Raw genomic sequence first — 57671 nt, forward strand, 5'->3', positions numbered from 1 at the left:
TTGAGTTATGGAAGCAATGTTTCCAACCATTTGTTCAACGGCAGAAGAAGATTCTGCAACACTTGCAGCTTGATTTTCGATACTGGAATTAAGCTGCTTTATTGTGCGGATGATTTCTTCAACAGTAGCCGCAGTTTCCGTAACACTTGCGGCTTGGGTTATGGCTTGTTGTTTTACACCATCAATGTTGGCTGTTATTTGCTGTATGGCACCGGCAGTTTCAGTCATATTACTAGCAAGTTCACTACCGATATTGGTCATTTCAATACTGTTATCGCCTACAGTTTTTATGGAAGAGCCGATTTTAGAAATAGTTTGATTAAAGTATTCGGATAAATCCGTAATTTCATCATTTCCAACGAGCGGAAGACGAACTGTCAAATCGCCTTCTCCTTGAGCTATGTCTTTGAGGGCATTCACTACGACATTTATAGGTTTTACCATTCTACGGGCAACAAAAAAAGTTATGGATAAAGCAATTACCAAAATTATTATACCCATAACCATCATTCGGCTTCTTAAGTCATCTACCGTGTCCATAAATTCTTCTACAGGAGCATTTATTATAATAGTCCAGTCGGTAGTTTTCATCTTAGCATAAGAAGCAATCTTTTTAATTCCATCGTATTCATAAAATCCGATTGACGGCTCATCAATATCTACCGCCATTTTTTCAAACGCTGCAAGAGAGCTAAATCTTTTATCGGTTTTTGCTATCTTTTGATAATTTTCTTGTTTTTGAACAATTTCGGAATTTTTATGTGCAATAATAGTTCCCTCTAAGCCCAATACATAACAGTACCCGGTATCTCCTACAACAATATCGTCAATATCATCAGAAAGTTTTTGTGCAGGAATAGCGGCTGCTAAAACACCTATAATATTACGGGTATGACCATATAACGGAACGGAAATAGTCATAATTAATTTATTATCAACAACAGAAATAAACGGTTCCGTTAAAAAATTTTTTCCATCAATACTCATTTTAAACCAATCGGCACTATGTATATTTATAACTCTGTTGTCTTCCGTATACATATTTCCGTTTATATCTGCGATAGCCGCATCATATAAAAAATCTATAAATTTTATTTCTTTGTTAAGTTGTTTTGACTTTTCAACATATAAAACAGCTTCATCAGAAAATATGGGCATTCGTGCAAGACCTTCTAAAAATTGGAACACAGCCGTTATCCTGCCGTCAATAATAGATGCAGTGTCAGAAGCCTTATCTTTTAAGTGTGCTTCAACTTTTTCTGTCACGGCTTTGCGAGCAACGCGTACTCCTAAAACAGCAAGTGCCAATCCCGATATAAAAATTAAAGCACCAAAAATAATCATTAATTTTTTACGCATTGAAAAGCGTTTTTTTTCTTTTTTCATTTGATTCTCCTTATTTGATTTACGTTGTAAAATTCACGATATAAATATTTCATAGTTATTGTTCTGTGGGCGGACCTGTATCTGAGGAGAAAATGCAATATTTGACTAGGCAGTTTATAAAATTCCTTCTCTCCGTCAATTAAATTGTAAAAAGCTAAGTATAAATTATCTATTGCTGTCTGTAAATTTTTCGGGGGGGGGGGGGGGGTAGTGTACAATATTTTTTACTATTTTGTCTAGTAGTTTTTGAGAAAAAATTTATTTTTTTTAATAAATTACTATTACTTAATGTCATTTTCAATATTATAGAACAAAATTTTTTTGCTGTCAACAATTTTTATAATTTTCTTTTCGTAGAACCTCAAAACTTTGAACGCCTATGGGCATCTTTCGTATTGTATTCATAGTCTCATTATAACATAAAAATAAGAAGCGGGCAATCTTATAGTTAATAAGTAACTCTTCCATCCTTGACATACGCTATATGTTGTGTTATAATCGCCGAAAATCAATAAAACATACAACATATAGCGTAGTTTAAGCATAGCTCGAGCAGTTCTTGAATCTATACCTAACTATGCTTGCAAGGAACAATAAAATGCAAATCATAAAAAGAAACGGCGAAACTAAAAATTACGAGCCTGAAAAAATTGAAGGAGCGATTAGAGCTGCCTTTAAGAGTGTGGAAGATTCTCCGCATACCGATTTAGATACAATCATCCCGCCTCTGGTAAAGGAAATAGAGGAATACATCTTGGAGCTTACCAAAAGCGGAAGCCTTGTTCACGTCGAAACGATTCAGGACTTGGTCGAAAAGACTTTAATAGAACACAACTATTATGCGGAAGTAAAAAACTTCATCCTTTACAGGGTAGGCCGCACAAAGAGGCGGGATTCGCGGCAAACGATAAGCCGCTTTTTTTCTACGATAGAAATTCAGAGCGTCCTTACCGAGATTCAAAACGACTTTACCTCGGACGAGTACAGCCTTAACCTGCTCTCTCATAAATTCCTTTCTTTTAGAAAAGAAAATATGAGCGAGGCGGAATCCCTTGCCATGCTCATCAAGGCCTCCGTCGAGCTGACCGCACAGGATGCACCAAACTGGGAATTTATTGCAGCCCGCCTTTTAATGCTTCAATTTAACTTAAAACTAAAAACCGAGCTTGAAAAGCGTCAGATTAATTCTTTTTATGAAAAAATAAAATATCTTGAAAACGAGGGTCTGTACGGGACCTATATTTGCGAGGCCTACACACGTGCCGAATTGGAAGAAGCCGCCTCATTTATAAATGAAGAAAGAAACAAGCTTTTTACCTACAGTGCCCTCGACCTCCTCTTACGCCGCTACGTTATTCACACTCATTCAAATGTCGTCCTTGAGTCGCCTCAGGAAATGTTTTTAGGTATCGCCCTTCACTTAGCTATGAAAGAAAAATCGAACCGGATGGAATGGGTAAGGCGTTTTTACGATATGACCAGTTCCTTAAAGGTTACGATGGCGACTCCAACCCTTTCAAATGCCCGAAAGCCGTATCATCAGCTTTCTTCATGCTTTATAGATACGGTCCCCGATTCTCTTGACGGTATTTACCGCAGCATAGATAACTTTGCCAAGGTTTCAAAATTCGGAGGAGGAATGGGACTTTACTTCGGAAAGGTTAGGGCCGTAGGCTCGCCCATCCGCGGCTTTATGGGAGCGGCGGGCGGAATTATCCGCTGGATAAAACTTGCAAACGATACGGCTGTTGCCGTTGACCAGCTCGGCGTAAGGCAGGGCTCGGTCGCCGTCTACCTCGATGTATGGCACAAGGACATTCCGGAATTTTTACAGCTCCGCACAAATAACGGCGACGACAGAATGAAGGCCCACGATGTTTTCCCCGCAGTCTGCTATCCCGACCTTTTTTGGAAAACCGTACGCGACGATATAAATGCTTCTTGGTATCTCATGTGCCCCCACGAAATTTTAAAAGTGAAGGGTTATGCCCTCGAAGATTTTTACGGAGAAGAATGGGAAAAAAGATACAGGGACTGCGTTGCCGATTCCCGTATCAGCAAAAGAGAAATCCCGATAAAAGAATTGGTACGCTTAATCTTAAAGTCGGCCGTAGAAACGGGAACCCCCTTTGCCTTTAACCGCGACCATGCAAACAAAACAAATCCCAATCCTCACAAGGGAATGATTTATTGCTCAAACCTATGCACCGAAATTTCCCAAAACATGAGCGAAATAAAAACTAAAAGCATCGAAATAAAAACGGAAGACGGAGACACAGTCGTTGCAACAACTACCATACCAGGAGACTTTGTTGTATGTAACCTCGCCTCCCTCGTTCTGGGAAACATCGACATAAACGATGAAAAAGAAATTGACACAATAGTTTCTTCGGCAGTGCGGGCCCTGGACAATGTTATAGACTTAAATTTTTATCCTATTCCGTATGCACAAATTACCAACAGCAGATACAGGTCAATCGGCTTGGGCGCTTCAGGCTATCATCATGCCCTTGCAAAAAACGGCATCGCATGGGAAAGTGAAGAGCACCTTGAATTTGCCGACAAGGTTTTTGAAAAAATCAACTATGCAGCCGTCAAGGCATCCTCTCAAATTGCAAAAGAAAAAGGCTCCTATTCCTACTTTGAAGGAAGCGACTGGCACACCGGGGCTTATTTTGAAAAGAGGAATTACATGGATGAAAAATGGAAGGCTCTTGCAGAGGAAGTAAAATCAAACGGAATGAGGAATGCTTATCTTTTGGCTGTCGCCCCTACAAGCTCGACTTCGATCATAGCAGGCACAACTGCCGGCGTAGACCCCATTATGAACAAGTATTTTTTAGAGGAAAAAAAAGGTTCCCTAATGCCGAGGGTTGCGCCCTCTCTTTCTCAAGAAACCTATTGGCTTTATAAAAATGCCCACAATATTGATCAGAACTGGAGCATAAGGGCAGCAGGCCTGCGCCAGCGCCACATCGACCAAGCCCAATCGGTAAACCTCTATATAACAAACGAATTTACTTTCAGCAAGGTTCTTTCATTGTACATAAAGGCTTGGGAAGAAGGCGTTAAATCAATCTATTATGTACGCAGCCGCTCCCTCGAAGTCGAAGAATGTGAAAGCTGCAGTTCGTAAGAAACAGTTTACAAAAAAAAGAGCAAGGCTGATAAACCTTGCTCTTTTTTAAACTATGTTATTGAAGCTTCATAAACGCCCTTGATGGTTTTTTCCAAGGTTGCGTTAAACTCATCATCGCTTTGACTTGCAAAAAGGCCTTCGGCGAGAGCTCGGGAGAAACTTGCAATCATACCTCGGTTTTTAGCCAGAAGCTTGTTTGCATCGTCTCTGGAATAACCTCCTGAAAGGGCTACCATTCTAACTACCTGAGGATGCTTTGTGAATTCCTCGTAAAGGTTTTCTTTTGTCGGAATTGAAAGCTTGAACATTACAAGCAAGTCTTTCGGCAAGGTCTTAAGATGCTCTTCCAATTCTTTTTTGAGGATTTCTTCACACTTGGCCTTGTCGGGTGATTTAATATCTACTTCCGGCTCTATAATCGGAACAAGGCCGGCTTTTGCAATTTGAATACCCAATTCAAACTGCTGATCTACAACAGCCTTGATACCTTGGGGATTTGCTTCCTTTATAACCGAGCGCATCTTTGTTCCAAAAATGTGCTTTTCTACAGCGTGCTTTAGCATAGCATCCAAATTGGGTATCGGCTTCATAAGCTGAACGCCGTCTTTTAATTCTGCAAGCCCCTTATCGACCTTTAAAAAGGGGAGAATCTTTTTCTTTTCCCATAAGAAGTCGGCTGTGGGCATTCCCTCAATTTCGCGCTCCATTGTTTGCTCAAATAAAATTGCACCTAAAATATTATTGGAATTAAAAGCCTTACCTGTGATTATTCTTGTGCGCATAGCATGAACAAGATCAAACATCTCATCTTCATTGGAATAAGCCGTTTCGGGAACTCCGTAAGCAGCCAAAGCCTTAGGTGTACTTCCGCCGCTCTGATCCAATGCTGCAATAAAACCCTTGTCGTTTTTCATTCTTTCAAGTTTTACTTTATCCATAATTCACCTCTTTAAAAATATTTACCGCAAGTAATCCTGCATACTCTTCTATTATAACATATAAACTTTGTTTCGCTCAAGGGCTCATTTCAAATTCAAATAAAAAGAAGGATTGAGTAAACCTTACTTCCAATCTTCTAGGTTCAAGTTTTTTATTCGGCAAAATTCTTTTGTATTGTTGGTAACAAGGATTAAATTTTTCGCTATAGCTTGTGCTGCAATTAACATATCATAGGCGCCAATAATTTTACCTTCAGTTTTTAAGGATGTTCTTATTTTTCCGAATTCTTGAGCATCTCTATCATCAAAATTTAAAATAGAAAATGGTGTTAAAAATTTTATTAATGATATTCGATTTTTTTCTACATACTTGCTATTATATACACCGAACTGTAATTCTGCTACGGTAATACTTGAGATGTAAATCCCTAAGTGTTTATTCTCTTTAATCTTTTGAAGAACATTAGGACTTTTTTTATTTTTAAGAAATATACAGATATTCGTATCCAATAAATACATTATAAATCTTTCCTGTCCTGCAAATCAGGCTGACATCTTCCTTCTTCCATAAAATCATCGGTAAACCCGTTTAAGCCTTCTAAAAATGTTTCCCACTCTTTGTTTTTTGGGAATAGAATAACAGATTCTCCGGCTCTCCGTATAAAAACCTCAGTTCCCGAAAAATTATATTCTTTAGGCAGCCTGACTGCCTGACTCCTGCCGTTTCGAAATAATTTTGCCGTTTCCATATAATACCCCCATACAATAAGTATATACCATAGTATATACTATGTCAAGTTTTATATTTAACGCAGGTCCCGATTGTTTTTTTTTGATTTTTTTGCTATTATTTTCGCTTAAATAAGATTTTTGGAGAATGTGAAAATGCTTGATAAGATGCGGAACATAGGAATAATGGCTCACATAGATGCGGGAAAAACCACCACCACCGAGCGTATTTTGTTTTATACGGGAAAAATTCATAAGATAGGCGAAATAGATGACGGTCAAGCAACCATGGACTGGATGGCCCAAGAGCAGGACAGGGGAATCACTATCCAAAGTGCCGCCACCACCACTTATTGGAAAAATTTTCAGATAAATATAATCGATACACCCGGGCACGTAGATTTTACGGCCGAGGTAGAACGCTCCTTGCGTGTATTGGACGGAGCCGTTGCTGTTCTTTGTGCAGTCGGAGGAGTTCAGCCCCAGACCGAAACCGTTTGGCATCAAGCCGACCGCTACAAGGTTCCGCGTATTTGTTTTGTAAACAAGATGGACAGAATCGGTGCCGACTTTTTTGCAGTCTTAAAAGATGTGCACGAAAAATTCGGAGTTGAGGTTGTGCCGGTTCAAATTCCTATTGGAGCAAGCGACAGTTTTGAGGGAGTCATCGATCTTATTTCAATGAAAGAGATTCACTGGGATGCCGCAACCGAGGGTGAAAAATATGAATATACCGCAATAGCCCAAGACCGTCTTGCCTTGGCGGAAGAATGGCGCGAAAAAATGCTCGATACTATTTCTTCAGCTTCGGACGAAATCACCGAGCTCATCCTCGAAGGTGAAGCAGTTCCCGAAGAGCTTATCAAAAAAGAAATCAGAAAGGCCGTTTTAAATCAAAGCTATATTCCGTTTTTGTGCGGATCGGCAAGAAGGAATATAGGCGTTCAGCCCTTAATCGATGCGGTTGTAGACTTTTTACCTGCCCCCGACGAGGTTCTTCCGGCAGAGGCTCTCAATCCCAAAAAGGAAGAAAAGGTCTCGGTTCCCTGCAAGGTAGAAGGAGCCCCCTTAGGTCTTGTATTTAAGATTCAGTACGACAAGGATGCAGGAAGCCTTTGCTATGTCAGAATGTATTCGGGAAAAATCAAATCGGGCGATCAGGTTTTTAACACAGGAAAAAAGAAAAGAGAACGCGTAAACAGAATCTTGCGTATGCATTCAAATAAGTCGGAACAAACGGATTCCGTTCAGGCCGGAGATATAGCCGTTTTTATCGGGCTCAAACTTTCGCAGACAGGAGATACCCTGGGCTCCGAGGGACAGCCCCTCTTGCTTGAGTCCATGCAATTCCCCGAGCCCGTTATTTCCGTTTCGGTAGAACCTAAAAGCTTATCGGAAAGCGACCGCTTAAAAGAAGTCTTGGAAATTCTTTCAAAGGAAGACCCGACCTTCACAAGCCGCGAAGACAGTGAAACCGGACAGCTTATAATTTCGGGCATGGGAGAACTCCATATAGATGTTCTAACCCGCCGAATGTTGGATGACTTTAAAGTAGAAGCCAGAGTCGGAAACCCGCAGGTTACTTACAGGGAGTCTATCACCGCAGAAAAAACTCAAACCGAAAAATACAGCAAGCAGCTGGGCGGAAAAGACAATGAGGCCGAGCTTACACTCACCGTCCGCCCCCTTGAACGGGGAAGCGGAAACCGCTTTGTTTCAAAAGTCAAGACCTTCCAAAAGTCCGGTTCGGGCAGCACTAATGCTCTCCCCGAAGAGCTTTTAGCAGCCGTTAAGCGTTCTATCGAAGGCTGCTTTAGTTCGGGAATTAAGGTAGGTTATCCTTGTACGGATATTGAGGTAGAACTCGTTTCGGTAAAATACAATGAACTTACGGCAACCCCCTTTGCTTATGAAGCCGCCGCCGCAAAGTGCTTTGACGACGCTTGCAGTGCAGCCGCCCCCGTGCTCTTGGAGCCCGTGATGGCTGTAGACATTATGAGCCCCAAGGAATTTGTAGGAGACGCCATGAGTCAGATTACCCAGAGGGGAGGTCTAATTTCAAGCATGGACTCAAAGGCAAGTACGGACATTGTACACGCCCAAGCCCCTATGGCAAAGATGTTCGGCTTTTCCACCGACCTCCGTTCAGCCACTCAGGGAAGGGCGTCCTTTACCATGAGCTTTAGTCATTTTGAGATTAAGGCCTAAAAATATCTTCGGGTTTGATTTGAGGAAACACATTAAATATTCTTTATTTTTTCTTCTATGTCTTCCTTGGATATTTCTCTTATAGTCCCATCCTGCCGTGAAACGAATAAGATTTTTTGAAAGCGCTTTGCAGTTGCAATATTATTCGTAACGGCAGCGATTGCTTGCTTTTTAGTAAAAATTAAATTAAACATTAGGTCTTCGATTTCCGTATTGACATTGCGGGAAAACTCATCTAAGAGGAGGACGGGACAATCGGCAGTTAGAAGTAATATTCTGGCTAAAGCGATTCGGCTTCTCTCTCCGTCAGATACGGTCAAGTTGTTCATATCCATAACAGTATCCAAGCCCTCCGGTAAGGAGTCTACAAAATTAGTTAATTTAAGTGCATTCAATATTTTGATTATATCGGAATCGGGAATGGCTTTGCCGAAGACAAGATTATCACGTAACGAAATATTAAAGATATGAGGATGGCTCCAAAGACAGGGAATTGTATTAGTTCTTAAAGTTTTTAAGTTATATGTAAGCGAACCTGAAAAGGCATCTTCGTTCATTGTGAGGATGCGTAATAAACTTGTTTTTCCTGAACCGTTTTGCCCGACAACTGCAATTTTGTCCCCTTCGTTGAGATTAAAATCTATATTATTAAATATCGGTTTATCGTTTTTAACAAGCGAAATATTCTTTGCGTTAATCAGGGCACCTTCCTCATGTATGTTTTTCTTATCTTTTTTTTCACACTCTCCAATATAATTAAAATATTTTTTTGCTATAGGAACCGATCTTTTTATTTGTCTTACTGCTAAAAAAATAGTTGACATGTTTTGATTAGCCAACGAAATAATAAAAATTATGTATAAAAGATCTGCCAAATTCATACCGGGCAGGGCAAAAATACAAAAAACGCTTATGACAATTGGAATAAAATAATTTTGTCCTTCAAAAAAAATGTTTTTTACGGCCTCCAGCCTGTGAATTTTATTTTCGATTTTTAAAAGTTCTTCTTCTTTTTGTAAAATGGATTTTTTGCAATTCCATTTAATCGAATTATTTAAGGTTAAAAAAATTGATTGAAATGTAGTTTTAACAATACCGCCGTAACTTATGCTCTCATCATCAAGTAAGCCGTAAGCTCCGTTTATTTGCTTATCCAAATAAGTAATAAAGATATTAGCCGATATAATTATTGCCGATAGAATAACCGGAAGAAATACGGAGAGAGAAAATAAAAAAGCGCTAAGAATAATGATATTAAAAAAGGCTGCCGCAAATTGAAAGCAAAAAGGAATAAGTACGTTAATATCTTGTGTATAGGACATTATGTAAAAACCCTCCTCCTCTGCCTTACGGTTACTGTTTACCAAACTATGATGAAAGGCTGTTTTCATCATAGGCGGTAATGCACGATAGGTAATCGAATTATTCAGAATAAGCTCATAAAGGCTTTGCACTATAGCATATACTATAACCGATATTGACATGGCTAAAAGAGGCGCAAAGGGAAGACCTGTTAATACTTTATTAAGAGCCGTTTTTCCTAAAACAAGAAATATAGAATTGCAAGCATTTAGAACAAGTAAAAAAATAACGAGTAAATTCAAATCCTTATAAAATTTTTTGTATAAGGTATAAACGGTTTTCATAAAATCTCTCCTTTTTGCATATCCTCATATACCGAACTATAAAAATCTTTTATCGGCGGATTCGTTAAAGCATATTTTGCTTTTATATCGACGCGGATATTTCCGGCTTGAAAATAAAGCACCCGTTCAAAGTATTGAACATGTTCTTTTTTATGAGAAATCATAATTACAGTACTATCAGTCGACATGAGATATTTTAAAAAGCAGTCTTCGACCGCAACATCCAGAGAGCTGAAAGTTTCATCAAGAAAAAATATTTGAGGTTTTTTAATAAGCTCTCTTAAAAGCGAAACCGTAACTCTTTCCCCGTCAGATAAAGTATCGGGATCAAGGACTGTATCAAGGTCATGTAAAAACGGAATAAATTCCGCAACACCTATCGAATGAACAAAAGCTTCTAAGGCCTCATCGCTGATTTTTTCAGATGTGTTTAAAAGCAGGTTATATCTTAGTGTACCGGGCAAGACCAAGCCTTTTAAATCAAGGAACGAAGTATTTGTTAAAAAACTTTCAAGGGTGAATTCTTTTACTTCCGTACTTCCGTAGTTTACTTCACCTCTTTGCTTATATTCCGCACCCATAAGGCAGTTTAAAAACACCGATTTTCCGGACCCTGAATCTCCTATGATTAAAACTTTTTCACATTGTTTAATATTTAGATTGACATTATTAAGAAGATATTGGTTGCGTAAGTTCACGGTTAATGAATTAACATTGATGCCGTCATTAATAAATAAAGCTCTGCCTCTTTTGGCTTCTTCTTTTTGTAAAAGCTCTTCAATGGGTTCAATCATTGTCTTTAGATTTTTAATATGTTCAAATATGGAAATCGTACTCAAAGGATTCGGCAATAAAATAAAAAGCATATAGAAAGGCATTATCGTGTTCCCTGCGCTCTTATCTTTAAAAAGAAATAAGGCAATCAGAAGTGAAAGAAGAGGTAAAACTTTTTGAATAATGCGTTCCAAATTATTGCGGCTTATCGCTATACCTTCTTTTTTTTTAAAACACCCGTTACAAAGTTTATCCATTTTTGAAAAGATACCTTGTTCAAAATATTTATGCGAGTTTACCGAGCGGATATCCAAGCGTCCGGAAACGGAATCTCCAAGCTCCTTGTACAAGGAGGGAGCGGTTTTTATCCGCAATTTATCTATGTTACGGACAAGACGTAAAAAGAACCTGTCTAATAAAAAGAAGAGAAATAATAAACTCAAGGACAGGGCAGCCAGCACAGCACTTATAGAAAAAAGTTTTATAAAAATCAAAATGCAAATTACGGCATTAAAAAAAAGTCTGTATATTTTTAAAACATCATTTATAAAAAATTCGGGATAACTTTGCAATGAATCTAAAACTTGAGCATAGTTTACGTCATAATAGTAAGTAAAGGGAAGATTTAAATATTTTTCTACCATATCCTTTTTTATCTGTAATTTTTTGCGTCCAAAACGGATAATTACAAAGCGTGCAAGGATATTGATAAACAAAAGCCCTGCAATCAAAACAAGAGTTTCTACAAGAGGTCTTGCTTGAATTGTTTTAAGGTTTAATAAATTTTCTTGAAATGCAAATAAGCGGGAAGAATATAAATCTAAAAGAATATATTGAGCCCCGAGTAAAACAAGAAAAACAAAAAACATATAAAAAGAAAAAACTTTTAACTTTGGTTTATTTGACATAAATCCTCCCCTGCTTATTATACCACTATTATCTTCATATTATATATATATGTTGTCAAGCTATCGTCATAAGTTTACAAGATTCGAATAAACAGTTTTATTTAAGATTAACCTTAATAACAATTTTATAAATTGTGTTAATCTATTTTTTTCTTTACTCTTTTTTTAGAATGCTCAAAATTTCTTCTTGTGTTAAGGCATCAACTAAAACGTATTTAGCGTCTATAAATCTATATTTGTCTTTTGGCAGGCGGGCTATAAAATCCGAATACTCGACATTCCCCGCTCTTTGGTAAGAGTCTTTATCATCGGGAGCTCCGTTAATAATGACTAGAGATAATTCCCAAGTGCTTATATCTTCATCTTTTACAATCCTTCTATTTTTGTATTCCACACTAGGCTTATAAGGCAAAATAGTTTCCGTATCTTGAGTTAGGGCATAAATCCCGATAATGTTTTTAGTTTTATTATCTTCAAAAAACATTTGGTTTGCCGAAAAAGCGTCTAAATACTGAATGTCCTTAAAGAATTTACTAAATGCCTCTATCGGATTCTCGGAATTTAAAAATCCTTCTACAATTTTACGGTTAAAAGCCGCTTCCCGGAAAATACCGAAACTGATGTATTCATCCGTATCTTTGTTTTCAAAATAAGATTTTATTCCGAACAAGATATCCTCAGGATAATTAAATTGTTCGATATTCTCAGCTGTAAAATGTTCATCTCTTTCATTGACAATATCGCTTCCCATTTTTTTAGCTAAATCTTTGATATAGGTAAGAGCAATTTGCCAATCTTCCCGTGTGCTCGGCGTGAAAACCCGCACAGCATAATGATTGAGTTCCTTATCAAAAGAAAGTTCAAAGCCACGGGAGCTTTTTCCTAATACTCCGCATAGTAAACATTCATAATCTGCAATGGATGAGTTATAGAATCTTTTCACATCAAAATTATCTTGCGCTTCGTCAAAAGCAAATTGCTCTATTTTTTGTGAAGAAAATCCTAAACATTCTTTTAACTTCATAGGAGCTTTAGCTTTTAAAAAAGTTTTTTTGTTGTTAATATAAAATGATACACTCATAAGTTTCTCCATATCATGTGTATAGGCTACCTTTAAAAAACTATTTTTTTAGTACACATAGTCATTTTAGTAGTTTTTTTATAAATTGTCTAGTATAAAAATTGGATTCTTATCTTAGGTTTTGTTACTTTTAATCACGGCTTACGCATGAATTCCTTAGCTAAATAAAACATTAAACCTAAATGAATCATCAAAAGTACAAAGCATTTTCTTCCTTTTCAGAGTTTTACCATTTTGATACATTTTCATTCGATTAAAGCAAATCCTCCTTAAAATTGCTATGTTTTCAGCAGTATTTTTTTCTCGAATTTGACATTCATCGTCTCTAAATATTACATCCAGCGACCAGTGTAAAGTGTTTTCTATTGTCCAATGTGTTCTTACAGCTGTTACAAACTCATTTATATCCTCTATACTGCTAATAAAGTAACGCTTTTCACTGTATTGTTTGCCTTTGCACCTTACAGTGCTTTTGACCATTCCAAAACTCTTTAAATTTGCCCATTTATTCTTCTCTGCAAACCAGTTTATATTAGTTGAAAGAAAGTATTCTCTTCTTTCTTCTCTGCCATGCCCTATATCCAAGGTTTCAAATCTTAAAAGGGTATTTTGAAAGTCTTTATCTTCTATAGAAAAATAATCTTTTACATCATTATACGCTGCCGGTTGATTTTCTTTTAGAGCCAATACATAATCACATTTTTTCTTTGTGATTTCTTTTGCTATTTCTTTTTGACAACCCATGGCATCTATAGTAATTATCGAGCTTTTTAGTTTTAAAAGGTTAAGGAGTTCAGGAATTGCTGTGATTTCATTCGATTTTTCAGCACATTTTATTTGTCCTAATACAACTCCCGCTTCGTGAGCAAATGCACTTACCAAATGAATACCTCTACTTTGTTCACTTGCACTTCCACGTAATGTTTTTCCATCAATGTGAATGTATGAACCTGCTGGAATATTAAGGGATTGTTCAATCCACGAGATAAAAAGGTTTTGAAATTGTTTGGGATTAATCATCGCAAGGACTCTTCCTATGGTGTCGTGCGAAGGAACTCCATTTTCTAACAAGAGTCCTACCTCATTTTTTAGCCAATCCTTTTTTACTTCGGCAAATTCTCCTATTTCAAACACAGTTTGAACTCCGCTACAAACAGCACACAGTGCTATTACCAATATTTCGCTGATTAGATGCTTTACTTTGCCCGACTGACGATTATCATTAAGTTCGTTAAAATATTCTTTTAATGTTTTCATACTTTAAATATCGGCTATTTTTTTTCATGCGTAAGCCGTGACTTTTAATTCTTTATACTTGACTGCCGATTTTTATTCTGCTATAGTTTTATTATGTCAAAAAAAATTGTAAAAATATTATCGGTTGAGGACAGCGAAGATATAGCCTTCGGTATAAAGGAGTATTTATCCAAAAGGAATTTTGAACTTACTCTTTCAGGTTCTATTGACCAAGCAAAGAAAAAGCTAAATGAAGATTTCGACTTGATAATTTTGGATATCAATTTACCTGATGGAGACGGAAGAGATTTGCTTAAATATATAAAGACCGAGACTGATACCCCCGTAATTTTTTTGACGGTAAAAAACGATGAAAAAAATATTGTAGAAGGATTAGATCTTGGTGCTGAGGATTATATTACAAAGCCTTTTAAACTCTCAATATTACACTCAAGGATAAATGCGGTTTTACGCCGAACAAGGCATTATACAAATGAAATTATTGTTTTGGATGAATATAAGCTTGATAAAAAGCAAAAGAGGCTTTTTAAAAATGAAAAAGAAATAGAATTAAGCTCACAGGAATTTAATCTAATGCTTTTATTTATGGAAAATGCAAACCAGACCTTGACCCGTCCCCGCCTCCTGGAATTAATTTGGGATTCAAAAGATAATTTTGTAAACGACAATACATTGACTGCAACCGTAAGGAGGCTTAGACAAAAACTGGACGAGCCTTTATTAAAAACGATTCACGGAATAGGCTATAGGCTTGAACTATGAAAAAATTTTATACCAAGACCGGAGTTTGTTTTTTACTCATAATTCTACTCTGTGTAAATTCTTTTATAATCTTTATTTACAAGATAAACGAAATCAATTTTTATTTAAGTTTAGCACAGATAATCGGAGCAGCCGATAATTTTGATAAATCTGATAATCCGGATAAGTCTATTGAAAAAATGTTACTTTCAAGCTTAAAAAATAAAAATAGAAGTCAAGAAGAAAAAGGAAAAGATATTTTAAAAAAGCACGGATACATAAAAGATTTTTTTATTTTTAAAAACAAGGTTTATGATCTTGTTTTGCTTTGCAGTCTGGCTTCAATAACAACGGCAGCATTATTTTTAGTTTACAATCGGCATAAGAATAAACAATTAAATAAAAGAATAGCTTCAATTCTTTCAGCGGCAGAAAAAATCCAAGAAGGAGATTATAAATTCTATAAAGAAAAAGAAGATGAGTTTTCTTTATTGGAGGATTCAATATATAAGAGCCTTATTATTTTGCGAGAAACCCGTTTAGCTGCCTTAACCGACAAAGAAGAATATAAAGAAAATCTTGAAAACATAGCTCATCAACTTAAAATACCTATTACTTCGATAAATTTAATGCTCGAACTTTTAGAAGATAATGCGACCGATAATAATATTTTAGAGAGTGAAGCTTTTCAAAAAATAAAAAAACAAATTAGCCGTCTGGAAAATTTAACGGAGGTGCTTTTAAAACTTGCCCGCCTTGATTCGGGAAGCATTGAGATGAAAAAGGAAGTATTTTTACTTGAAGAATGTTTAATCCATTCTATGGAAAGTATTGAAGATGATTTAAAAATAAAAGGGCTTTTACCCAAGCTGAACTTAAACGGAATTAAAATATCGGGAGACTTTTACTGGCTTTCCGAAGCCTTTTTAAACATAGTAAAAAACTTTTCCGACTTTTATCCTAAAGTAAAAAATATTTCTATCTCTGCAAAAGAAAACGCAGTTTACACTCAGGTCTCTTTTGAAAATGACGGACCTAAAATACCGGCTTCCGATTTAAAAAATATCTTCCGCCGTTTTTATAAAAGCAACACAAATGAGGGCAAGGGCTTCGGCATAGGCCTTGCGATGAGCCAAACTATCTTAAAAAAACACAATGCCGAAATCCGAGCCGAAAACACAAAATCGGGTACAGCTTTTATTGTGAAATTTTATAAAGAATCAACAACCATCCACACCAATAAGCCATCTGTAAAAAGCAATTTTCGATAGTTTTTTTAAAATTTTCTTCTCTTTGTCACAAATTTATCACAATTATAGATTATCATAAGGCAGTGAAAAAACGGATTCAGGAGGGACTTATGCAGATATTAAAAACGGAAAAATTGACAAAGATTTATAACAATCAGGTAAAGGCCTTAAACGGTGTAAATATTTCAATCGAACGCGGAGAATTTGTTGCAGTGATGGGCTCAAGCGGTTCAGGGAAGTCAACTCTTTTGCATATCTTGGGCGGAGTGGATAGGCCGACATCCGGTACGGTCTACATAGATGGGGAAGATATTTCCGGCTTAAAAGAAAAGGACTTGGCTCTTTTTAGAAGAAGGAAGATAGGCCTCGTTTATCAATTCTTTAATTTAATTCCCAACTTATCGGTAAAAAAGAATATCTTATTGCCCATCCTGCTTGATAAAAAAACTCCCGATCAAAATTACTTTGATGAAATTGTGTCGGTATTAGGCTTAAAAGAAAAGCTTAATTCTTTTCCAAGTGAGCTTTCAGGCGGACAACAGCAGAGGGTTGCCATTGCGCGCAGTCTCATCTACCGTCCCTCAATTCTTTTAGCAGACGAACCGACGGGGAACTTGGACAGAAAAAACAGTGATGAAATTATCGGCTTATTAAAATTATCTAATAAAAACTATAAGCAGACAATTATTATGATAACTCATGACGAAAGAATTGCCTTAGAAGCCGATAGAATTATCAAAATAGAAGACGGAGGAACTTTATGAGCATTATCAGAGAATATACTTCAAATTATGTAAAAGCAAACAGAAAAAGCGGAGTCGCCTTATTTCTTTCTATCACGGCTGCCGTAGTTTTAATAAACGCTTACGTCTTTTTTGTTTACAGTATTCTAATGGATTCTTTTAAGGCAATAAAAAAGATAAACCATTGGGATGCTCAAACCTATGAGATTCCTATGGACAAGGCCGGCATAGTAGAGCAAAACCAAAATGTAAAATCCATAAGCCTTGAAGAGCCGGCTTATTGCGGTAAATTAAAAGGCAACAATTCAGATAATTATATTTTTATCAGAAGCGGAGACAAAAGATTTTGGGATGAGTTTTCACCTGATGAATTTATAACGGAAGGAAGGCTTCCTCAAATCCCGAACGAAATAATTGTAAACAATCTCTTTTTAAGTCAAAATCCGAATCTCAAAATAGGAGACACTATAAGGATGAGTTTGGGTAAAAGAATGTATAAGGACAATGAACTTTTAGCCTTTGATTCTCCCATAAGCGGCGAAGAATTTATCGAAGAAAAGGAAGTCTCTTTTAAAATATGCGGTTCTTTTTTAAACTTTCCCGGTATAAACCAAAGAGCATCAATGGGATTTTATCTTTTTAATCCGGCTTCATTAAAAAAAGATGCAAGAGTTTCTGTGAATATCTTTTTAACTTCAAAATTAAATGCCTATAAAAAATTATTTGAAATTACTGAAAGCTTAGGGTTTGATCGCAACAAGGACGGAAGCTATAAAATTTTTATAAACACTCCGCTTTTGGATATGTACGGAATAAAAGATCCTTTACGCAAGGGACGATCCGAAATGGAAAGTTTAATTTTAAAGTTTTTAATAGGACTCATTATTTTAACCCTTATCTTCGTTTATCTTATCTACAATATTTTTGAAGTATGGGCAGCAAAGAGAATTAAACAAATAGCCATGTTAAAAAGCATAGGAGCCGATAAGGGACACATCTTTCATAGCATTTTATTGGAAGCTGTTCTTTTAAGTATTCCGCCTATCTTGACAGGTGTGTTTGCAGGTATAGGTTTTAATGTTTTTTTATTTAAACAAATTAATAGGATTGCAAATTCGGCTATGGCAGAAAACACCGATATTTTTTCGATGCCTCAATACGAATTCGGCATCTTACCGGTTATTCTTGTTATACTATTTTCTTTTATAACGGTACTCATAGCTTCACTTATACCGGCTGCCAGACTTTCAAAAATAAACATCATCGATTCTTTAAAAGGTAACATCGAAAAATCAAAAAAACATAAACGAAAAGTTTTTGCCGATGGAGCTTGGGAAAAAGAAAACCGTAAAAATAATTTTAGAACCTTTAGAGGTACAAGCAATGCAATTTTTATTTCATACGTTTTACTCTTTACTTTATTGACCTTAATTACCGTAAATTTTATTCGGGAAGATCATAAATATTATGAATCAAAGGATGAGATAAAGGTAGGTTATTGTTTGGTAAATGAAGATGAACAATTCAACTGCTCCGCTAAAAATATTTTTTATCCCATTCAAAACTTGAAAGAATGTTTATCATCTTACTATTATGTATCTTTAGATTCGTGGTTCATCTGTTCCGATGAAAATGTTTCCGCTCAGTTTAAAGAAGAGTCTTGGTTTGAACAAAAACATCAGGGAAGATATTTTTGGAAGGAAGGTAAAAATAAAAAGCTTAATGCAAAGATCTACGGGCTTGATAATGAAACCTTTAAAAAAGTTTTAGCTTCTATAGGAGAAGACGAGGCTTCTTATTATGCGGAAGATTCTTATAAGGCAATTCTTGTAAACCGTGTGCAAAAAGATTGGCGTATTCCATATAGGAATTCTCAATTTATTCCTCTCCTCGATTCAAATATAAAAGAAATAAATTGTTCCCTGCAAAAAAAATTAAAATCCTCTACGGAAGATGAAAAAAAGAATAGCTTCAAAACTCTCTTTCCAATTATTATCGGAAAAACTATAAACGATACCGATTTAATAGAAACAAAGGCTCCTCTATATTCCGTCCTTTTAATCTTGCCGATTGAAAAGGCTGAAAGGCTCCGCAATGCACAAATTGCTTTTGATAAGGAAAATGCAGAATTCTTCCGTGACGGACTTTTATATTCTCTCTTTTTAAAAACGGAAAAAGAAAGCATCGTTCCTTTACGGAAAACTATCGAGAATATAATGAAGCCGGCTCTCCGTGGAGAAAATATGTATTGGCAGTCAGACATATTTATCGAAAAACTTTCAGCCGAAAGCAGCAACAATTTTTTTAAAGCGGTTTTCTTTTCATTCCTATTATTGGTTCTTCTTGCAGGCTGCATAAACAGTTACTCTGCAATTATGCTTAATTTAAGAACGAGAAAAAATGAGTTTGCGCTTTTTAAATCCGTCGGCGCCGATTCAAACATAATCACAAATCTTTTTTATAAAGAGGCTGGCGGCTTTTTGATCAAGCCACTCCTAAAGGCAATCCCCTTCTTTTTGGCTTTTGCTGCAATTTTGATTATAAGATTTGATGAGGTCTTTGTTTTAAACTTTTTGCTTTCATTTAATTGGGGCTTTTTTATCTTCTACAGCTTCTGCTTAAGTGCCTCGATTATCAGCTCCTACTATTTCGGCAAAAAAGAAATAGAAGACGGAGGAATAATAAGCGGGATAGACGGATTTTAGAAAACAAAAAAGTTAAGAATTAATACTTGTTAAGAATACACCAAGAACACTTAATGAATTACCTGCCATGTGAACAATAATTGCATATGCATTATTGTCATATTTTTCTTGGTAATAGCCGGCAACAATTCCAAGCATAGTTGTAAAAATAACTGTTCGAAGTACAAAATTCCCGCTTACACCTGTTGTTATTAGAACTAAATGTCCCAGCCCAAATATAACAGCACTAATAAACACAGAAACACTGATATGCTGTTTGAATATTTTTATCCCTTTTGCTTTTAATGGTTTTAGCATGTTCAATAAAAAGCCACGAAACAACAATTCTTCTGAAATACTTGCATAGATAAATACAAAAACAAAAAGCTGCAATGCTGATGAATGTTTCATAAATGGATGTACCTCAATATTTTCTACAGATGTTTTTGCAACCGTAATAATTGTCATAATAGTATTAATGAATATTGTTGCCAAAAGCCCTATCAATATAGGTCTCCATATTGTTTTGAATTGTGGAATTTCAATTTTGTACCCTACATGATTTTTCAAACTGAAAATTGCAGTTAGTGAAAATAACAGCATAAGGGAGTGCGTAGCAAAAGAAGGAATAAAAAAATCATTATTTAATTGCAACTTACTTCCCAAAAATGTAGATACTAAAAATATTGTTATGGTAATTAAAATTCCATAAAACACTTGTTCTTTGTCTTTCACATTATAACCTCGACTTTACTATTATTTGATTGCAGCCAATCTGTACTTATTCTAGTATTATTTGATTCAACCCAAACTCTACTTTTTATTCCATTTCTTTCATCATCAATACTTTTTAAAAATAATTCTCTAATTTCTTCCTTTTCACTTGGAAGTGTTATTTCCCATGGTGCATCAGTATTTCTCCAATCACCATTGTTTAGCCAATACCACTCAAAATCGTCCTTTTCTCTACTTACTAAATTACACTTTTCTGAGCTAGCAATAACCATATTAAAAAGTACTCCTTTCCTTACTGTGCGCAACATCCGTCTACCATTCGCTTAACCTGCATTTGCGGCTCATCCTCAATGTCAGGTTGAAGCGGGTGTTATACACTTTTATTTTCCTATACTTTGCGTATAAATTTTTGCATTATTAACAAAAGTTTCTAAATCCATCTTGTCAAAATACTCTCTTTGCCATTTTGTATAGTCAAAACGTTCTCTTCGCACAGCAGCAATAAAATATTCTGCTTCAACGACTCCCATAGATTCTACAAGACACTCCATGCCGCGAGAAAGGAGCTCTATTGTTGCCGGCGGTGTAATTATTTCAGTCATAACCTTCATTACCTCCATTTAATAAATCTATGAATTATATCGGATCAAGCAATTTTAAAGTATCGCTTTTATATTTCAACATACGTTTATCTGTTGTCAAAAGGTAATCGCATTTCATCATTTCGGCACAAGCTATATGACAAGAATCCTTCATTTTCACTCCTGCTGCCATCACAATTTTTGCCTTTTCAATGACTTCTTCTGATTTTTCACTGCCTAGATAATCAGAAACATTATCGTCTAAAAAGTTCTTTATAGCAATTTTTCTATCCATATAGGGATTACAAGAATTTTCATAGTCCAAAATAAACGAAGAAGCAAGTTCTAGACGTTTTTCTTTTATAAGCAATTGAACAAGCAACTTTGCCTGTGTTTCAAGTGAAATGGGCAGATAATTTTGGTCGTCATATGGTCTATTATAACAACAACTATCAAGATAAACTTTCATAAACTAATTATACCATATTTTGAATATTTTTGCACTATAGCAAATTGAAAATCATGAACAGCAAGCTTTTAAAACTGCTAATCCAATTCTAAATCAGATGCACTCTTAACACGCGCTATACCGCAAATCCCGCCAATCTTCAACCTAAACTGCACCCGCCCTCTCAACATACTCACAAATTCCCTTTACCCTTTCTTCCAAACCCCAGGGAGGATTTGTGATTAAAAGGCCTGAGCCTTGAAGGCCGTATTCGCTTTCAGTATCTACCTTACTTGAAAAATGCTTGACCTCAAAATTCAACATCTTACCGTTTGCAGCTTTACCTATCCGGCTTTTTAAATTTGCACATACTTCGGTTTTGTGATTCAATATTGGATACCAAATTATAAAGATTCCTACAGGCCATTTTTTACATACCTTTTCAACAACTTCTGCAATCGCGGTATAGTCCGAATCGACTTCATAGCTGGGGTCAAAGAGGGCAAAGCCGCGGATAGGGAGAGGCGGGGTAAGGGCTCTAATCGCCTCATAGCAATCCCTTTTGTGCACATGAACATTTTCCGCATGTTTGTACAGCTCTTTTAATTTTTCGGCTTCGGCAGAATGTAAATCGCATAAGATTAAATTAGAATCTTTTTGTAAAAATGAGCGGATGATTTCGGGAGAGCCGGCATAAGAGGAATTTTCATCATAGTTTTTTAAGCAAAAATCCAAATAGGACTTAAAGTCTTCAGGAATTGGAAGAGGCAGTTTTTCTTTTTTGTATAAATTCAAAAGACGGATTATCCCTTCTTCCGCTTCGCCGGTTTTTAAACTCCACCCGCTTAAAAGATTATAGGAAGCACTCCCTGCATTTAAATCGAAAGCCGTAAAAGGTTTTTGCTTTTGAGTATAAAGTTTTAAAAAAGAAAAGAGAACCGAGTGCTTAAAAACATCGGCCTGATTCCCTGCATGAAACCCATGACGATAACTCAGCAAATTTTACACCCTCTTATTACACCACAGCCCTTTGCGGTAGTGATATAAAATAACCGTAAACTCGGCCAGCTCCGAAAAAATATATGAGGTCCAAACGGCAAATAAGGGCAGGTGTAAAATATTTACAACCAAAAATAAAAACGGAATCTGAACGAACCAGCGGGATCCCAAGGTAGAATAAAGCATCGGCCGAGTATGTCCTGAACCCGAAAAAACCACGGCAAGCCCCAGCCCTGCAGATAAAATTATAAAGGACGGATAAAATATACGGAGCATCACACTTCCCTGCAAAAGCATTGCCGGATCATTCGGAAAGAAAAACCTTAAAAAAGTTTGAGGCGTTCCCATAATTATGACTGCAAAAATTCCTACAACAGAGGCCGACATAAAAGCGTTTATCTTAGAAGTGAGTTTTGCTTCCTTAACATTATCCCGTCCGAGGCTTTGGCCCACCAAAGTTGCTCCGCCCATATTAAATCCGAAAATCGGCATAAAGGCAAACTGAGAAAGCTTTCCTCCTACACCGGCAATAGCAACAGCATCAGCTCCATAAACAGTAACAAACTTCATAATCGTTACTTGAGCAAAGGTGCGTACAAGGGAATTAATACCTGAAGGAAGACCTATGAGTAAAAGATCTAAGTCTATCTTTTTATCGAGTCTAAAAAGTCCCTTAAAACTGATCTTAATCTTTCTTTTTCCGCTAATAAGAATTAAAAAGCCGTATAAAAAACTTATAGTTCGGGCTGTGACTGTTGCAAGAGCCGCTCCAAAGACTCCCATTCCTAAGCCCGGGATACTTGTTCCGGGAACTATATCGAACATAAAAAGAGGATCTAAGACCAAGTTTATGATAGTGGATATTATCATAATATGAAGAGGAGTTTTTGCATCCCCTGTACATCTAAAAATCGTATTTACGGAATATGAAGAAAACATAACGGGAATAAAAAATATCCTAAGCCAGCCGTATTCTAAAGCAGAATTTAAAACCTCCTGATCCGGAAGAAAAAACCACAAAATCGGTTTTAAAAAAAGAGCTAAAAGAATGCCCGATATTACGGCAAGCACAACCTTAAAACTGATAGTCTGCTCTGCAATGCGCTGAGTTTTCTCCATATCGCCCCGCCCGTAATTTTGAGCAATCATCGAAACGGAACTTGCACCGGCGACCTCGTTTAAAATAGTAAAAAGCATATATATGGAAGAAAAGAGGGTAACACCCGAAAGGGCTGTTTTCGATATCTGCCCTACCCAAACCATATCTACAATGTCATAAAAGTTTTGCAAGCCTGCGGAAATCATAGTAGGATAGGCCAGCTTCCATAACTTATTTGATATTTTCTTTGGTTTTAATTGCAGATCAGTTTCATCACAAACGCACTTCGAGCCGGATAGATTCTCCATAACAGCACACTCTCCTTTAGGCTTTTAAATCGGCAATCTCCCAATTGTCAATTATAATTTTTTTGAAGAAAAAAGATTTTTAAAGATTGACGGCTTTATCTCTCCATCTTTTTTTGAATTATTTTTTAAGCTTATCTTTCCGCCTGAAAAGTTATAGATGTGCTCTTCGGAGGCAACAACCAAAAGAACATCATCTTCTTCAAACTTATACTCGGGGTCATCCATAAAAATAAAGTCTTCACTTTCTTTTTTTCGGCGGGCAATAATGTTTACCCCCATGTCTTTTCGGATATTTGATTCTGCAAGGCTTTTACCGACATATCGTGCTTCCACTCCGACTTCTGCAAGAGCAAGATTTTTTGAAATAGGCATAAATTTAAGAAGGAGGTCTGCGGCTAAAATAGGAGTTGTTCTTTTTGCGGCCTCACTGTCGGGATAAATTACTCTGGTAGCTCCGACGGTTTTTAAAAGCCTTCCGTGTTCATCGGATTGGGCTCGCACCACAATGTTTGAAATGCCGAGAGTTTTTAAAATTGTCGTGCTGATTACGGAAAGCTCCACCTTGCGGCTAAAGTCTACGATTACGGTATCCACCTTAGAAGGCAAGATTTTACGCACCGAAAGCTCGCTTATTTCTTCTATCACAACTGCCGAAGAGGCCTTAGGTTTATACATTTCGATCAGTTCTTTGTTTTGGTCGATGATGATAACTTCGGCACCGATTTTGATAAGTTCATCGAGCATCCGTACACCGAAGGTTCCCAAGCCCATAATCGCAAATTTTTTCATAATTTTCCCCTATTCTTCATCGCGGGCAACAACATCAAGCCCGATAAGCATATCGGGACTTTCAATATCCAATATTTTGACTCCTTGTGCAGAGCGTCCCATGGTGCCTACAGAGTCTACGCTTATGCGGATAGTTTTTCCCTGTCCGGTTATGCAGACAACCTCATCGTCATCAAAGACGGTAAGAAGGCCGACAACCTCTCCTGTTTTTTCGGAAAGGGTGTAGATACGCTGTCCGCCGGTTCCTCTTCCGTGAGCGGAAAATTCCGAAAACTCTACGCGCTTGCCGTAGCCGTTTTCTGTCATAACAAGCATCTTTTGATTTTCCGTTACGCGGAGTGCTCCCGTAAGCTCATCCTCTGAAGAAAGCCTTATTCCGGTAACACCGCGGGAAGAGCGCCCTTGCGAGCGGATATCCTCTTCGCTTGTGCGGAGAGCCTGACCTCGGCGGGTAATAAGCATGATCTCGTCCTTTCCGCCTGTAAGAATTGCGCTTACAAGCTTATCGCCCTCATCCGGTTTTATGGCTATGATTCCGCGGGTTTTTGCATTTGCAAAATTGTCTGTGGTAACTTTTTTTACAACACCGCCTGCGGTTGCCATCAATAAATAGGTCTTATCGTCGAATTCTTTTAAAGAAACGACAGCCGTAATTTCTTCATCGGAAGAAACTGAAAGAAGGGATTTTATGTGAGAGCCGCGGCTCGTCCTGCTTGCTTCCTGTATCTCATGCACCTTTAGCCAGTAGGCCTTGCCTGCATTTGTGATAAACATAATATAATCGTGGGTCGAGGCCGTAAAAATCTGATCCAAAAAGTCGTCTTCTGCAAGGTTTGCGGAATTGGAACCCTTGCCTCCCCTGTTTTGACTTTTATAGGCCGTGGCAGGAATACGCTTGATATATCCGAGGTGGGAAATTAAAATAACCATCTCTTCTTTTTTGATAAGGTCTTCGATATTGAGCTCTTCAACCTCATCGGCTACAATATCGGTTTTGCGCTCATCGCCAAATTTTTCGGCTATCTCTGTAGTTTCTTCCTTTATTAAGGCTAAAATCTTTTCGGGATGAGCAAGAAGGTCTTTCAAGTGGGCGATTAAAACCTGCAATTCCTGTAATTCTTTTCGGAGGTCTTCGATTTCCAAACTTGTCAAACGCTTTAACTGCATATCGACTATGGCCTGCGCTTGGACATCATCAAAGCCGAATCTTTTCATTAAGTTGTTTTTTGCCGTTTGAGTATCGCGGGAGGCCCTTATTATTTTGATAACCTCATCTATGTTGTCGATGGCAACTATGAGAGCTTCCAAGATATGAGCCCTTTCTTCCGCCTTGCGTAAATCGAATTTTGTTCTGCGGGTAACTACATCGACCCTGTGCTCTACAAAGTATTTTACAAGAAGTTTTAGGTTGAGGGTTTCGGGTCTTCCGTTTACAAGAGCTAGGTTTATAACACCGAAGGAGGATTGAAGGGCTGTCTTTGCAAAGAGCTGGTTTAATACTACCTTTGTAATAGCCCCCCTCTTTAACTCTATAACGATACGCAAGCCTGTTCTATCGGAAGTTTCATCATTTACGTTTGCAATTCCGTCTATAACTTTTTCGCGGGCTAATTCCCCGATGCGGGATACAAGGGTTGTTGTGTTTACCTGATAGGGAACTTCTGTAAAGACTATAGTTTCTTTTCCCTTTTTATCTACCTCAATTGTAAATTTACCGCGTACCAATATTTTTCCGCGGCCGGTTTTAAAGGCTTGTTTTATGCCCTTTCTTCCATAGATGACTCCGCCGGTCGGAAAGTCGGGTCCCTTCATGTATTTACAAAGCTCGTCTATTTCGATTTCGGGATTGTCTATGTAGGCCGAAACGGCATCGGCGATTTCGCGCAAGTTATGGGGCGGCATGTTGGTTGCCATACCGACTGCAATTCCGCTTGAACCGTTTGCAAGCAGGAAGGGAAATTTTGCCGGAAGAACGGTCGGCTCCTTTGTAGAATCGTCAAAGTTCGGAATAAAGTCGACGGTTTCTTTTTTTATGTCCTCGACCATGGTTTCGGCGATTTTGGCCATCTTGGCTTCCGTATATCGGTAAGCTGCGGGCGGATCGCCTCCTATGGTTCCGAAGTTTCCTTGAGGATAAATGACCGGATAGCGTAGAGAGAAGTCCTGTCCGAGTCGGACTAGGGCATCATAGACCGAAGCATCGCCGTGAGGGTGGTAACTTCCTAATACATCACCTACAATCTTAGCACACTTTCTGGTGGGGCCTGAACTGCGTAAACCCTTTTCTTCCATTGAATAGAGAATTCGCCTGTGAACGGGCTTTAGACCGTCCCTTACATCGGGCAGGGCTCGGCTTACTATAACTGACATTGAATAATCTATGTAGGCTCTTTTTACTTCATTTTCGATAGGAATCGGAATTACAGCTCCGCCTTCCTTAGTTTGTATCTCTTCCACGCATTATACTCCGAAATCTATAAATTCGTGCTATTTTAGCATAAAAAAGGGGGCTTGGTCAAGGAAGCGGAAAATGACAGGGGAAAATTCAAAGCTCCAGCTTAGACTGAATTGAGAGGAATGTTAAAAAATTATAAATATTTTATAAAACCCGGACTTCAAAGTCGCAGCAGTCTCCGCCTTTTCCGAGGGTCTTGGTTCTAAGCCATTTGATTTTGGGATGCATATTTCCGTAACAAATATCATCGGCATCGCAGTACATTTCGACTATTTCAGGACAATTATATTTTTTGCAAATATCTTGATATGGACATACAAGCATATCGAATTTAACTGCTTTTTTATTTACTTCATGAAATGAAGCCTTAAAGCCGGCAGGTTCTCCAAAAACTTTTTTTGTCATATTCGCAAAAAATTTCGGAACCTTCTTATAAAGCCCCGGAATTTTCATTATTTTGCGAATCACCGCCGCAGGTTTTTGACTTCGGTTTTTATAGTAATCCTTTAAAAGCAATGAGACCTTTTCCCTTTCAAGCCCCATTTCAAGAAGCGAATCAAAGCAAGCTATTGCGGGATATATCCTTTCCCTTGTGTGAGTCCACATTATTTTAGGTTCATTATTATTTTCAGACAACAGAACATTATAACGCTTCCACACTTTTTCGATTGCTTCAGAAACAAAGGCTTCCGAAAACTCGGACCTTAACGATTCTTCCATACCATCAATAAACCGGCTCTTTTGTTTTTTCATAATATCTTCCTCCTTAGAATACCTATCTCCGATATTATACAGCACTTTTACTAATAAGTACAAGCATAAAATAAAAAAACAGATTACCGGGCATCCCCGATAATCTGTTTTTAAAAACTATTATGTTAAATCTATTCGAGCAACCTAGCCTCGATTATCTGGCTGAATTCGAAGTTTTCGATTTGGAGATAATAAGAAGCAACATCCATTAAGGCAGCCATCGGAGTAAGACCGACAATTTCGGTACCTGCAACATTTACACCGTAGCGTTTTGCTTCCATTTTTACCATTTCATAGGACTGATAAAGAGAAGTCTTTGTATAGTCCGTCATGTTCATTGAAACCTGAACGATTCCGCGTTCTGTAAGATCTACGCCCATTGCTTTGACAAAGCGCAAGCCTCCTCCTAAGAAGCGGACTTTTTTTGCAATCTTGTCTGCAATTGAAAGATCGTTTGTAGCCAAGTTTACGTTAAAGGCAACAAGGGGCATTCGGCAGCCTACAGCAGTAACTCCTGCTGAAGGGTGAATTTCCGTTCCGCCGAAGTCGGGCTTCCATTCGGGCTGTTTTACCTTTTCGGCCATACCTTCAAACTGACCCTTTCGAATATTGGAGAGGTTTTCTCTTGAAGGATTAGATGCCGATTTTTCGTACAAGAAAACAGGAATCTTGTGCTGTTCCCAGATGAGCTTTCCTACCTCTTTGGATAATTCGATACATTCTTCCATTGTGGAATTTTTAATCGGAATAAAGGGGACAACATCAGTGGCTCCCATTCTGGGATGGGCTCCCTCATGCTTGCGCAAGTCGATTAGGCCGGCAGCTATGCCTATGGCTTCAACAACGGCTTTTTTAAGCTCTTCGGGCTCACCTATAACGGTTACAACAGAGCGGTTATGATCCTTGTCGGATTCGTAATCAAGTAGTTTTACCTTTTCTTTTCCGCGGAAGGGGGCAATAATCTTTTCCAAAACTTCAGGATCGCGGCCGTTACTAAAGTTAGGAACACATTCAATTATTTTGTTCATCATAAAAAAACTCCTAAGACCTTCAACGTCTTTCGCAAGTGTAGCACAAAAAAAGGTCTTAGACAAGATAATAAAAATGTTTTAGAATAAATATCATAATTTAGGTAAAAATCGGCAAAACACTCTAAAGTTTTGAAGAAATGACGCATTTTAACTAAAATAATATTGAAGAAATGACTATTTTTAGGTATAATAATATTGAAGAAATGACGTTTTTATGTATAAATAATTTTGAAGAAACAACGATATTCGGCTTTTAAAACTTTGAAGAAAGTGAGGTAATTCATGTTTTTTAAAAGAAAGGCGTATAATAAATTACTAAGGTGGAAAAAGGAGTATTCAGGTTCTTATAGTGTTCTTTTGGAGGGAGCAAGGAGAGTCGGAAAGTCAACCATAGCCGAAGAATTTGCCAAAAATGAGTATGAGGCTTATATTTTAATCGATTTTGCAAATATATCCGAAGCCGTAAAATCTTGCTTTGACGATATTCATAATTTGGATATGTTCTTTTTAAGATTGCAGGCGGCAACAGGCAAAAACTTGATAGAAAATAACAGCGTAATTATCTTTGACGAAATTCAGCTTTTTCCAAAAGTCAGGCAGGCAATAAAATATTTGGTAAAGGACGGCCGATACCATTACATCGAAACCGGTTCCTTAATTTCAATCAAAAAAAATGTAAAAGAAATTTTGATTCCTTCGGAAGAAATGAAAATTCCCGTTTATCCTATGGATTTTGAAGAATTCCAATGGGCAACTCAGGGAAACACCTATCAGCTAAGTAAGGAAGTATATGAGAGCGGTAAAAAAGCCGGGGATCAAATACACCGAAAGTGGTTGAGGGATTTTAGGCTGTATATGGCTGTCGGAGGAATGCCGCAGGCAGTTGAAGCATATTTAGATGGAAAAAATTTTACCGAAATCGACAAAATAAAAAGAGGTATTATAAGTCTTTACAAAGACGACTTTAAAAAGATAGATCCTTCAGGCCGGGTTTCAGCTCTCTATCATTCAATACCGGCACAGCTTTCAAAAAACGGAAAAAGATATATCCCGTCGCAAGCCACCGGCAAGCGAAAGAGCGTAAAGGATGAGGAAAGACTCTATGATTTGATCGATTCAAAAACCGTTCTTATTTCTTATAACACTACAGATCCCAGAATCAGTCTTTCTTTGACTAAATCGCCTGAAAGTTATAAACTCTATTTAGCGGACACAGGCCTTTTTATAACTCTTATGTTTATGGATAGGCCGGAGGCCATCAATGATATTTACACAAAGTTATTATCCGATAAATTACCGGCTAATCTGGGCTATCTATATGAAAATGCGGCAGCTCAAATGATAGCCGCCGCAGGGCATGAGCTTTATTATCATACATGGGATAAAGAAAAAAGCACCCACTATTATGAAATCGATTTTTTAATTTCTCAAGGTGCAAAAGTAAAGGCTATCGAGGTAAAATCTTCCGGTATGGGCCGGCATGAATCTTTAAAGATATTCGGTAAAAAATATTCCAAGGTCTTAGTCTCCTCAATCTTAGTTTCTTCTAAGGATAGAAAAACAGAGGACGGCATAGAGTTTTTGCCGGTATACATGCTTAACTTTGCAGTTAGACAGGAGGTTTAAAATGAAGCTGCCTTTGGGGGTAACACAAGATACATTAAATATATGTAAGGATATTGTTTCAAAATATACGGAAGAAAAAGATATTGACGAGGTCGCTTTAGACTTATTAAATTTGGTTTATTCTAAAGGCGGAGATTTTTCCGAAAAAACTTTACAAATGTTTGCAAAAGCTTATTTTAAAAAAGGAGTATACTAAAGAATTTGGATATATCTTGCCGTTAATGTATAAAATATGTATACTCTAATTGTAAAGTACAAATAACTTTAATGAAATTTCGGAGGAATTATGAAATTTAATATTGCAAAACAAGGCGGAGTTCCCGCAAAGTTGGTTTTTGAGGACAAAATTGAGGGAAGCTATCTTAATCACTTAAAAGAAAAGGAATTATTTTCCGGAAAGGCGGAAGAGGTTTATTACAGCCTTGACCCTAATCTTAATGCTCATCTTTTTATCGGTTTAGGTAAGGAAGAAAAGATTGACTTGGAAGTTTTAAGAAAAACTTTTTTCAAGGCAGCGAGCGAGCTTTTAAAAAACAAGGTAGAAGAGGTCGAACTCAATATCCCTAAACTTAATAATCTGTGTAATTATAAGATGGCCGAGGCTATCGCAGAGGGTATGCTTCATGCCACCTACCAATACGATAAGTTTAAAAGCGACCGTAAAGAACAAACAGAAATTACGGTTAATTATAATCCTGAAAAAGGCAAGGAAGATAGAGCCGAAAAAGGCATCAACGAAGCCGTCAAGCTGATGGAAGCGGTTTTCTTAACAAGAGACTTGGTAAACCAGCCGCCGAATGTAATCTACCCTGAAACCTTGGCTACGATTGCCAAAGAAAAGCTTGAAGCAAAGGGCGTAAAAGTTACAGTTCACGGTAAAAAAGAAATTGAAGACCTTAAAATGGAAGCCTTCCTCAGCGTAGCAAGGGCAAGCGCCAAGGAGCCTAAACTCATTGTCATGGAATATTATAATAATCCCGACTCAAAAGAAAAAATCGCTCTTGTCGGTAAGGGCTTAACCTATGACAGCGGCGGATATGCAATTAAACCTGCAACAAGCATGGTTACCATGTTTACCGATATGGGCGGCTCAGGTACCGTTATCGGGGCAATGCATGCATTGGCAGACCTAAAAGCAAAGGTAAACGTTGTTGCTGTTGTTGCTTCTTGCGAAAACATGATTTCAGGCGACGGTTACAGAAACGGCGACATCATCGGCTCAATGAGCGGTAAGACTATCGAAATTATTAACACCGATGCAGAAGGCAGGTTAACCCTTGCCGATGCAGTTTATTATGCTACCAATAATTTGGGAGCGACTAAGCTTATTGACCTTGCAACCCTGACAGGTGCTTGTGTAGCAGCATTCGGCGAGCAGGTAAGCGGAGCCGTCACAAACAATGACGAATTCTTTGCAGAACTTGTCAATGCAAACGAAAGAGCAGGCGAAATTGTCTGGAGAATGCCTACTATAGAATATTACAAAAAAATGAACGAGTCAAAAGTCGCCGATCTAAAAAATTCAGGCGGAAAGTTAGGCGGAATGATGACAGCAGGTCTCTTTGTCGGCTCCTTCCTTGCAAAGGAAGATATCCCATGGATCCACATTGATATCGCCGGAACAGCCTACATTACCGAAAAATTCGGCTATTTAAAAGAAAACGCGACAGGAACCTTGGTAAAGAGTCTTTACTATATGCTAAGCAAAGAAGCTTAATCAGCTCTTACTCATGCCGCAGGGAAGCAAACATCTTTCCTGCGGTTGTTTTGTTTGTGTGATATAAATGGGAGGAAACTTATGTATAAAATGATCATAAAAAAAGAGAAAAAGGAAATACAAAAAGTATTATATGATGCAGTAATGAATCATAGCTGGAAAGATAAAAAATGTAGAATACTTTGTATTTTATGTAATATTACACTTCTTTTACACGGAATCATGCATATAGATTCTAAAGAACAAAACAATCAATAACCTAATAAATAAAAACAACTTTAATACTCTAGTGAGGGTAAGACTATGAACAAGCCTAATTGTGAAATAAAAGAAAACTTAGGTAAAGGAAACCTATATGACCTTTTTAACGACAATGCTAAGATTGCAAGAGATGAAATAAATTCTTTGCAAACATACTTTAGGACGATTCACATAAGAATTCAGCTCATGATTATCATTATTGCATTTTGCTTTGAATTTTCTTACTATTTTATCGTTCAAAGCCAAATGAGTTTACCTTTTAGTATATATTTTTTTAAGTATATACTGGTGCCTTTTATAGTTAACTTTCCTTTATACTTTATTACAAAAAAAATTAGCCAAAGATCTTATGATTCAAAAAAGAAAAACTATATAGTAATGATGAGCTCCTTATTACAATCTTTTCTTTATGTTGTGGTACATCAACTTTTTGTTACAATTTATGCAGGTTTATTGTTAATGATTTTTTTATCAACTATTTATCATGATAAAAAATTAACAAGAATTACATCATTAATATCTTTTATAGGAATAATTTTAGCCGTCTTTGTTATAAAGTACGACGGAGACCATACTATAACAAGCAAATATATTTCGAATTTTATAGTCATGGTCTTTATTTTAATAATAGCCCATATTACGGCAGAATTTGTTATTAACAGCAACAAGGCAGAACACTCTAAAATATTAAATGCAATTGAGGAAAAGGAAAAATATTGGTACGGAATGATGATAGATGATCTTTCCGGTCTGTACTCTCGAACAGCATTAAGAACTTATATTAATAAATTGCAAGATTATAAGGGTGAACTATTCATTGTAATGATAGACCTTGACAATTTCAAAAAAATCAACGATACCTATGGGCATAAATACGGAGATGATGTGATAAGGATTTTTGGAAAAACTTTTAGTCCTTATTTAGGGGATGCATTTGCAGTCTTCCGCTACGGCGGTGATGAATTTTTGGCAATAATAAAATCCGATGAGAATTATGCCAATAAACTGATGACTGAAACTAGAGAAGCTTTTAGGCAAACTTGTTTATCCCAACTAAAAAATTCCGACTTAAGTTTTAGTGCCGGTATAAGCAGATTTTCAAACGGCATACCTATAGCCGATATTATTGAACAAGCCGACTCAGCTCTATACCAGGCAAAAAAAGCCGGAAAAAATACAGCCGTTGTTTACGGGGAGTGATATTGAATTTAGTATACAATGATAGGAGGATTATGATATGAGTACAAAAAGTTTACTTGATGGTGTAGAGGATACATTATATATTCCACTTTCGGCAAGAATATATGCGTCTGAAAATTTCCCGGAATTTTTCTATGATGAAAAAGCATTGTCGTTAAAACAATATATACCGACGGATAACATAGAGAATAATACTACCGAATATTTTTATATGGCTAGTGTCTGCAGACAACACACAATAGATAAAAAGATAATAAAGTTTCTTGAAGAAAATATTCAAAGCAATGTAGTGTTTTTAGGGGCAGGGTTAGAAACCGCTTATAATCGTATTAATAATGTTAAATCTAACTTTTATCAAATAGATTTGCCTAATGTTATAGATACCAGAAAAAGAGTATTAGGAAATGCACATAATGAAAAACTTCTCTCAGGAGATATGTTTACTCTTGATTGGGTAAAAGAGATAGATACTTCATTGCCGACCATGATTGTTGTTTCGGGAGTATATCAGTACTTCAATGAAAACAAAATTATAGAGATGATTAAAAAAATGAAGTCTTTAATTCTTAAAGGAGAATTGGTATTTGATGCAACAAATTCTACCGGATTAAAACTTGCTAATAAGTATGTTCAAAAAACCGGTAATATCAATGCTAAGATGTATTTTAGTGTAGATAATCCAAAAGAATTTGCAAATACTACTAATACAAAACTTATAGATGTTGATGGATTTTTTGATGAAGCATTAAAAAATTGTAAAGGATTAAAATTAAAAACACGAATATATATGTATTTTGCCGATAAATTACATAGAACATTGGTTATGCACCTAAAATTCAATTAATAACACAACACTAAAATTTATAAACTAAAGCCGATGGACACTCGTAAATTAAGAAATCCATATTTTGCCTTAAATGCCGCAAAAGAACTTCAAGCCGAAATTCAAGCACCTAAACAATACATGAGAGCTTTTTAATGATCCGGTAAAAGCTCTTGAAGTTTAAGCATAAAATTTTAAGTATAAATGCTTGCAAATGTATCATAAATATACTATATTATTTGAAAATTTGATTAGGCTTAAAAATAAAAGTAATTACAATATAAAAAATTCCAAGAAGGAAGGTTTAGATGAAAAAGAATTCTGTTTTAAAGATTACAGCATTGCTGTTAGTTTTGGTTATGGCTAGTATGACATTATCAAGTTGCATGACTAACCGCCACACAGTAGGAAATGGACCGCAGACAGGAATAGTTGAAAAAAGCAGACAGTGGTATGTCTTATGGGGATTGGTAAACTTAGGAGATCAAGACACTAAATCAATGGTAGGTTATGCAGCTGATTATAAAATTGAAACATATTATAGTGGAGTCGATTGGCTAATCAACTTATTCTTGGGATGGCTGTCTATCCAAAGCCGAACTATAAAAGTTACTAAATAAAAATAGGTCTGTATATTAATCAGTTCAGTAATTAATATACAGATTATTGTAAATATAAAAACCGTTATCTCCCTCATCTCTTTGAAAATTTACCTTAAATAGTATATAATGGAACTATGAATCAGGACAGGGTTAAAGAAATATTGCTTGAGACGGCAGATACCGAGCTTGAGTTTTCGGTGGTTTTTACAGGCAAGAGCAGTAAAAAGGTAAACGGGCTTTATAAGCCGGACACACACGAAATTATTCTTCACAATAAGAATTTTGCAAACGATAATGAACTTATTTACACGGCGGTGCATGAATATACTCATCACAAGCAGTGCGAAAAAGAGGGCGGCTTTTATTCAAAACGGGTGCATAGTCCTAAGTTTTGGACGCTCTTCCATAGCCTTCTTGCTGAGGCCGAAAAGAAGGGTTTTTATAAGATTACGCTTGAAGAGTCGCCGGAACTTTTGGAATTAACCGATGAGATTCGGCAGGTTATAATGGTAGAAGACGGTAAGCTTATGAAAGAGCTCGGCCGCTTACTCGGAAAAGCCCGTCCGCTTTGTAAAAAAGCGGGGGTAAGATACGAAGACTATGTTGACAGAGTACTCTGTCTTCCGCGAGCCTCTGCAACCGCTCTCGAAAAAATAAGTGCTTATAATGTAAGCCCTGCGATAGGTTATGAGGCTATGAAGCTTGTAGCCAATATAGGCAATGCAGAAAAAAGAGCCGAAGCGGAGGAAATGTTTTTAAATAAAATGAGTCCCGCATCGATACGGGGGCAAATTTCTAAAAAGAAAGAAGAAGATCCGCGCCGAACCTTAGAAAAAGAAAAGCGCCGTTTAGAAAAAACCATTTTAAGTCTTCAAGCGAAACTTGAAACGGTTGAAAGCAGGCTTGCAAATATGCCGATAAGCCCCTTTATAATCGCAGTGATTTTTTCGGTATTTACATCACTTCCTATGATTGCGCAAAACTCAAATCCGATTCCCATTCCGTCCGTTCCGCCGATTCCGGGAATACCGGCCATTCCTAAGCCGAACACTGTAGGCCCTGCAATTCCTCAAGCACCGGCAGCCCCTGAATTTTTCAAACTAGATAATCAGCCTAAAAATGAAAAAGTCTTGACAAGAAAAAGATTAACTCCTGCCGAAATGATAGAGAGGTTAAACTCAAGCCAAGACGGAGCCTTTGCAAAAAGGCTTATGAGCACCCTCATCGAAAATGACGATCAGGGCTTCGATGTTCTAAATAAAATTATAGAAGAACTTTCAAAAAATGATATACAAAAATTTCCGGTACAGACAGGAAGCGGTAAAAACAAAGAAGGTCTTTTAATAAGAACCTTTAATTTTAACGGAAAAAATATGTTGGAAGAATTCGGCTCTTTTGCAGTTTCTGACATAACCCCCGATAAAAGTTTTTTTCTTGCAGCAGAATCAAAGGCTGCAGCAGCAGGACAAAAAAACGGAGAGCGGCTGTACATCTTTGCAAAACGGAACATAACCGGAACCTACAAGCTCTTTGTAGAAATAAACCAAGACACAAAAAATCACAGCTCATTATTTTTTAAGCTTTTTAAAAATTCTCCATTTGAAGCAAAGTTGGATCAAAATATTTTACTTTCCCAAATAAAAAATGATAGATTCGATTTAGATGCCGTTTTTGACTTGGCTTCAAATTAAATAAGCTTATATTGAGATTGTAAAAACGATGAAAAGATTATAAAAATAAAGATGGTGCAACTATAAAAAGGAAGACCCACTCAAAAGGAGGATAATGAGTGAGTCTAGTGAAAAACAGTGTGTATCGTTTGTGTGTGGCCTGAGTATACTTGAAATATATAAAAATGTCAAGACATTTTATAAAAATTATTGTTTTTATTTAAATTTAAGTTAAAAATAATCTGCCGGACAAAAATTAAACGTTAAACTTAAAGAACATAACATCTCCGTCGTTTACCACATAGGCCTTTCCTTCTTGACGGTAACGTCCTGCTTCTTTTATCTTTTGCTCACTGCCATATTTTACAAAGTCATCAAAGCTGTATACTTCCGCCTTTATAAAGCCCTTTTCAAAATCGGTATGAATAACTCCGGCAGCCTTTGGAGCCGTATCACCTGCATGAATTGTCCATGCACGGCACTCATCTTCTCCGGCTGTAAAAAAGGTTCTTAATCCTATCAAGTGATAGGCAGCCCTTGCAAGCTGTGAAAGGCCCGATTCCTCTAAGCCTACCTCTTCTAAAAAGCTTAATCGTTCTTCTTCGCTTTCAAGGTCGGCAAGCTCGGCTTCAAACTTTCCGCAGATAATTACCGTATCGGCTCCCTCGGCTTCCGCAATCTTTTTAACCGCGGCCACATAGGGATTACTGTCTTGTGCCCCTGTTTCATCTACATTGCAAACATACATTTGAGGCTTCATCGTAATCAGATGAGTGTCATAGATTGCTTCCCTTTCATCATCGGTTAAGTCGGCAAGACGGGCTCCCCTTCCTTCTTGTAAGAGGGGGCGGATTTTTTCGATGGCACGCATTACGACAGCGGCTTCTTTTTGAGCCTCCTTTCCCATACGGCTCGCTTTTTCGGCACGCTCGGCTCTTTTATCCAAACTTGCAAGATCTGCAAGAGCAAGTTCGATATTTATGGTTTCGATATCCGAGGCAGGATCTATTTTTCCTGCAACATGAACAATGTCGTCATTATCAAAACAGCGTACAACGTGGGCGATAACTCCTACTTCTCTGATGTGAGATAAAAACTGATTGCCTAAACCTTCTCCTTTTGAGGCTCCCTTTACAAGACCTGCAATATCCACAAATTCTACGGTTGCAGGAATTATCTTTTTAGGGTTAAAATGTTCTGCCAATTTTTTTAAACGGGCATCGGGTAAACTTACAATTCCCACATTGGGATTTATTGTACAAAAGGGATAGTTAGCGGCCTCAGCCGGCGCACTTGTGAGGGCCGAAAATATAGTCGATTTTCCTACATTGGGTAAACCCACAATTCCGCAATTTATAGCCATATCATTCCTCCAAAAACTTTCTAGGCTTAGTTTTCCCAAATAAGGTATTCGGGACTGTAAACATAGATACCTTTTTTTGACTTCAAATTTAAAAAGTCCGTAAACGCCTTGAGGTCTACAAAGTTCATCTGCGAAATAGCCGAAGCATTAAGGTCTTCTAAAATACTCTTCACTAAGGCCTCTGTTAAAGGCAGGGGCTTTTTTATTTCTTTTACGGAATATTGATCTTTTATATTTGCAAGCTCTGCAGCATATTTTGCAGCCTCGTTCAAGGAGCCGAGGGCATCGACTAACTTTAAATTTAGTGCCTGCTCACCGGAATAGACTCGGCCGCCTGCCAACTCTGCAACGGTTTTTTCGGGAAGGCTTCTTCCTTTTGCTACGGTTTCGATAAAGGTTTTATATATGTGCATAACTTCGAGCTGCCGCACTTCTTTTTCTTCCTGCGAGGGATCTTCTAAGACGGAATATGAAGGTTTTTGACCGGAGTAAACCAAATCGCTTGTAATTCCGAGGTATTTTTTTACTGCTTCCTTAAAAGATGGGGCTGTAGCCAATACACCGATTGATCCCGTAATTGTGTAGGGGCTCGCAAAAATATAATCGGCTGAAGAAGAAATCCAATAAGCCCCTGAGGCTGCAACAGAGCCCATCGAAACTACAACCGGTTTTCCTGAGGCCTTAGCCCTATCGACAGCACGCCTAATTTCTTCCGAAGCAAAAACTTCTCCGCCTCCCGAATTTACTCTTAAAACGATGGCCTTTACTGTAGGATCTTCTAAGGCCATATCAAAAAGCTCGACTATCTTATAGCTTACGGCGGCCTCATCTATAGGGCCCGTACCAATAGAAGTAATCGCTCCGTTTACATGAATAATTCCTATCGAATTTTGAGAAGGCATTTCTGCAAAATTTGCATTATAAGAAACATAGTCTATTGTATTTACACTGACCGAAAATGTCTTACTGTCGGCAAAACCTATGTTTGCGGCAAATTCATCAACTGAGGCTATGTCCGTAACAAAGCCCTCTTCTAAAGCAGCCTTTGCTCCGTTGCCCGCATATTTTTTTATAAGAGCATTGTTATTTTGTGCGAAGATCCTAATTTTTTCGGGGGATATATTTCGATTGGCGGCGATGTCCGAGGTGTATTTTTCCCACAAATTATCGAACATGGATTTTAAATTGGATCTTACATTTTCGGAAAGAGTATCTCTGGAATAGGTTTCGGCCATCCCCTTGTAGGCTCCGGCCTGTATCACATTCCACTTAATACCGAATTTTTCTTCCAAACCTTTAAAGAATACAGGGCGGGAGGCAAATCCTGCAAAGGAAACTTCTCCTAAGGGGTCAATTCCGATACGGTCTGCATAGGATGCTAAAAAGTAAGACGGAATCGAATAGCCTACAGAATAGGCATATATCTTTTTACCGGAATTTTTAAAGGAACTTAAAGCCGCCCCTAACTCGCTTAAATGTCCGGATGACAGGCCTGCCAATTCCGAAAAGTCCAAATAAAGGCCGGTTATACGCCTATCGACAGCAGCATTTTTTACGGCTTTTACAATATCCGAAACGAGGACAACCGATTTTTTCCCAATTCCGGGAATACCGGCCGAAAAAATATCCGCTTCCTTTTCTGAAATAATACCGGAAGGATTTATCTTTAAAACAGCCTCATTAGGTACTCGGATTACGGCCTTTGTATTTGAGGGAATAGTTCCCATAACCCCTAAAAATGTAAAAAAGAAAAAGAAGAAAACGATGTTTATTATTATCAAGCGTAAAATATTTATTCCTCTAAAAAGAGTTCTAAAAAAGCCCGGACGCTTTCTTTGTTCTTGATTTTCCTGCATATTTTGCTCCTAGAATGAAATTCGAAACGCTATGATAGCAAAAAAACGCTTTTTTTTCAACTAAGAGCAATTTCAGCGATTTTAGAAATTTTTTATGACAAATGTCATAAAAAAGTGATTATCTGCACTTCACTTTTTGTTAAAAAAAATATAATCTATAAAAAATTGGAGGTTTATATGAGAAAAAGACTCTTAGTTATTTTGCTTGTTATTTTAAGTTTTAGCTTATATTCTCAAGAAATTTACGATAATTTTTATAAATTTAAGGCTGAATTATACAATACGGCTTTAGAAAAAATGGAGGCTTCTATCGCTGAATATCGCGAAAAGACCCAAAAAATGCAAATTTCTGAAGAAGAAAAACTGACACTTCAAAATTTTTTGATTTTGGAAGAAGTGAACCTCTTAAATAAGGATAACAGTAATAAGAAAAAAATATTTTCAAAGTTAAAAACTCAAAATGATAAGAGTGCTGTTTTTATGCAGGGAAAAAAGAATTCGCAAGCCGGCAAATGGTTTTTACTCAGCTGGGGCGATATTAAATCTCAGTACATAAGCTTTTTAGCCGGACAGGATATGTATAAAGAAGCCTATGACACAAAATTGCTTTATCTTGATGCCTTAAAGCAAGATAAAAAATTTGCTCCGGCAAGGATATCCTATGGTTTGTGGCTGTTTTTTGCTCCTCCCATAGCAGGCGGCGGATATGAAAATTCATTAAAGGAATTTTCAAAGGCTGTATCAAATGCAAAAAACAATTATGAAAAATACTTGGCTCTGATTTTCAGATCGCAGGTTTATTTTGCACTTGAAAATATGGATTTGTCCAAAAAAGATTTAAAGGCTGCAGCCGGATTGATAGCCGATGAGAATTTCAGCCTAGTAATTGAGGAGTTAAATAAGAATGATCAAATATTCTTTTCAAAATAGAACCTATAAATTGATAGCGTTTTTTTTCCTCTTTACTTGTTTTTCTTTTTTTTGTTTTGCACAAGAAAATTCTGTACAATCCTTAGATTCGGGTAAAGCAAAAATCTTTAATCTGGATGAATGCGGTTCTCTTTTTGCCGAATATTATAGAAATAGCAGCATCAGCGATGAAGATTTGAAAACCTTAATAGACGGAATAAATCACCTTACAGGTTCTTTGGATAAGATTCTTGTAGAGGATAAAAAGATGAGAGATATAAAAAAACAAAATGAACTTTTAATCTTATATCTTGAATATGCTGAAATTCTTTCGACGATTTATAATTACGGCGGAATGAATCATCAAGGTAAGGTAATAAAAAAAATAGATAAAAATTTAAAAAGATTTTTAAAATTATCTAATTTGGAAGGTGAGGTATATTTAAAATATGCAGATTATCTTTATACAAAACTTCCGCTTCCCGAAACAAAACGTTTTAACACAATCTTAACCCTTCCGGTTTTATACAGAAGGGCTCTTTTAAAAGATAAAAACAATAAGACAGCTTTTGTAAAATTATCTTGCTGGCAAATTGCCGCTGCCGATGAAACCACTTCAAATTTTAATTCGCAAATTAAGGCAACAGAAGAATACATTGAAGAATTAAATGATGTTGATAAATTTAACGCTTATATATGGTATTCTATATTTTATATGAAAATATATGATACAAAAAAAGGCTGGGAGCATTTTTATAAGGCAAAAAATATTTTTCCCAATCATCCTATCGTTTCATTACTTCATGAAAATTATAAAAAAGGAATTTTAGGCGGCTTATGATAAACGCAGAGCTTAAAGTTAAAAACTTATATAAAACTTACAGTATTGACACAAAAAAAATTGAAGTTACAAAAAATATTTCGTTTACTGCCGAGCGGGGAAGTATGATTTGGATTTACGGTAATTCCGGGGCAGGGAAGTCCACATTTTTAAATCTAATTACAGGAATAGATTATCCCGATTCGGGAGAAATAGAATGGGGCGATAAAAATATAAATAAAATGAATAACGGCGAAAGAGCTAAATTCAGGCTTGAAAATTGCGGTCTTATTTTTCAATTTTTTGAATTGATAAAATCTCAAACCGTTTTTGATAATGCTTCCATACCTTTAAAAATTCAAAAAAAACCCAAAAAAGAAATAAAAGAAAAGCTCATGCCTTTGTTTGAATATTTTGATTTAAAAGATTTGATTTATAAAAAGCCTAATGAACTTTCAGGCGGAGAAAAACAAAGGGTTTCGATAGTAAGAGCTCTTTCCTGCAATCCAAAATACATTCTTGCTGATGAAATAACTTCTTCACTTGATTCGGATAGGTCAAATCAAGTTTATGAATATTTGCGTAAATACTTAAAAGAAAAAAACGGAGTGGGAATTTTTGTTTCGCATGATCCTATTATAAAAAATTATGCGGATAAGATTTATAGAATGGTCAGCGGTTCATTGAATGAAACCGCAGGAGAATAAAAACTTTTGGAGAAAAAATGTTTTTAATAAAAAGTGCTTGGGATAATATTAAGTTTCACAAAAAGCGAAGCATTCTTTCCATATTATTAATTGCAATTGCCTCTGCTGCAATCTTATTATACAGAGGATTCGTAGAATATTCAGAACAAGGAATGGCAATAGGTTTTATACAAGAATCGGGGCATATTCAGGCTGCGGTTAAAGATTTTTGGGATAAAAAAAATACGGCAGATTTAATACTTACATCTAACGATTTGAATAAACTTAAAAATGTTTTTGAAAAAATACCCGAAATAGCAAATTTCGATTCTGTTCTAAATTTTCAAGGAATAATAGGCACGGAAAATTCTTCTTCAATATTTTGGGGCTCAGGATATGATGAACCTCACTCTTTAGGAGCAGCTGAAGGAGTCCCTGTTTTTGAAGGAGACAATACCCTTGTTCTCGGAAAAGGTTTATTTAAATCTCTCGGTTTGAATTTGGAAAATGATAATTATGTAAATATAATGTCGTCGATGGGAGAAGAAGGAATTGCAGCAGGTTCTTTCGAAGTTTCGGGAAATATAGATACAGGAGTTCCCCAAAACGATGCAGGCTTTTTAATTGCTTCCCGAAAAGATATTCTCGAATTTTTTGGTATGCCCGATACGGCTTCATATATAAGATTGTACTTAAAAAATGATAAGGATGTTGAAAAAGTTGAAAGTAAATTAAATTCTATTTTTAAAGAAAATAATTTAAACTTTGAAGTTAGAAACTGGAAAACGCTTAATCCTTCATGGCATCAGATAAGTAATCTATTTAATGTCCAGTTTACCGTAATAAGCGGAATCTTGTGTATTTTAATATTTGTAGCTTTAACACAAAGTCTTTCGGCAAGTTTTATGGAAAGGATAGGCGAATTCGGTACAATGGAAGCCATCGGCCTAAAAAAATCCTTGCTTATTTTGGTTTTAATTTTAGAAGTATGCATTTTATCGCTTGCAGGGATTATTGGAGGCGTTTTGCTATCGCAAGCAGGAAATATTATTACTCAAACCTTTGATATAAAAATGAATCCTCCGGGTTCAACTTCTTATTACTTATTAATTTTTTTTATTACAGCTAAGGCGGTAATAAAAACTCAAGTTTTTATATTTTTTACGGCTCTAATTTCGGTTATATATCCGATTTATACTATTAAAAAACATAGCAGTATAAAACTTATAAATTATAATATAAGTTAGTCAATAAGCTAATCAATGAGGTATAGGATGAATATTAGAAGATACTTTTTACGATTATTTTTTTTAATTTTTTCATTAATTTTATATTCAGAAGAAAAATTTGATGATGAAGATTATCAATATTTTTTAAAAATCAATTCGGGATATATCGAAGCATCCGAAACTTTTTTAACCGAGCAAGCAATAATAAAATATAATAAGGATTTAAAAGAAGAAAGCAGGCTGTCCTCTTATTGCCTTTTTAATAAGAGCGGACAGTTTGTAAGAATAAAATCAAAAAATAAAATACAATATTTTTTCAGTTCCAACGAAGGATATTGGCTTTACAATAAAAATTTGAAAACACCATTAAAAATATCCGGTGCATATAAAATAGAAGAATTTGAAGTGCAGGATATTTTAAAAACCGATTTTAAGAGCAATTATAAAATTATTGAATACAAGAATAATGATTTTATTCTCGAAAAACAAAATTCAAAAGCTTCATATAAATATATTATATTTACAAAAAAAGCTAAAAATATTTTTGAACTCAAATTTACCGATGCAAAACAAACTCCGATAAAAAAATTAGTTTATCATATAGAAAATATAGACGGTTATCCTTGTTTTGCTAAAATAGATGTGTACGATATGCTGTTTGAAAAAAATGCTTACAGCTCATGGATTACTATGAGTATTAAAAAGGCCGATATACCCGCATCGCTTTTTTCATACTCTCAATTAAAGCATTTGACTCAAAAGATGGAGAATTTGATAAAAAAATAGGGAGAACTATGAAGAAATTTATTTTTTTTATATTTTGTTTTAGTTTTATAAATCTCCATGCAATCAGTCCCGGTTTTGAATTAAATAACTTAAATGTTTTCCTTAATACCGATGTAAATACTTATGCACCTCAAATTATTTCTAACTTAGATACTTCAGCTTTTTTAAATTTTGATTTTGAATTTAAAAATCAGAATTTATTTTTACAACCGGGAGTTTTTTTTAAAGATGAATTTTCAAGAGATGAATTTAAAAACAAAAAAATTGTAAGACCTTTTTTTAGACGATTGAATTATTCCGCTTTTACCGATTATTTTTCGTTTCAATCCGGAAAAGATTTAATTTATTTTGGGGAAGGTATTATTAAAAATTATTTTTATTTAAATATTCCTGAGATGATAAAATCGGATACAGCTTTGTGGTATGTAAAATTCGATATACCTATAAAAAATTTTATAATAGACTTAGGTTCTGCATTCGACACCCGTTCTGTCGATATTTTTGAAAAGCCTGATTGGTATTCCGTTTGGACAAAATTTGCATATTCATCATCTTCTTTTTTTATCGGATTGGAATCGGATATGCTCTTTGAACCGGCTAAAAATAATAAAAAAGAATATACACTAAAAACAGCCTTAGAAGTTTTATTTAATCTTCCTTTAGATTTTAAAATTTATTCCAATGCAGGACTTCCTGTAAAATTTATAAATAAAAAAATTAATGATTGGGGCGTGCTTGCCGGGATTTCTAAAACATTCCTTGTAAAAGATAATGATTATACTTTTACTTTAATAGCCGAAGGTGCTTATAATTCTAAAGGTATGAATTACGGATTTTTTTATAGCACAGGCTTAAAAGATTATGCTCAAATTACTGCCGGTTTACAAGGCTTGCAGGATAAAGAGCTTATGGGAATTATTCAGAGCGAGTTATTTATTTCGGATTTTAAATTTAAAATAGTATATCTTTCAAAAAATCTTTTAGATAAAAAAGATATACTGAATGGAATATTAAGTTTATCGGTTGTTTTAAATGATTGATAAAATTATTTATGATGGAGAAAAGATGAAAAAGATTTTATGTTTGGTTTTTTGTTTTATGATGGCGGCGGGGTTTTCTCAAGACAAAGAGGAAGTCAAAAAAAATAACGAAGAAGATTTTATAAAAGTTTCCAAATTCAATATTCTTCCGCATTATTTTGGTTTTCCTCTTTCGGTAAAATTCGGATGGCTTCATAGAGAAAATAATGTAAGCGTTTTTCCGAATGCAGGCATCTTTTTTTCGGCAGATAACGGGCCGGCAGTCAGTTCTTCTATAGGAATGTTTGTTCAAAAAGATTTTTTTAAATGGAATATAAATGCTTTTTATGATTTTGTTCCATTTACAATGCACAAAAAAGTTTCGGATCAAATTTTTTATGCAAGAAACGATTTTATATTTGTTATAAACAAATTAAAATTTTCTTTTCCTGCCCGTGTAGGAAGAAGGAATGTTAATGAAATAAAATTTAAGAATTCGCAAAATGAATTGAAACCGAAAACCGTTACCGAATTATCGCAGGGAATTAGATTTGATGTTTTTCTTGCAGATTTAGGTTATTTTAAAGCGACAACATCTTTTTCTTTTTTTACCGACTGGATTCCCGAAAGCCGTTTTATTAATTACAGACTTAAATTCGAGCTGCCGGTAACTTTTAAACTGTACTATGTTGATGTAGGCTTTGTTTATACATTTTATAATACCGATAGGATAAAGTCTAAGAATGTAAATACCATAACCGATTATGAAATAGAAAAGTCTCAAGAATCGATGACGCGGCGTTTTTCGTTTAAAGATGTCAAAAAATATTCTTCAATGCATATTTGGGGAACTGAACTTAGATGGTACGCCGCCCGAACTGGTGTTAACTCCAACGGATTTTTTATTTCAGCCTTCGCTGATGCCGGCTTCGGCTCTAATAAAGAAAAAAAATTAAATCTTATCGCGGAATTCGGCTTAGGAGCAGGTTACACATTATTCGATAATGTTCCTTTTACATTCCAAGCCGGAGTTAATCAAGACTTTAAGCCTGTCTTTTTCTTGGGCGTAGTGTCCAGAATTATTCAGGGCGTGTGATGTAAATATTTTTTCAGTTGAATAAGGAGTAAGAGATGGCATTAGTTCATGAGTTTTGTATTATTGAAAATTTGGATGATGTTATTAATATTGATAATCAAGTTGATTTAAAAAAGGTATATCAATATAGACACATTGCAGTTGATGATGCTATAATCATATATATGTCTAACACTTTGAAATGGTTTATATCTACAAATACAGCAAAGACAAAAACCACAAAAGGCCTTTTCTATTATGGTATAAGTTTAATAGAATCGGATAATTTAAATACTTTTTTAAAAATTGTTGGCGTATGGAAAGAGTTATTTAATTTAGCTCCTGAAGTAAATATAATACCGGAGTTTAATTTTGATAAAAAATATATTTTGCATAAAATAGAAGAATTGATTAAACTTCTAGAATATGCAAGTACGAATGATAAAATTATTTTACATTGTGGAATTTGAAAACACCGGTAAATAATTATTTGCAATTAATAGCAAGAAGGAATAAAATGAAGAAGATTATCTTCATACTTTTTATATGTTTTACAATATTCTTTGTAGTATCTTGTAAAAATAAAAAACTCAAAACTGTTGATGAATATTTTGCTCTCTATGAATATATTTTGGAAAAAGGCGAGATTTCAAATTTTATTTCTGATAAAAAACATTTCTCCCGAATGTCTGTAAAAGTTAAGCAAAGAGCTGAAAAAATTTTTGCAGATAAGATATTATATGATTTTGAGCATTGGTGGCAAGAAAAAATATTTTGGAAAGCAATATATGATCCTATATTGTTTTCTCATATGGATATTAAGGATAAACAAATAATAAGTTCTGATGATGATGTTATTTTAATACTATCTACTGCAAGACATGAATATGATACCGAATTTTATGATAGACTAATTGAATTATCAAATTTACATATAACGGATACAAAAAAAATGATTGAAGAAAACAAGCAATTTTATAAAGGTAGAGAATATGCAGTTTTTGATACGAAAGAAAAATATACATTTTCATTTAATGACGCAGGCAAAATTAATGATGTCAAAATAGAACTATTGGAGGCTGTTTATCGTTATGATAAAAATCGATCTAAATAATTTTTTTAAACTTATAAATATTTTAATTTTGCTTAATAGTCTGTTTATTTTAACCGGACTTCTTAAGGCTTTACTTGCAGGCAGAACAGAACTTATCTTTTATCTATTCATGTATAATATTGATACTGTAAGCATTCAATGGTATATTATTTCATTACTTTTAACCATAGAACTTGTTTATTATAAAAAAGGAAAGATACGTAAAAGCGTATTTATTACCTCGATTATTATAGCAGTAATAAATTTTTATCTTGTATATTTATGTATGTTTATTCACACGCCTAACGGTTTTGATTATAATGATTTTCTATATGCTTCAAGACGATTTTTTTATCTTCCAATATCATTTTTTGATTCAAAAGAAGTTATTATAAATATCAGTACTGCTATTCTTGTACAATTATTTTGTTTGTTTGCCGGTTTTAAAATAAAAATTAAAAAGAAATTAAAAAGAGTTAAGGTAAATATTTTATCAGCCGGAATTAAAACTATTGTGCTGTATATTACATTTTTAATTACTATTCTGCTGATTATTACTATGACCCTGGGAAGAGAAGTTGAAATAGATATTTTTAATTTAAACATCTCTCTTCTTTTTCTTTCTCTTGCTTGTTTACCATTTGCTTTTATAATAGAATTTCTGATAGATGCAATCATTGAAAAACAGGGAAAAGCAACAGGCGATAAATGGAATAAGTAAAGAAGAGGTAATAATGAATAATTTTTTATTTGATAAAATATTATTAGGGATAGGTATTTTAATACAAGTTAGATTGTTGATCTATTTTTTATCTAGAGGCTTTAAAAATGTTAATGAAAAATACAAAAACGATGAGAAAAAACGAAAAGTAAATATTTTTTTAGGATGGTTCTTTTTTGTGTGGCTAATTTTAGGAACTATAGGAAGCATTATTATAATAATTTTATTTTAAATTATAAACATTCTTAAAATTTAGAAAAAGCAAGAGGTTGAAAATTTTTACAATTTCTGCTATCATTACACTATGGCACATTGTATAGCTCCGGAAGCGGAAAAAATTTTGGATAAAGAGTTTAAGGTTCTTGATAAAGGTTTTATCAGATTGGTGGATTATATGGGTACTGATGCCCGCATAGTGCAGGCAGCCCGTGTTTCTTATGGAGAAGGCACTAAAACCGTACGGGAAGATGCCGCTTTAATAGACTACCTTTTGCGGAATAAGCATACCTCTCCATTTGAACAGGTGGTTTTTACCTTTCATGTAAAGCTGCCCATTTTTGTAGCCCGCCAGTGGATTAGGCACAGAACAGCCCGTCTGAACGAAATTTCCGGACGGTATTCCATCTTAAAAGCAGAGTTTTATGTACCCGACGGAAAGGATATCTCCTTGCAAAGCAGCGACAATAAACAAGGCCGAATGAGTGAGGCCGTTTCTCAAGACCTTCAAAATGAAGTTATAAGCTCTTTGCAAAAACAACAAGAAGAAGTTTATGACGGCTACTGTAAATTACTCGATAAAAATATAGCAAGGGAACTTGCCAGAATCAATCTCCCTCTTTCTACTTATACCGAATGGTATTGGCAAATAGACCTGCACAATCTTTTCCATTTTTTGCGGCTGCGCATGGATGCTCATGCACAAAAAGAAATCAGAGACTATGCCGAAGTTATGTTTGAAATTTGTAAAACTGTAGCACCTCTTGCCTGCGCTTCTTTTGAACGCCATGAAAAAAACGGAGTAAATTTTTCTGCAGAAGAACTTGAAGCTATACATAATTTGATAGCCGGAAAAGAAAGCGGGTTAAAAGGTAAAGAGCTTGAGCGTTTTAACGAAAAACTTAAGAGCGGAAGACAAGTATAAAACAAAAGGAACAGACAAATGAGGAAGCGGGATTACTTTGTCGTTGCGGCTTTCGCTTTAAGCCTTGTTCTTTTATTTTTACAGCAATTTTATTCAAAAACTACTTCTGAAATTATTCTCCACATAATAGACATTATTATCCTTATCTCTGTACTTGCCGAAACCTTTTTTGCTATCAGACAAGAAAAGTATATACGCAAATATTTTCAAAATAATCTTGTAGACTTTTTAGCAATATTAATATTCACTACCGTATTTATTGTTTTTAAGATACAAATAAGTCTTAACAATAATGCAGAAGAATTAAATATTGTTTTTGATATTTTTAAAAACATATTTTTATTCGGAAAAATAATTAGATTAATAAGCAAGAGAGCCGGCTTAACTGCAAAAATTATTTCAAATCCTGCACAAACTTTGATTATTTCTTTTTTTATGGTTATAATCATCGGCAGTTTTTTACTTATGCTTCCTGCTGCTTCTGCAAACGGTAAACCTTTAAACTTTTTAACAACACTTTTTACCTCCGCATCTGCCGTATGCGTTACAGGCCTAAGCGTAATAGATGTTTCTTCCGAACTTACCATAGTAGGAAAATTTATTTTGATTGTTTTAATTCAAGTCGGCGGTTTAGGAATAATGGTTTTTTCATTTTTCGGAATGCTTGCCTTCCGGAAAAAAATGACTGTCAGTGAAAAACTTACAATCTCTTACATGGTGAGCGAAGATGACATGTCTAACCTTTTTAAAACATTAAGGGTAATTGTCTTATCTACTTTTTTTATAGAAACCTTAAGTGCAGCATTTTTATTTATAGGCTTTTCACGTATTTTAGGATTCAATCTTAAAGCCCTAGGTTTTGCATTTTTTCATGCAATATCCGCATTTTGTAATGCGGGGTTTGCTCTTTTTTCAAACAACTTGGAATCTTTTACCTCCGATATTATTATAAACCTCACAATAGGTTTTACAATAATTTTAGGCGGAATAAGTTTTGCCGTTATTTATGATGTTTTGGCTAAGGTTAAAACAAATATAACAAATAAGTTTTTGAAGAAAAAAAAGAGCGATTATTTAATGTCGGTAAATACAAAAATGATTTTAAGCCTTACAGTTTTTATTCTTTTTATTTCTTTTGCTCTTTTTTATTTACTTGAGCACCGCAATACTATGAAAGAATTATCAGTGGGAAGTCAATACCTTGCAAGTTTTTTTCAAGCTATAACATTGCGAACTGCAGGCTTTTCTACGGTTTCATTTATGAATTTAACAAATGCAACCTTACTTTTTATGATATTTATAATGTTCATGGGAGGAGCTGCAGGAAGTACAGCCGGAGGAATTAAGCTTAACACTATTGCGGTGGTGTTTGCTTTTTTTAGATCATTTTTAAAAAATCAAAAAACAGTTGTAATCAAAAATATTTCGGTACCTGAGGATCAGGTAAAAAAAGCTTTTTTAATTTTCGGCTTCGGACTCGCAGCAATTTCAGTTGGAATTTTTTTATTGACAATTACTGAAAGTCTTCCTTTTTTAGCATTATTGTTTGAAACCGTATCAGCCTTTGCAACAGTAGGTCTTTCTACGGGAGTAACCGCCGCTCTTTCACCAGCCGGAAAAATCGTAATAATAATTTTAATGTTCATCGGAAGGGTCGGTCCTTTAACTTTTTTAACTGCGGCCGGCACAAAACAAAAGAATGACGATATAGAATATCCTTATGGAAATATAGCTATAGGATAAGGGAGGAAAATATTATGGAAACAAATAAAAACTTTGCTGTCATAGGTTTGGGAGAATTCGGATCAAGGATTTGTGAAGTTCTTGTAGACGGAGGAGCTTCAGTAGTGGCCTTTGATCATGATATTCAAGCAGTGGAAAGAATAAAAAAAATTGTTCCTGCAGCGATGCTTGTAGAAACAACAAATGAAGAAGCTCTTTTAAAAGCGCCCTTAGATGATGTAGAAGTTGCCATCGTAGCTATCGGCAATAATATAGAAGCAAGCGTTTTAACTACAACTCTTTTAAAACAAAGAGACATTCCCTATGTTTTAGCCCGTGCCGTTTCACCTCTTCATGCAACCGTTCTAAGAAGAGTCGGAGCGAACGAAGTTTTAAATATTGAAATATCGGCTGCAACAAGAATTGCAAGACGCCTTATTTCTCCCGATGTAATGGATTCAATTACGGTTACAAAAGATTTTTCGATAAGAGAAATTATTGTTCCGAAATTTTTTATCGGAAAAACCGTGGGCGCTCTTGCTTTAAAAGAAAAGTTCAATATAAATCTGATTTCCCTTGTAAGAATGGATTTGGATATAGATTCGGTTGGCAACCCCGTCAAACAGGAAGCTATGCATTATCCTGAAGATGATTTTGAGTTGAGAGAAGGTGACAAACTTTTTTTGATAGGCTCAAATATAAAGCTTGAAGAATTTAGAAATATGTAATGGAGCAAATATGATTTTTATTGAAAAAAAATTATTATTTATAAGTTTAGCGCTCTCGTTTATTTTTATGATTGCAACGGCTTTTTGGGCATACGGTGTAGGTATGCAAATCCCCCTTAAAGGAGACTCCGAACTTGTTTTGTTTTTAGGATTTATACTTTCGCTCTTGCAATTAATATTAACAGTTAATATTATTATAGGCGCAGTAAAAAAGAAAAAAGATTTTTTAAGCCTAATGGAAACTATAAAAACCGGAGGAATTTTATCCGAAAAGAAAGCTGCAAAATTAGGCACTGCAGGATTTTTTTTACAAGATGCTCTTAGTGTGTCCAATACAATCACGGCACAAAAAAGTCTAAAAATTGCAAGTCTTAACGGCTTGGTAAAGAGTTTAATTGATATGGTAGACATTCCTATAGCAATAGTTAATCTCAATGGAGAAATAGTAGAAGCCTCCCAAAAAATTAAAACCGAGATAGATTATAACAATGATTTAAATATTGCAGATATTGTTCCGCAGATAAATATTAGAGAAGCTTTTAAAGAAGCTTCCATGAGTCATCTTCCTGTAGAACAAGGGGAGAATATCTTAATACCTGTTTTTTCAACAATAGGAGATATAACATATTTTTTGGTTGACATATCTAAGCATGGAGCTCTAAGTAAATTTATCAATAACTTTATTCCTCCTAGAAAAGAAGATTTTTCAAAACAAACAAAAAAAGGATTTTTTAAAATTTTAAATCACAGAAAATAAAAAAACTGTACAAGATAAGAATTAAATGAGATTTAAACCTCTTGCAAAATTTTAACATAAGGCGTAAAATAATACTATGATTGATACAAGCTATAAAACTATAATAGAAAATTTTAAAGCAAAGATGGCTCTGCGCATTGTAGGTCAGCAAGAACTCATCGAAGGAATTTTAACTGCATATATTGCAGGAGGCCATGTGCTACTTGAAGGCGTGCCCGGCCTTGCAAAAACCCTCATAGTAAAAACCTTTGCAGAACTTTCCAATGTAAGTTTTAAGCGTATTCAATTTACTCCGGACCTTCTTCCTGCCGATTTGATAGGAACCTTGATTTATCAGCAAAGCATAGGAAAATTTTCTGTTAGAAGAGGACCCGTTTTTGCAAATATTATTTTGGCTGACGAAATAAACAGGGCGCCTGCAAAGGTGCAGTCTGCCCTTTTGGAAGCCATGGCCGAAGGGCAAGTCACAATCGGAGAAAATTCCTATTCCCTGCCTTCTCCCTTTTTTGTGCTTGCTACACAAAACCCAATCGAACAAGAGGGAACATATCCTCTTCCCGAAGCAGAGCTTGACCGCTTCTTGTTAAAACTATTTGTTCCTTATCCGTCTATTCAAGAAGAAATAGATATAGTAAATAAATTTTCAAACCTAAGACCGAATCAAAACATGGGACAAGGCCCCGGACTAACTTCGAGTGTCAGCCCTGCCGAAGCAATACTCACACCGGAAAACTTAGAAACTCTCCGGAATGCCGTAGAGCAGGTAAAATGTTCTCCCGAAATTACAAGCTATATAGTTTCAATCATTGCCGCAACAAGGCCTGTAAAAAATGTAAAGCAGGATGATTATATTCACGGGAATTACCTAAGCTATATTCTTTATGGAGCATCTCCGCGGGCCGGAATCGCTATTCAAAAATGTGCAAAGGTAAAAGCCCTATTTAGCGGAAGAGATTATGTAATACCCGAAGATGTAAAAGCTGTTGCCTACGCAGCTTTGAGGCATAGACTTAAACTTTCTTATGAAGCGGCTGCCGATAACTTGACCGCTGACGATATTATTGAAAAGCTTTTGGGAATTGTGCCCCAGCCGTAATCTTAGAAACGTCCGCAATAAGAAAAATAATTTTACTCGTTTCAACTTTTTCTACTTTAAATTCAATATCACCTATGTTGATGAACTCACCTTCCTTAGGAAGATATTCTGCCGTTTCAAGTACGAGGCCGCCTATCGTATCATTATAATCCGAATGAAAATCCGTATTCAAAATTTTGTTTAGCTGAATAATAGGAACCGATCCCGGAATTAAAATATGAGTACCGTCAACAATCTTCATTCCGCTTAAGGGATTCGTTTTTATTTTAGCATATTCATCTTGAATTGAACCGAAAATAGCAGTGCTTATATCGTCAATTGTGATAAGTCCCGCAGTCGAGCCGTATTCATCTATTACAAAGGCCATATTTCTTTTATTTTTACTCATTGTTTTTATTGCAGAAAAAATATTTGCAGTTTTCGGAATAAACAAGGCCGGCCTTATAATTTTATTTATATCCATTTCCGCCTTATGACTTTTATAAAACAATAGATCCTTATAATGGACGCTTCCTATTATTTTATCCTTTTCCGTCTTGTAAACAGGCAGACGCGAAAACATTGTTTTACGGAAAATACTTATCATCTTTTCGGGAGTCGAATTAATATCGAAACCTACAATATCTTCTTTTTTTGTCATTATACTTTGCAGTTTTAACTCATGCAGTCTTACAGCTCTTTTAATTAACTCATGTTCTCCCGTTTGAAAAGTACCGTCAGCTAAACTTATGTTTATAAGCGTTTCCAAATAATCTTCTGATAAGTCTGAGATTTGATTTTCTCTTCGCTTTGAAACGGATTTAATAATAAAATTGGACATGAGCGAAAAAATAAAAACAATCGGTTTAAAAAATAATCTTACAATCGATAAGGGAATCAAAAATGTTTTTGTAATTTCAACAGCATTATAAGCCGCTATAGCTTTTGGTAAAATTTCTGCAAAGATAATTATAAGAACCGTTGTAACGGCAGTAGCTGCCGGAATATGCTGCTGCCCGTACATATCAATTACAAAGGCTGTTATCAAGGCGGAAGAAAGAGTATTTACAAAATTGGTGCCTATCAGGGTTGCACTTACAATCTCATCTTTTTTTTCAATAAGAAAAGCAAGAGTCTTACTTTTTTTTGTCCGGCTTTTTTTTATTGCCTTATACTCAGCCCTCGTTATTGCAGTAATTGCCGTTTCGGATGCAGAAAAGAAAAAGGCACAAAGGAGAAGAGCAATAAATTCGATTGTCATTAAAGCTAATTCAAATTTCATTCTTCATCTCCTGTAATATTTACTTCCAGTTCGCTTATTCTGTTTCCTTCAGTTTTGATAACCGTAAAATTATAGTTTTCTATTTTTATTGTAGAACCGATTTGCGGAACTTCTCCGCATTTTTCCATAATCAAGCCGCCTATTGTGTCATAATACTCGGAGGAAAACGAAGTACTTAGATCCTCATTTAAATCGCTCAACCTCATGCTGCCCAAAATAGTTTGACTAATATTTTGAGTTGACGCATCATTTATATTATCAAGATTGGGTTCTTCTGCAGCCGCATCATCCGTATCATACTCATCGGCAATGTTCCCGAATATCTCTTCATTTAAGTCTTCAAGAGTTGCAATACCTAAAGTGCCGCCGTACTCATCAATGACGACAACCATGTTCTGTTTTTCTTTTCTAAATATTTCCTGCAATTTTGAAAGCTCGGTATTTTCAAAAACAAGAACAGGCTTACGCAGATATTTTTTTATATCGAATTTTTCTTTTGATTCTTGTAAGAAATCTTTTGCTGCAGCTTCCGAAAACAAAAAATCCTTAATATAAAAAATACCGATAATTTCATCTATGTCTTCTTCATAAACCGGAAATCTTGAAAATCTTGAAGAATGGGAAAGCTCTATAATTTCTTTCGGATTTACATCAGCTGTAAGTCCGATTATCTCCGGCCGCGGAGTCATAATATTTTTTACGGTTATATCGCCATAGCTTAAAATTTTTTCGAGAACAGCCTTTTCTTCAGAACGCAGATCGCCATGTTCTTGGCGTACATCAAAAAAATCTTTTAAGTCTGCATCGGTTAAAGCCTCATTTGATTGCAGATTTTTTACGCCTAAAAATTTTAAAAAGAATTTTGTAAAGCCCGAAAAAAGCCATTCAAGAGGAGCTAGAATTTTAATTAAAAACAAAATAAAACCTGAGAATTTTAAGGCTATAGGTTCGGAAAAAACCAAGGCAACGGACTTAGGCAGTATTTCACCGAAGATTAAAATTGCAATAGTTGCAGCCGTTACTGCAATGCTTAATCCTTTTGCTCCGACTAATTCTACCATCAGGGCGGTTAAAATTACCGAGATTAAAATATTTACCAAACTGTTGCCTATCAAAGAGGTGGTTAAAAATTTTTGTTTGTCTTTTAAAATCTTTTCAACTCTTGCAGCCTTTTTATTTTTCTTTTCCCGTAAATATTTTATCTTCAATTTATTTACGGATAAAAAGGCTGTTTCTCCCGATGAAAACATCATCGATAAAAAAAGTAGAATAATTAAAAGTAAAATATAAAGCCATTGCGGCGGGGGCTCGTTCATCCTGTAAACCTATTTTATACCGTAAGCCTTGCTTATCGGAATAACAAAAAGAATTCCATGACCTTCTTTTTCTACATCGGAATTTTTTCTGATTGCTTCGACTACATTATCAAGCTGCTCATCATCAACAATGGTTAAAACAATTTCTTTTTCGGGTTCAATTTCCATGTCAAAGATAAGCTTTGTTTGATTAAGCCCGGAACCTCTTGCATGGATGATTGTTCCGCCGCGAGCTCCGGCTTCCAAAGAAGCATCGACAACTTCATTTGCTTTTCCTCTATTAACAACAGTAAATATTGCAGACTTCATAGTTTTTACCTCCTCCCTCTCAAATACGGGCTTTTCACCATCCGGGGTATTTTCAATATTAATAAAACTTAAAGGCATACGGAATGCTATACCGAAATTTTTACGGGTAAGATTGAACTTTTTATTCAGTTCATCCATAAGACCGTCTAAAAAATCTCCATGTCCGGCCGTTAAAATCAATTCTTTTCTTGTTTCTTGAATTCCCAAAAAATCAAGCAGCTTACTTTTTACCGTACCGAAGGCAATCATTATTGTGGCCCCGGTAAGACCCTTATCCTTAGCGTACCTTACTATTTTACTTGCACGCCCGAAAGGCACTAAAATTATCAGAAGTGAAAAATCTTTCATTTTTGTTCTCCTGCGCTTTTAATCTTAAATATCAATCCTAAAATTTGCAGCGAAATAATAGGAGCCAATGCTACGGCGGCTATGATACCGAATCCGTCTATCAATACGTTTGCAGTCGGAGTGGAGTTGGCAAGACCCTGAGCAAGGGATAAAACAAAGGTCGCAGTCATGGGGCCTGAAGCAACACCTCCGGCATCAAAGGCTATACTTACAAAAAGATCCGGAACAAAGATGGACAATAAAAGTGAAACTATATATCCGGGTAACAGCATATGCCATAACTGAAAAGCCGGTTCTATAATTCTTAGTAACGAAAGCATTACCGCAAAACTGACTCCGATACATAAAAAGATTAAAACTATCTTGCGCGGAATATGACCGCTCGTTACGTTTTCTATTTGTACGGTCAAAACATAAACGGCCGGTTCAGCCAAAATAGAAACGATGCCTATCAAGGCTCCGATAAAAAGAATTAAGGGTCTGGTTCCTATTTCGCCTAAGCGGCTTCCCATAGCTATTCCTACATCCAAGAAGCCCGATTTTGCTCCCCACATAAATAGAAATAAACCTATCAATGTAATTATAAGACCTTTAATAACGGGAATTAAATCCTTAGCTCTCAGCTTAATGCTTATAAAGTTTGTAATTAAAAATATCACCGTTAATGGTAAAAGGGATAAAACACACTCATACAGTACAGGCAAAAAATGTTCTGCAAAGGGATAAAATATTTGTGAGTGTATATCTAAATTGAAAACAAAATCATCGGCCGATATTTCCTTTGTTTTTCCGAATACGCTCAAAGCCAAAACAGCTACGATTGCTCCGGCAGAGGCCATACCTACAAGTCCGAAA

At 35.7% G+C, this 57671-nt stretch carries 54 protein-coding genes (2 of these 54 only partly in view); 30 read left to right on the forward strand and 24 right to left on the reverse strand.

Going from position 1 to position 57671, the window contains the following annotated elements; all coding sequences use genetic code 11:
* Positions 1-1386, reverse strand: partial view of a methyl-accepting chemotaxis protein gene (locus E4O07_RS11480; RefSeq protein ID WP_253685954.1) — the 5' portion only. It extends 717 nt beyond the left edge of the window; only the first 1386 of its 2103 coding nucleotides appear in the window; the start codon lies at positions 1384-1386; the stop codon falls past the left edge of the window.
* A gap of 598 nt (positions 1387-1984) precedes the next feature.
* On the opposite strand from E4O07_RS11480, the gene E4O07_RS11485 reads away from it, so the two are divergent.
* Positions 1985-4522 (forward strand): ribonucleoside-diphosphate reductase subunit alpha, encoded by a 2538-nt coding sequence (locus tag E4O07_RS11485; RefSeq protein WP_253685956.1) that lies wholly within the window; start codon positions 1985-1987, stop codon positions 4520-4522.
* A 53-nt stretch (positions 4523-4575) separates the two neighbouring features.
* Here E4O07_RS11485 and E4O07_RS11490 read toward each other — a convergent pair whose 3' ends face one another.
* The 3 genes from E4O07_RS11490 to E4O07_RS11500 all read right to left on the reverse strand — a co-directional run bounded on the left by E4O07_RS11490 (position 4576) and on the right by E4O07_RS11500 (position 6212).
* Positions 4576-5463 carry a fructose bisphosphate aldolase gene (locus tag E4O07_RS11490; RefSeq protein WP_253685958.1) on the reverse strand — a complete coding sequence of 296 codons (888 nt, stop codon included), beginning with the start codon at positions 5461-5463 and terminating at the stop codon, positions 4576-4578.
* Positions 5464-5586: 123 nt separating this feature from the next.
* A complete protein-coding gene (locus E4O07_RS11495) occupies positions 5587-5982 on the reverse strand; it encodes a type II toxin-antitoxin system tRNA(fMet)-specific endonuclease VapC (protein ID WP_253685960.1) in 396 nt (131 codons plus the stop codon).
* The gene (locus E4O07_RS11500; RefSeq protein ID WP_253685962.1) at positions 5982-6212 is read right to left on the reverse strand and encodes a type II toxin-antitoxin system antitoxin VapB; all 231 of its coding nucleotides are present in this window, start codon (positions 6210-6212) and stop codon (positions 5982-5984) included. The genes E4O07_RS11495 and E4O07_RS11500 overlap by 1 nt, the downstream gene beginning before the upstream one ends.
* 136 nt (positions 6213-6348) lie before the next feature.
* On the opposite strand from E4O07_RS11500, the gene fusA reads away from it, so the two are divergent.
* Positions 6349-8400: an elongation factor G gene (gene fusA / locus E4O07_RS11505; RefSeq protein ID WP_253685964.1), complete on the forward strand. Its 2052-nt coding sequence runs from the start codon at positions 6349-6351 to the stop codon at positions 8398-8400.
* 32 nt (positions 8401-8432) lie between these two features.
* Here fusA and E4O07_RS11510 read toward each other — a convergent pair whose 3' ends face one another.
* The 4 genes from E4O07_RS11510 to E4O07_RS11525 form a co-directional block, all read right to left on the reverse strand.
* Entirely contained in the window at positions 8433-10046 is a 1614-nt protein-coding gene (locus E4O07_RS11510) for an ATP-binding cassette domain-containing protein (protein ID WP_253685966.1), read from the reverse strand.
* Positions 10043-11728 carry an ATP-binding cassette domain-containing protein gene (locus tag E4O07_RS11515; protein ID WP_253685968.1) on the reverse strand — a complete coding sequence of 562 codons (1686 nt, stop codon included), beginning with the start codon at positions 11726-11728 and terminating at the stop codon, positions 10043-10045. The genes E4O07_RS11510 and E4O07_RS11515 overlap by 4 nt, the downstream gene beginning before the upstream one ends.
* A 154-nt stretch (positions 11729-11882) precedes the next feature.
* Entirely contained in the window at positions 11883-12809 is a 927-nt protein-coding gene (locus E4O07_RS11520; RefSeq protein ID WP_253685970.1) for a DUF4299 domain-containing protein, read from the reverse strand.
* A gap of 156 nt (positions 12810-12965) precedes the next feature.
* Positions 12966-14066, reverse strand: coding sequence for an ISAs1 family transposase (locus tag E4O07_RS11525; protein WP_253685509.1), 1101 nt, complete (start codon positions 14064-14066; stop codon positions 12966-12968).
* Between the two features lie 93 nt (positions 14067-14159).
* On the opposite strand from E4O07_RS11525, the gene E4O07_RS11530 reads away from it, so the two are divergent.
* From E4O07_RS11530 to E4O07_RS11545, 4 genes are all read left to right on the forward strand, one after another.
* Positions 14160-14828: a response regulator transcription factor gene (locus E4O07_RS11530; protein ID WP_253685972.1), complete on the forward strand. Its 669-nt coding sequence runs from the start codon at positions 14160-14162 to the stop codon at positions 14826-14828.
* On the forward strand, positions 14825-16078 hold the full coding sequence (locus E4O07_RS11535; RefSeq protein ID WP_253685974.1) for a sensor histidine kinase: 1254 nt from the start codon (positions 14825-14827) through the stop codon (positions 16076-16078). Before E4O07_RS11530 ends, E4O07_RS11535 begins: the two co-directional genes overlap by 4 nt.
* 89 nt (positions 16079-16167) lie before the next feature.
* Complete coding sequence (locus tag E4O07_RS11540) at positions 16168-16821, forward strand: ABC transporter ATP-binding protein (RefSeq protein WP_253685976.1); 654 nt, start codon at positions 16168-16170, stop codon at positions 16819-16821.
* Complete coding sequence (locus E4O07_RS11545) at positions 16818-19505, forward strand: ABC transporter permease (protein WP_253685978.1); 2688 nt, start codon at positions 16818-16820, stop codon at positions 19503-19505. The genes E4O07_RS11540 and E4O07_RS11545 overlap by 4 nt, the downstream gene beginning before the upstream one ends.
* A gap of 12 nt (positions 19506-19517) precedes the next feature.
* Here the strand turns inward: E4O07_RS11545 and E4O07_RS11550 are convergent, their stop codons facing one another.
* From E4O07_RS11550 to ftcD, 10 genes are all read right to left on the reverse strand, one after another.
* Complete coding sequence (locus E4O07_RS11550) at positions 19518-20219, reverse strand: CPBP family intramembrane glutamic endopeptidase (protein WP_253685980.1); 702 nt, start codon at positions 20217-20219, stop codon at positions 19518-19520.
* A complete protein-coding gene (locus E4O07_RS11555; protein ID WP_253685982.1) occupies positions 20216-20491 on the reverse strand; it encodes a hypothetical protein in 276 nt (91 codons plus the stop codon). Before E4O07_RS11555 ends, E4O07_RS11550 begins: the two co-directional genes overlap by 4 nt.
* A 108-nt stretch (positions 20492-20599) precedes the next feature.
* Positions 20600-20821 carry a hypothetical protein gene (locus E4O07_RS11560; RefSeq protein ID WP_253685984.1) on the reverse strand — a complete coding sequence of 74 codons (222 nt, stop codon included), beginning with the start codon at positions 20819-20821 and terminating at the stop codon, positions 20600-20602.
* Between the two features lie 34 nt (positions 20822-20855).
* Positions 20856-21269: a hypothetical protein gene (locus tag E4O07_RS11565; protein ID WP_253685986.1), complete on the reverse strand. Its 414-nt coding sequence runs from the start codon at positions 21267-21269 to the stop codon at positions 20856-20858.
* A gap of 144 nt (positions 21270-21413) precedes the next feature.
* Positions 21414-22247 (reverse strand): 23S rRNA (adenine(2030)-N(6))-methyltransferase RlmJ, encoded by an 834-nt coding sequence (gene rlmJ / locus E4O07_RS11570; protein ID WP_253685988.1) that lies wholly within the window; start codon positions 22245-22247, stop codon positions 21414-21416.
* A 3-nt stretch (positions 22248-22250) separates the two neighbouring features.
* Entirely contained in the window at positions 22251-23654 is a 1404-nt protein-coding gene (locus tag E4O07_RS11575) for an MATE family efflux transporter (RefSeq protein WP_253685990.1), read from the reverse strand.
* A 51-nt stretch (positions 23655-23705) separates the two neighbouring features.
* A complete protein-coding gene (locus E4O07_RS11580) occupies positions 23706-24443 on the reverse strand; it encodes a potassium channel family protein (RefSeq protein WP_253677805.1) in 738 nt (245 codons plus the stop codon).
* Positions 24444-24452: 9 nt separating this feature from the next.
* On the reverse strand, positions 24453-26900 hold the full coding sequence (gene gyrA / locus E4O07_RS11585; RefSeq protein ID WP_253685992.1) for a DNA topoisomerase (ATP-hydrolyzing) subunit A: 2448 nt from the start codon (positions 26898-26900) through the stop codon (positions 24453-24455).
* A 142-nt stretch (positions 26901-27042) separates the two neighbouring features.
* Complete coding sequence (locus E4O07_RS11590; RefSeq protein ID WP_253685994.1) at positions 27043-27651, reverse strand: L-2-amino-thiazoline-4-carboxylic acid hydrolase; 609 nt, start codon at positions 27649-27651, stop codon at positions 27043-27045.
* 131 nt (positions 27652-27782) lie between these two features.
* Positions 27783-28682: a glutamate formimidoyltransferase gene (ftcD, locus tag E4O07_RS11595; protein ID WP_253685996.1), complete on the reverse strand. Its 900-nt coding sequence runs from the start codon at positions 28680-28682 to the stop codon at positions 27783-27785.
* 282 nt (positions 28683-28964) lie between these two features.
* Between ftcD and E4O07_RS11600 the strand changes: the two genes are divergently transcribed.
* The 8 genes from E4O07_RS11600 to E4O07_RS11635 all read left to right on the forward strand — a co-directional run bounded on the left by E4O07_RS11600 (position 28965) and on the right by E4O07_RS11635 (position 36602).
* Entirely contained in the window at positions 28965-30308 is a 1344-nt protein-coding gene (locus E4O07_RS11600; RefSeq protein ID WP_253685998.1) for an ATP-binding protein, read from the forward strand.
* A gap of 1 nt (position 30309) precedes the next feature.
* Entirely contained in the window at positions 30310-30504 is a 195-nt protein-coding gene (locus tag E4O07_RS11605; protein ID WP_253686000.1) for a hypothetical protein, read from the forward strand.
* Positions 30505-30594: 90 nt separating this feature from the next.
* Entirely contained in the window at positions 30595-32025 is a 1431-nt protein-coding gene (locus E4O07_RS11610) for a cysteinylglycinase (protein WP_253686002.1), read from the forward strand.
* Between the two features lie 81 nt (positions 32026-32106).
* Complete coding sequence (locus E4O07_RS11615; RefSeq protein ID WP_253686004.1) at positions 32107-32283, forward strand: hypothetical protein; 177 nt, start codon at positions 32107-32109, stop codon at positions 32281-32283.
* A gap of 45 nt (positions 32284-32328) precedes the next feature.
* Complete coding sequence (locus tag E4O07_RS11620) at positions 32329-33486, forward strand: GGDEF domain-containing protein (protein ID WP_253686006.1); 1158 nt, start codon at positions 32329-32331, stop codon at positions 33484-33486.
* Between the two features lie 37 nt (positions 33487-33523).
* The gene (locus tag E4O07_RS11625; RefSeq protein ID WP_253686008.1) at positions 33524-34330 is read left to right on the forward strand and encodes a class I SAM-dependent methyltransferase; all 807 of its coding nucleotides are present in this window, start codon (positions 33524-33526) and stop codon (positions 34328-34330) included.
* Positions 34331-34617: 287 nt separating this feature from the next.
* On the forward strand, positions 34618-34929 hold the full coding sequence (locus E4O07_RS11630) for a Bor/Iss family lipoprotein (protein ID WP_253686009.1): 312 nt from the start codon (positions 34618-34620) through the stop codon (positions 34927-34929).
* A gap of 116 nt (positions 34930-35045) precedes the next feature.
* Positions 35046-36602 carry a hypothetical protein gene (locus E4O07_RS11635; RefSeq protein ID WP_253686011.1) on the forward strand — a complete coding sequence of 519 codons (1557 nt, stop codon included), beginning with the start codon at positions 35046-35048 and terminating at the stop codon, positions 36600-36602.
* A 235-nt stretch (positions 36603-36837) separates the two neighbouring features.
* On the opposite strand, the gene ychF is transcribed toward E4O07_RS11635, so the two are convergent.
* Both ychF and sppA read right to left on the reverse strand, forming a co-directional pair.
* Complete coding sequence (gene ychF / locus E4O07_RS11640; RefSeq protein WP_253686013.1) at positions 36838-37944, reverse strand: redox-regulated ATPase YchF; 1107 nt, start codon at positions 37942-37944, stop codon at positions 36838-36840.
* 26 nt (positions 37945-37970) lie between these two features.
* A complete protein-coding gene (gene sppA / locus E4O07_RS11645) occupies positions 37971-39800 on the reverse strand; it encodes a signal peptide peptidase SppA (protein ID WP_253686015.1) in 1830 nt (609 codons plus the stop codon).
* 177 nt (positions 39801-39977) lie between these two features.
* Here sppA and E4O07_RS11650 point away from each other — a divergent pair, with 177 nt between their 5' ends.
* From E4O07_RS11650 to E4O07_RS11725, 16 genes are all read left to right on the forward strand, one after another.
* Complete coding sequence (locus E4O07_RS11650; RefSeq protein ID WP_253686017.1) at positions 39978-40730, forward strand: hypothetical protein; 753 nt, start codon at positions 39978-39980, stop codon at positions 40728-40730.
* Entirely contained in the window at positions 40705-41550 is an 846-nt protein-coding gene (locus E4O07_RS11655; protein ID WP_253686019.1) for a hypothetical protein, read from the forward strand. Before E4O07_RS11650 ends, E4O07_RS11655 begins: the two co-directional genes overlap by 26 nt.
* The gene (locus tag E4O07_RS11660) at positions 41547-42236 is read left to right on the forward strand and encodes an ABC transporter ATP-binding protein (RefSeq protein WP_253686021.1); all 690 of its coding nucleotides are present in this window, start codon (positions 41547-41549) and stop codon (positions 42234-42236) included. The genes E4O07_RS11655 and E4O07_RS11660 overlap by 4 nt, the downstream gene beginning before the upstream one ends.
* A 17-nt stretch (positions 42237-42253) precedes the next feature.
* Entirely contained in the window at positions 42254-43462 is a 1209-nt protein-coding gene (locus E4O07_RS11665; protein WP_253686023.1) for an ABC transporter permease, read from the forward strand.
* Between the two features lie 27 nt (positions 43463-43489).
* Complete coding sequence (locus E4O07_RS11670) at positions 43490-44230, forward strand: LolA-like protein (RefSeq protein ID WP_253686025.1); 741 nt, start codon at positions 43490-43492, stop codon at positions 44228-44230.
* 8 nt (positions 44231-44238) lie between these two features.
* The gene (locus E4O07_RS11675) at positions 44239-45270 is read left to right on the forward strand and encodes a hypothetical protein (RefSeq protein WP_253686027.1); all 1032 of its coding nucleotides are present in this window, start codon (positions 44239-44241) and stop codon (positions 45268-45270) included.
* A gap of 25 nt (positions 45271-45295) precedes the next feature.
* Positions 45296-46345 (forward strand): hypothetical protein, encoded by a 1050-nt coding sequence (locus E4O07_RS11680; RefSeq protein ID WP_253686029.1) that lies wholly within the window; start codon positions 45296-45298, stop codon positions 46343-46345.
* A 35-nt stretch (positions 46346-46380) separates the two neighbouring features.
* Complete coding sequence (locus E4O07_RS11685; RefSeq protein WP_253686031.1) at positions 46381-46794, forward strand: hypothetical protein; 414 nt, start codon at positions 46381-46383, stop codon at positions 46792-46794.
* A 47-nt stretch (positions 46795-46841) separates the two neighbouring features.
* Positions 46842-47438 (forward strand): hypothetical protein, encoded by a 597-nt coding sequence (locus tag E4O07_RS11690; RefSeq protein ID WP_253686033.1) that lies wholly within the window; start codon positions 46842-46844, stop codon positions 47436-47438.
* Positions 47416-48138 carry a hypothetical protein gene (locus E4O07_RS11695; protein ID WP_253686035.1) on the forward strand — a complete coding sequence of 241 codons (723 nt, stop codon included), beginning with the start codon at positions 47416-47418 and terminating at the stop codon, positions 48136-48138. The genes E4O07_RS11690 and E4O07_RS11695 overlap by 23 nt, the downstream gene beginning before the upstream one ends.
* Positions 48139-48151: 13 nt before the next feature.
* A complete protein-coding gene (locus E4O07_RS11700; RefSeq protein WP_253686037.1) occupies positions 48152-48370 on the forward strand; it encodes a hypothetical protein in 219 nt (72 codons plus the stop codon).
* Positions 48371-48442: 72 nt separating this feature from the next.
* Positions 48443-49279 carry an FAD-dependent thymidylate synthase gene (thyX, locus tag E4O07_RS11705; RefSeq protein WP_253686039.1) on the forward strand — a complete coding sequence of 279 codons (837 nt, stop codon included), beginning with the start codon at positions 48443-48445 and terminating at the stop codon, positions 49277-49279.
* Positions 49280-49297: 18 nt separating this feature from the next.
* The gene (locus E4O07_RS11710; RefSeq protein WP_253686041.1) at positions 49298-51022 is read left to right on the forward strand and encodes a TrkH family potassium uptake protein; all 1725 of its coding nucleotides are present in this window, start codon (positions 49298-49300) and stop codon (positions 51020-51022) included.
* A 14-nt stretch (positions 51023-51036) separates the two neighbouring features.
* Entirely contained in the window at positions 51037-51729 is a 693-nt protein-coding gene (locus E4O07_RS11715) for a potassium channel family protein (RefSeq protein WP_253686043.1), read from the forward strand.
* A gap of 10 nt (positions 51730-51739) precedes the next feature.
* A complete protein-coding gene (locus tag E4O07_RS11720; protein WP_253686045.1) occupies positions 51740-52486 on the forward strand; it encodes a hypothetical protein in 747 nt (248 codons plus the stop codon).
* Positions 52487-52562: 76 nt separating this feature from the next.
* Entirely contained in the window at positions 52563-53582 is a 1020-nt protein-coding gene (locus E4O07_RS11725; RefSeq protein ID WP_253686047.1) for an AAA family ATPase, read from the forward strand.
* Here the strand turns inward: E4O07_RS11725 and E4O07_RS11730 are convergent.
* The 4 genes in view from E4O07_RS11730 to E4O07_RS11745 are tightly spaced (at most 9 nt apart) and all read right to left on the reverse strand, a layout consistent with a single transcriptional unit that may run on beyond the window.
* Positions 53545-54843: a hemolysin family protein gene (locus tag E4O07_RS11730; protein ID WP_253686049.1), complete on the reverse strand. Its 1299-nt coding sequence runs from the start codon at positions 54841-54843 to the stop codon at positions 53545-53547. The two genes, E4O07_RS11725 and E4O07_RS11730, sit on opposite strands and share 38 nt — an antisense overlap.
* Positions 54840-56159 carry a hemolysin family protein gene (locus E4O07_RS11735; RefSeq protein ID WP_253686051.1) on the reverse strand — a complete coding sequence of 440 codons (1320 nt, stop codon included), beginning with the start codon at positions 56157-56159 and terminating at the stop codon, positions 54840-54842. Before E4O07_RS11735 ends, E4O07_RS11730 begins: the two co-directional genes overlap by 4 nt.
* Before the next feature lie 9 nt (positions 56160-56168).
* Positions 56169-56816, reverse strand: a complete 648-nt coding sequence (locus E4O07_RS11740; RefSeq protein WP_253709337.1) for a P-II family nitrogen regulator — start codon at positions 56814-56816, stop codon at positions 56169-56171.
* Positions 56813-57671 carry the 3' portion of a DUF1538 domain-containing protein gene (locus E4O07_RS11745; protein WP_253686055.1) on the reverse strand. 623 nt of this gene lie beyond the right edge of the window, so 859 of the gene's 1482 nt are visible here — the last part of the coding sequence; its start codon lies off the right edge, out of view; its stop codon occupies positions 56813-56815. The genes E4O07_RS11740 and E4O07_RS11745 overlap by 4 nt, the downstream gene beginning before the upstream one ends.

This window comes from Treponema sp. OMZ 798 (genome assembly GCF_024181385.1).
Lineage (GTDB): Bacteria > Spirochaetota > Spirochaetia > Treponematales > Treponemataceae > Treponema_B.

What these genes read in the sequence shown, in the direction of transcription:
- sppA (WP_253686015.1), bottom strand. Translation starts at nt 39,800, where the DNA reads ATGCAGGAAAATCAAGAACAAAGAAAGCGTCCGGGCTTTTTTAGAACT.
- E4O07_RS11605 (WP_253686000.1), top strand. Translation starts at nt 30,310, where the DNA reads ATGAAGCTGCCTTTGGGGGTAACACAAGATACATTAAATATATGTAAG.
- E4O07_RS11685 (WP_253686031.1), top strand. Translation starts at nt 46,381, where the DNA reads ATGGCATTAGTTCATGAGTTTTGTATTATTGAAAATTTGGATGATGTT.
- E4O07_RS11740 (WP_253709337.1), bottom strand. Translation starts at nt 56,816, where the DNA reads ATGAAAGATTTTTCACTTCTGATAATTTTAGTGCCTTTCGGGCGTGCA.
- E4O07_RS11560 (WP_253685984.1), bottom strand. Translation starts at nt 20,821, where the DNA reads ATGACTGAAATAATTACACCGCCGGCAACAATAGAGCTCCTTTCTCGC.
- E4O07_RS11635 (WP_253686011.1), top strand. Translation starts at nt 35,046, where the DNA reads ATGAATCAGGACAGGGTTAAAGAAATATTGCTTGAGACGGCAGATACC.
- E4O07_RS11615 (WP_253686004.1), top strand. Translation starts at nt 32,107, where the DNA reads ATGTATAAAATGATCATAAAAAAAGAGAAAAAGGAAATACAAAAAGTA.
- E4O07_RS11670 (WP_253686025.1), top strand. Translation starts at nt 43,490, where the DNA reads ATGAATATTAGAAGATACTTTTTACGATTATTTTTTTTAATTTTTTCA.
- ftcD (WP_253685996.1), bottom strand. Translation starts at nt 28,682, where the DNA reads ATGATGAACAAAATAATTGAATGTGTTCCTAACTTTAGTAACGGCCGC.
- E4O07_RS11565 (WP_253685986.1), bottom strand. Translation starts at nt 21,269, where the DNA reads ATGAAAGTTTATCTTGATAGTTGTTGTTATAATAGACCATATGACGAC.
- E4O07_RS11575 (WP_253685990.1), bottom strand. Translation starts at nt 23,654, where the DNA reads ATGGAGAATCTATCCGGCTCGAAGTGCGTTTGTGATGAAACTGATCTG.
- fusA (WP_253685964.1), top strand. Translation starts at nt 6,349, where the DNA reads ATGCTTGATAAGATGCGGAACATAGGAATAATGGCTCACATAGATGCG.
- E4O07_RS11700 (WP_253686037.1), top strand. Translation starts at nt 48,152, where the DNA reads ATGAATAATTTTTTATTTGATAAAATATTATTAGGGATAGGTATTTTA.
- E4O07_RS11525 (WP_253685509.1), bottom strand. Translation starts at nt 14,066, where the DNA reads ATGAAAACATTAAAAGAATATTTTAACGAACTTAATGATAATCGTCAG.
- E4O07_RS11600 (WP_253685998.1), top strand. Translation starts at nt 28,965, where the DNA reads ATGTTTTTTAAAAGAAAGGCGTATAATAAATTACTAAGGTGGAAAAAG.
- E4O07_RS11490 (WP_253685958.1), bottom strand. Translation starts at nt 5,463, where the DNA reads ATGGATAAAGTAAAACTTGAAAGAATGAAAAACGACAAGGGTTTTATT.
- E4O07_RS11500 (WP_253685962.1), bottom strand. Translation starts at nt 6,212, where the DNA reads ATGGAAACGGCAAAATTATTTCGAAACGGCAGGAGTCAGGCAGTCAGG.
- E4O07_RS11715 (WP_253686043.1), top strand. Translation starts at nt 51,037, where the DNA reads ATGGAAACAAATAAAAACTTTGCTGTCATAGGTTTGGGAGAATTCGGA.
- ychF (WP_253686013.1), bottom strand. Translation starts at nt 37,944, where the DNA reads ATGGCTATAAATTGCGGAATTGTGGGTTTACCCAATGTAGGAAAATCG.
- E4O07_RS11630 (WP_253686009.1), top strand. Translation starts at nt 34,618, where the DNA reads ATGAAAAAGAATTCTGTTTTAAAGATTACAGCATTGCTGTTAGTTTTG.
- E4O07_RS11580 (WP_253677805.1), bottom strand. Translation starts at nt 24,443, where the DNA reads ATGAAAAAATTTGCGATTATGGGCTTGGGAACCTTCGGTGTACGGATG.
- E4O07_RS11530 (WP_253685972.1), top strand. Translation starts at nt 14,160, where the DNA reads ATGTCAAAAAAAATTGTAAAAATATTATCGGTTGAGGACAGCGAAGAT.
- E4O07_RS11535 (WP_253685974.1), top strand. Translation starts at nt 14,825, where the DNA reads ATGAAAAAATTTTATACCAAGACCGGAGTTTGTTTTTTACTCATAATT.
- E4O07_RS11590 (WP_253685994.1), bottom strand. Translation starts at nt 27,651, where the DNA reads ATGAAAAAACAAAAGAGCCGGTTTATTGATGGTATGGAAGAATCGTTA.
- thyX (WP_253686039.1), top strand. Translation starts at nt 48,443, where the DNA reads ATGGCACATTGTATAGCTCCGGAAGCGGAAAAAATTTTGGATAAAGAG.
- E4O07_RS11555 (WP_253685982.1), bottom strand. Translation starts at nt 20,491, where the DNA reads ATGGTTATTGCTAGCTCAGAAAAGTGTAATTTAGTAAGTAGAGAAAAG.
- E4O07_RS11720 (WP_253686045.1), top strand. Translation starts at nt 51,740, where the DNA reads ATGATTTTTATTGAAAAAAAATTATTATTTATAAGTTTAGCGCTCTCG.
- E4O07_RS11680 (WP_253686029.1), top strand. Translation starts at nt 45,296, where the DNA reads ATGAAAAAGATTTTATGTTTGGTTTTTTGTTTTATGATGGCGGCGGGG.
- E4O07_RS11665 (WP_253686023.1), top strand. Translation starts at nt 42,254, where the DNA reads ATGTTTTTAATAAAAAGTGCTTGGGATAATATTAAGTTTCACAAAAAG.
- E4O07_RS11655 (WP_253686019.1), top strand. Translation starts at nt 40,705, where the DNA reads ATGATCAAATATTCTTTTCAAAATAGAACCTATAAATTGATAGCGTTT.
- E4O07_RS11695 (WP_253686035.1), top strand. Translation starts at nt 47,416, where the DNA reads ATGATAAAAATCGATCTAAATAATTTTTTTAAACTTATAAATATTTTA.
- E4O07_RS11690 (WP_253686033.1), top strand. Translation starts at nt 46,842, where the DNA reads ATGAAGAAGATTATCTTCATACTTTTTATATGTTTTACAATATTCTTT.
- E4O07_RS11730 (WP_253686049.1), bottom strand. Translation starts at nt 54,843, where the DNA reads ATGAAATTTGAATTAGCTTTAATGACAATCGAATTTATTGCTCTTCTC.
- E4O07_RS11625 (WP_253686008.1), top strand. Translation starts at nt 33,524, where the DNA reads ATGAGTACAAAAAGTTTACTTGATGGTGTAGAGGATACATTATATATT.
- E4O07_RS11735 (WP_253686051.1), bottom strand. Translation starts at nt 56,159, where the DNA reads ATGAACGAGCCCCCGCCGCAATGGCTTTATATTTTACTTTTAATTATT.
- E4O07_RS11520 (WP_253685970.1), bottom strand. Translation starts at nt 12,809, where the DNA reads ATGAGTGTATCATTTTATATTAACAACAAAAAAACTTTTTTAAAAGCT.
- E4O07_RS11620 (WP_253686006.1), top strand. Translation starts at nt 32,329, where the DNA reads ATGAACAAGCCTAATTGTGAAATAAAAGAAAACTTAGGTAAAGGAAAC.
- E4O07_RS11650 (WP_253686017.1), top strand. Translation starts at nt 39,978, where the DNA reads ATGAGAAAAAGACTCTTAGTTATTTTGCTTGTTATTTTAAGTTTTAGC.
- E4O07_RS11660 (WP_253686021.1), top strand. Translation starts at nt 41,547, where the DNA reads ATGATAAACGCAGAGCTTAAAGTTAAAAACTTATATAAAACTTACAGT.
- E4O07_RS11540 (WP_253685976.1), top strand. Translation starts at nt 16,168, where the DNA reads ATGCAGATATTAAAAACGGAAAAATTGACAAAGATTTATAACAATCAG.
- E4O07_RS11515 (WP_253685968.1), bottom strand. Translation starts at nt 11,728, where the DNA reads ATGTCAAATAAACCAAAGTTAAAAGTTTTTTCTTTTTATATGTTTTTT.
- E4O07_RS11545 (WP_253685978.1), top strand. Translation starts at nt 16,818, where the DNA reads ATGAGCATTATCAGAGAATATACTTCAAATTATGTAAAAGCAAACAGA.
- E4O07_RS11725 (WP_253686047.1), top strand. Translation starts at nt 52,563, where the DNA reads ATGATTGATACAAGCTATAAAACTATAATAGAAAATTTTAAAGCAAAG.
- E4O07_RS11485 (WP_253685956.1), top strand. Translation starts at nt 1,985, where the DNA reads ATGCAAATCATAAAAAGAAACGGCGAAACTAAAAATTACGAGCCTGAA.
- E4O07_RS11710 (WP_253686041.1), top strand. Translation starts at nt 49,298, where the DNA reads ATGAGGAAGCGGGATTACTTTGTCGTTGCGGCTTTCGCTTTAAGCCTT.
- E4O07_RS11610 (WP_253686002.1), top strand. Translation starts at nt 30,595, where the DNA reads ATGAAATTTAATATTGCAAAACAAGGCGGAGTTCCCGCAAAGTTGGTT.
- E4O07_RS11675 (WP_253686027.1), top strand. Translation starts at nt 44,239, where the DNA reads ATGAAGAAATTTATTTTTTTTATATTTTGTTTTAGTTTTATAAATCTC.
- E4O07_RS11510 (WP_253685966.1), bottom strand. Translation starts at nt 10,046, where the DNA reads ATGAAAACCGTTTATACCTTATACAAAAAATTTTATAAGGATTTGAAT.
- E4O07_RS11495 (WP_253685960.1), bottom strand. Translation starts at nt 5,982, where the DNA reads ATGTATTTATTGGATACGAATATCTGTATATTTCTTAAAAATAAAAAA.